Source organism: Pseudolysinimonas sp. (assembly GCF_049651805.1).
In the GTDB taxonomy this organism is placed as follows: Bacteria; Actinomycetota; Actinomycetes; order Actinomycetales; family Microbacteriaceae; genus Pseudolysinimonas_A.
This window is the reverse complement of record NZ_JBASCU010000059.1, coordinates 1-56645: the sequence shown is the minus strand read 5'-3', so window position 1 is coordinate 56645 and position 56645 is coordinate 1. Positions and strand designations below refer to the sequence as shown.

Below are 56645 nucleotides of genomic sequence, written 5' to 3'. Positions count from 1 at the left end.
GGCGTGCTCTGCGTCGTGCTCGGACTGGTCGGCCGCAAGCCGTCTGACGTCAGCATCCTCGCCGTCGTGGTGGTCGAGGCGCTGTTGCTCGCACAGGTCGTGATCGCGCTCATCGCCCCGGCGACCGGTAACCAGCCGACCGGCAACCTCGCCGAGTTCTGGGTGTATCTCGTCGCCGCCTGCCTGATGCCACCCGCCGCGATCGCCTGGGCGCTGACCGACCGCACGCGGTGGAGCACTGTCGTGCTCGGGGTCGCGGCGCTCGCGATCGCCGTGATGGTCTATCGCATGAACCAGATCTGGACCGTGCAGCTCGCCTGAGCGTCCAGCTGGCCCGACCCGCGGGCCCTATCCTGAAAAGGATGTCCACCCGTCGTCTCGAATCCTCAAAGCTGGCCGGCCCGGGTCGCATCCTCGTCGCCGTCTACGCCGTGCTCGCGATCGCGGCGACGGGGCGCAGCGTCTTCCAGATCATCGACCGCTTCGATGAGGCCCCGATCGCGTTCACGCTGTCTGCTGTCGCCGCCGTCGTCTACATCCTCGCCACGTTGGCGCTTGCGCGGCGGTGGACGGCGATCGCCTGGGCGACGATCGCGTTCGAACTCCTCGGCGTGCTCGTGGTCGGCACCCTGAGCGTCGTCGCGCCCGGCGTGCTGGGCCTGGAGAGCATCGACCCGTTCGGCCGGGCGGCGACCGTGTGGAGCGTCTTCGGTGCCGGATACCTGGGCGTGCCGTTGGCGCTGCCGATCATCGGCCTCCTCTACCTCCGGCGAGCACCCCGCGTCGCCGCTGAGAGCGCCTCCTGATGCAACTCTGGGGCGGCATCGACGAGGTGCCGGCGGATTTCGGGCCGAGCGCCGTCACGATCGGCAAGTTCGACGGCGTGCACCTGGGCCACCGCAGCGTGCTCGCGCAGCTCCGATCGCTCGCCACCGACAGTGGACTGCAACCCGTGGTGGTCACGTTCGACCGGCACCCGTTCGCGCTGCTCCGGCCCGACGACTGCCCCGACGCCCTCGTCTCCAATGCCCAACGGGCCGAGCTGCTCGCCGATTCCGAGGTGGTGGCCGCCCTGGTGCTGGAGTTCAACCGCGAGTTGAGCGAGCTGCCGCCCCTCGCCTTCGCCGAGCGGATCCTTCACGACGCGCTCGACACCCGACTGGTGCTGGTGGGCTCCGACTTCCGCTACGGCTACCGCGGCGAAGGTCGAATCGAGGCCCTGCGCGAACACGGGCAGATGTTCGGCTTCGAAGTGGCGCTCCTCGACGACGTGCGCATCGGCGGCACCCGGGTGTCGTCGACGCAGATCCGCCAGCACCTCTCGGCGGGTGATGTCCGGTCGGCCGCGACCCTTCTCGGTCGCTACCCGCGCGTGCGCTCGACCGTCATCCCCGGGGATGCGATCGGCCGGGAGATCGGCTTTCCCACCGCCAACCTCGATCCCGCGATCGAGGGGTTCCTGCCCGCCGACGGGGTCTACGCCGCTTGGGCCTGGATCGACGGCGTCCGCTACGGAGCCGCCGTCTCGATCGGCAACAACCCCACGTTCGACGGCATCCCGGCCCGGCGCACCGAAGCGCACCTGCTCGACGCGTCGGTCGACGCCTACGGCAAGGCGATCGAACTCGACTTCGTCGAGTACATCCGCCCCATGGTCAAGTTCGACGGGCTCGACTCCCTCGCCGCAGCGATCTCCGCAGATGTCGGCCGCATCCGGGCGCTCCTTGCCGCCGAAACATAGGATCGCTGCATGCCCGGGCTGATTCGTCGAAGCGACATCGACGAAGTCAGGTCGCGCACCAACATCGCCGACATCGTCGGTGACTTCGTCACGTTGAAGAGCGCGGGCGTCGGTTCGTTGAAGGGCCTGTGCCCGTTCCACGAGGAGCGCAGCCCGAGCTTCCACGTGCGACCGCAGGTGGGGCTCTACCACTGCTTCGGCTGCAACGAAGGCGGCGACGTCTTCTCGTTCCTGCAGAAGATGGATCACGTCACGTTCGCCGAAGCGGTCGAGCGGCTCGCGGGTCGCCTGGGCTACGAACTGCACTACGAAGACGGCGGGCAGGCCAGTGATCATGGCAACCGCGCCCGGTTGCTCGCCGCCAACGCCGCCGCCGAGAAGTTCTTCCAGACGCAACTGGCCACCCCGGCGGCGCAGATCGGCCGTGACTTCCTCGGAGCTCGCGGCTTCGATGCGGCCGCGGCGCAGCACTTCGGCATCGGGTTCGCTCCGAAGTCGTTCAACGCGCTCGGAGACGCGCTCAAGAAACAGGGGTTCACGCCCGAGGAGCTCACCGCCTCCGGACTGTTGAGCACTGGCGATCGCGGCAACGCGTACGACCGCTTCCGCGGGCGGCTGATCTGGCCCATCCGCGACGTCACCGGGCAGACCGTCGGGTTCGGCGCCCGGAAAGTGCTCGGCGACGACGAAGACAAGGGCCCGAAGTACCTCAACACTCCCGAGACGGCGGTGTATCACAAGAGTCAGGTGCTCTACGGGCTCGACCTCGCCCGCCGAGACATCGCGAAGGGCAAGCAGGTCGTCGTCGTCGAGGGCTACACGGATGTCATGGCCTGCCACCTCGCGGGCGTCACCACCGCCGTCGCGACCTGCGGCACGAGTTTCGGGGTCGACCACATCAAGGTGATCCGCCGGGTCCTCGGCGATGTCGACAACTCCGACACCGCCGGAACGGGCGAGGTGGTGTTCACGTTCGACCCCGACGAGGCCGGGCAGAAGGCCGCGAGCCGCGCGTTTCAAGAGGAGCAGCGCTTCGCCGCACAGACCTTCGTCGCGGTCGCGCCCGACAACCTCGACCCGAGCGACTTGCGCACGCAGCGTGGCGACGAGGCGGTGCGCAGACTCATCGCCGACCGCAAGCCGATGTTCGAGTTCATGATCCGGCGCGTGCTCGCCCGCTACGACCTCGAGACCGTCGAAGGCCGGGTCGGCGCGCTGCGTGCCGCCGCGCCGGTGGTCGCCGGTATCCGCGATCGCTCGCTGAGCGATGGCTACGTGCGCAACCTGGCGGGGTGGCTCGGCATGGACCCTGCCGAGGTAGGTCGCATGGTGCGCTCCGCGAAGGCGGCTCGCCCCACGACATCCGCTCCGGTGGCCGAACCCGACGCCGAGCGCGCCCCGCCCGACGTGCGTCTACTCGATCTGCCCACGGACGTCGAGACGCGCATGGAGCGCGACGCCCTTCTCGTCATCCTCCAGCGCCCGCAGGCGATCGGCCGCGACCTGATCGAACGTGCCGTGGCGGTGCGGATGCGCAATTCCATCCTCGACGTCGTGCGCGACGGGGTGGCGACGGCGATCGAGGCGTGGGATCGGCCCGACTGGATCGCGAAGGTGGCCGAGGCGGTTCCCGCGCGGTTCGCCGGGCTGATCGCGCAGCTCGGGGTCGCCCCCATCCCGGAGACGCGTGAGGCGAACCTCGACAACTACGCGCGGGCGCAGGTCGCCGATCTGGTCGCCGTCGATCTCTCCCGCCGCAAGGCCGACCTCCAGGGGGCGTCGCAACGCGCCGCCGCCGAAGGAGACGCCGACCGCGCCCGTCGCATCCAGGTCGAGATCGCGGCCCTCGAGACCGAGCGACGCAAGTTGCGCGCAGGATGACTGTGTTATGACTGGTAGGTCCGCACGACTCCAGTGTGCGGACACCCACCCGAGGAGTCAGCACCGATGAGCCGGAGCCTGCCGCGACGCGTCGTCGCCGTCGCGACCGCCCTCGCCGTCGTCGCGGTCCTGAGTGCTTGCGCGACCGGCGGAGCGGCATCCAGCCCGATCCGGGTCGGTTGGAGCGGTGAGTTCCCGCCGCTCGATCCGGCCGCGAGCGACTCCTTCGGCTCGTTCGCGTTCCTCACGCAGATTTATCCGTCGTTGCTCGTCGTCGAGGCGGAGCAGCCGGATCCGGTGCCCGAGATCGCCGAGTGGGCCGAGTGGACCGAAGAGGGCTTGTACACCGTGGTGCTCAAGCCCGGGCTCGAGTTCGCGAACGGCAACGCCCTCACGGCGTCCGATGTGAAGTTCAGTCTCGAGCGGCAGCTCGCGCTGCGGTCGGAAGACGGAGCGTGGCGGCGCCTCGCCAACCTCGACAGCATCGAGATCGTCGACGACACGACGATCAAGTTCCGCCTCGGGGTGCCGCTCGACACCGGTTTCCCGTTCGTGCTCGCCGGACCCGCGGGCCTGGTGCTCGACGAAGAGACGTTCTTCGCCGATGAGCTCACCTCCGACGACGACATCGTCGAGGCTCAGCCCTTCGCCGGGCCGTACGCGTTGGAGGCCCGAAGTGGCGACCGGGTCGACCTGATCCCGTTCGCCGGATTCGGAGGGGCGCCGCTGGCAGCCACAGCCCTCGAGCTGCGCGTCGGCGGCAGCACCGACCTCACGCGTCAGCTCAGCGAAGCGTCGATCGACGTGCTCACCGGGCGCCTCGCCGTCGACACCGTCGAAGCGCTCGCCGATGACGACGAAGTCGACATGGCGCGGGCGGCATCGGGGCGGGTGCGGATGCTCGCCTTCGATCTCGGCTACATGCCGTTCGGGTCGCGTACCGAGACGCCCAACGCCGACCAGGCGGCAGCGGTGCGCGTTGCGATCAGCGAGATCGTCGACCGCCAGGCACTCGCCGACTCGATCGGCGCCAACTGGGTGAACCCGGCGTTCGGCTACATCCCCGACGGTGTTCCCGGGTCGGCCGACGTCTTCACAGCTGTGCATGGCGACGGCGAAGGCGGGCCGGACCTCGAGCAGGCCGCCGCAGTTCTCGCCGCGCAACAGATTGCCACTCCGGTCGAGCTCAGCATCCACGTGGCCCTCGACCAGGTGGGCGAACCGGGCAGCGCCGAGGTCGCCGGCCTGGCCGAGCAGCTCGACGACAGCGGTCTGTTCAGCGTCACGGTCATCGAGACCGACTCCGACGAGCTCGGCGCCGCTCTGGTCGCGGGAGAGGTGCAGTCGATGTTCACGAGTCTGCTGCCGGGGACCGGCGATCCGCGCGAGTATCTCGAACCGTTCCGCTCGGCTGGTCTGCTGGCGCCGGGCTTCAGCTCCTCCGGCGTCGACGCGCTTCTCGACCGCAGCACGACAGAGGCCGACCCCGCGGTGCGTGCCGCGACGTGGCTCGAGACGCAGGCGGCGATCGCGGAGGCGCTCCCGGCGATTCCGATCACCCAGGGCGTGCGGGTGGTCTTCGTGCGGGGAACCATCTCCGGGTTCGGTCTCGACGACGCTCTCGCGCTCGACCTCAGCCGCCTGCGGCGATGACGCGTCGCGGCCCGGTAGCGTGGCAGCGTGAGTGAGGTCGCGGTTCGGGCAGACGACCTGACCCTGGGGTATGGCGACGATCGACCTGCGGTGAGCGGTGTCTCGTTCGAGATCCCGTTGGACGGCATCCTCGGGGTCGTCGGCGAGGCCGGGTCGGGCAAGAGCACGCTGGCGCGCGCGGTCGCCGCACAGTCGGTTCCGGGAGAGCGCGCCGCCCCCCACATCGTCGGCGGTCACCTCCAGGTGCTCGGTCGTGAGATCCGCGACCTGTCGCCCCGCCGTCGCGACAAACTCGTCGGCAAGGTCGGCTACCTGCCGCAAGACGGTGGCAACACGCTCGAGCCTCACCTGACGGTCGGCGAGAACGTCGCCGCCCCGATCTACCAGCGCGATGAGAAGTACGACCGCAAACTGGCGGGTGCGCTGGTGGCGCAACTGGTGGATGCCGTGCGTCTGCCCCTCGCCGTGATGGCGAAGATGCCGCACGAACTCTCGCGCGGCCAGCGGCAGCGCATCGCCCTCGCCCGCGCCCTCATCCTGGAACCCAACCTCCTCGTCGCCGACGACCCGACGATGGGCGTCGATGTGCTGGTGCGTGGGCGCATCCTCACCGTCATCTCCGACCTGCAGCGCGAGCGCGCCTTCTCGGCCCTGGTCATCGGGCACGACCTGCGCGAACTGCGCACCATGACCGAGCAGATCGCCGTCATGCACGAGGGCATGTTCGTCGGCTTCGGCCAGGTCGACCATGTGCTCGACAACCCTCTGCACCCCTACGTGGAGGCCCTCGCAGCCACCGTCCGGTGACCGCGGCGGGCCCGCACGTGTCGTTCTCGGATGACCATCCGCACGACACGCCGCCGACACGCCGGGACTGCCGCGAGTGGTCATCGCGGAGCGACAGCCTCGGGCTGACTAGGGGATGCGGTGGGCAAGAGCACGGGTTCAGGTTTGCTACGCTGGACCGGCTGTTCACGCAGCTAATCCTCGGTAGCTCAATTGGCAGAGCAATCGGCTGTTAACCGATAGGTTCTTGGTTCGAGTCCAAGCCGGGGAGCCAGTTCGGCCCGGAGACCGCATGGTCCCGGGCCTTCGTCGTGTCGGGGTTCACACCAGGGTGAACGTGTCGGGAAGTTGGCCGAGCAAAGGCTGCGCGTCCGGTGGATTGCGGTACCCGACATCCCAGGGGTACGCACCGGTCGAGTCGGGCCAGAGCATCTGCAGAGCTACGACCTCGCCATAACGCCCGCGCACAGCAGTCAAACCGCGAGCGTCCTCCACACGTATGAACGAGACATCGCCGGAGTCGGTAAACCGAGTCGAGCGCGTGCCATGACTGAGGGCGTAGCCGTCCCGCATCTCCTGGGCGACAAGGTTGAGGAACTGATGCGAAGACTCAAAGGGCATCCCAGTCGTGACGATCTCGGGCAGGCCGAAGGCAGTGAGCCCGACGGTGTACGAGAAGGGTCCCTCGTGAGTCGACCCGGACACGTGACGCACGGCCCACCCGTGCTCGCGGATGAGCGCGTCGAGGTCGGCATCCACCGAACGCGGGACGCGCTGTGCCCGTCGGCCGAACACGGTCACTCGACCGAACTTCCGCCGGGGACCCGCACCCAGTTCTGTTTGACGAACTCCATCCCCGCGGGCTCGTGCAGCCGGAACTCGAAGAGGCCGCACGCCGCACAGACGTACGACCAGACCTGGTGACTCTGGTGCAGGGCTGCGGCGCCCCGGAACCCGAGCTCGAGATGGGGTCGCAGCCCGACGGCGCCGTACTCGCCGAAGTCGACCCCGTTGCGTGCCGCGTAGATCTCGGTGCCCGCGCAGGACGGGCAGACTCCTTCGTGCATGACCCGATGGTAGGGCTCGCAACTACTCCCGCGGGAGGACGCGGCGCAGGCATCCCCACCCGTACCATCGGGGCATGCGGCATCCCGGGTGGCACGGCGCGCACGGATGGCACGGTCCGCCGCCGCCGGACTGGCACGCCCCGAAGTGGGTCACCCTGTGGGTGCCGGTCATCGCATCCTTCGTCCCGCAGATCCTCGCCGCCGTCTGGACGCTCCGCGTCGGTGACTTCCCGCCCCGTGAAGCCGTCGGCCTCCTCGCCCTGGCCGCAGTCGGGCCGCTCGCCCTCATCGCCGCCCGACGCTTCCCGGGCCCGGTCGTCGCGGTGGTGTCGCTCGCCGCAGCGCTCGACCTGTTCGTCAACCCGCACGGCGGCCCGCCCTACGTCGCCCTCGCTTTCGCGATCATCTCCGCGATCGTGCGCGGCGCCCGGGTGTGGGCTTGGGTATCGGTCGGCGCCGCCTGGATCGCCACCGTCGGAGCCGCCATCGCCCTGGGCCGCGAGGAGTGGACCCCCGGGCGGATCGCGGCGACGACGCTCGGCATCCTCATCGTGTTCGGCATCGGCGAAGGCATCAGGGGTCGTCGCGAACGGGCTGCGGAGTACTGGCGGCTGGCGGGGGAGCGCGAGCAGAGCGAGGTGCAGGCGGAGCGCGTGCGCATCGCCCGCGAGTTGCACGACGTGCTCGCCCATTCGCTGAGTCAGATCAACGTGCAAGCCGGGGTCGGGCTCCACCTGATGGACCGCCAACCCGACAAGGCGGCGGAGGCGCTGGCGAGCATCAAGGAGACCAGCAAGGCGGCTCTCGACGAGGTGCGCTCGGTGCTCGGCGCGCTGCGGTCGGAGGGAACTACGGATGCCCCGCTCGTGCCCGAACCGACGCTCGACCGCCTTCCGGCCCTCGTCGACGCGATCCGCGGGGTCGACGTCACCCTCGACAACACGATCGTCGACGCCCCGAAGTCGGTGCAACTGGCCCTCTTCCGCATCGCGCAGGAGTCACTCACCAACGTCACCCGCCACTCCGCCGCCCGCCACGCGACGGTGCGGCTCTGGGCCGAGGACGGCGGGTACCGCATCGAGGTCGTCGACGACGGCACCGGCGCCCCCGCGGCAAGCGAGACGGGCGGTAGAGGGCTGCTCGGGATGCGGGAACGGGCCGAGCTGCTCGGGGGCCACCTGACGGCAGGCCCCGCAGACGGCGCCGGCTTCCGGGTCTCTGCCACGATCCCCATGGAAGGGAGCGCCACGTGACCGGCCGCAGCATCCGCGTCGCTCTCGCCGACGACCAGCAACTCATCCGGGCGGGCTTCAGCAGCCTGTTGGCGGCCGAACCCGACCTCGAGGTGGTGGGGGAGGCCGCGACGGGCCGCGAGGCAGTGGCGCTCGTGAAGCGTGCGAAGCCGGATGTCGTGCTGATGGATATCCGGATGCCCGACGGCGACGGACTGTGGGCGACCGAGCAGATCGTCGCCGACCCGGCTCTCGCCGGAACCCACGTCGTCGTCGTGACGACGTTCGAACTCGACGAGTACGTCGCGCAGGCGATCCGGGCGGGCGCGAGCGGGTTTCTCGTGAAAGACACCGAGCCGGTCGAGCTGATCCGCGCGGTGCGGGTCGTCGCCGGCGGGGATGCGCTGCTCAGCCCGAGTGTCACGAAGCGGCTGCTCGAGCGGGTCGCCGGCACCCTCAACGATGCCCCCGACACCCGGCCGCTCGAGCCCCTCACCGACCGCGAACGCGAGGTGCTCGGCCTCGTCGGCCTCGGGCTCACCAACGAGGAGATCGGCGGGCGCCTGTTCCTCAGCCCGCTCACGGCGAAGACCCACGTGTCGCGGATCATGTCGAAGCTGCTCGCCCGCGACCGCGTGCAGCTCGTCGTCATCGCTTACGAGACGGGTCTGGTCAGGGCGGGTTCGTCCTGAGGCCTCGTTTCATCCTGAGGGAGTAGTCGAGAGACTCCCGCCGGCAGATTCGCCAGAAGCGCCGTGCGAGCAGAGTCGGAATGTCGGATCCCACCCCGGGGCCGACAGAAACGGAGTCACTCGTGTTCACCGCTCTCGCATCGAGCGCAGTCGCCTTCCACCCGTGGCATGGCGGCGGATTCTGGTTCTTCCTGATCCCGTTGTTCTGGATCCTGTTGATCGTCGCCCTGTTCGCGATCTTCGGCCGCCGCCGCTGGCGCCACCACGGCCCCCACGGCTACGGCGCGTACGGCTACGGCCCGCACGCCTGGCACGCCGCGCAGGCCGCCGGAAGCGCGGAGTCGGTGCTCGCCCAGCGTTACGCGAACGGCGACATCGACGAGAAGGAATACCGCGCCCGCCTGGAGGTTCTGCGCTCCAGCGGCCCCGTTCCGCCGGGGAAGTAGCGCAAGCGGTGCCCCCGACCGGGATAAGCTGACCGGTCGGGGGCACCGTGGCCCAGACCTCGTCGGCGGATCAGGAGGCATCAGTGGACGCGATCACCGTCGCACTCGCCGCGATCGCGGGCGGGCTGGTCGTCGCCTGTGTCGCGCTGTTCGTGCTCTGGCGCCGCGCCCGCCGTGCCGCGATCCGCAACGAGTTCGACCGGGCGACGGCCGACCGCGAGCGACTCGACCTCGAGCTGACCCTCGCCGAGCAGACCAGCCGGCTGCGCATCGTGCGCGAGCTTCACGAGCTGGTCGTGCACTCGATCTCGGTGCTCATCAGCCACGCTGACGGCGCCCGGTATGCGGCATCCCAAGATCCTGCGGTCGCCGCCCGTAGCGCCGCCGTCATCGCCGACACCGCCCGTGCCACCCTCGCCGACCTGCGCCGGGTCATGGCGCTCGCCCGCGAGGGGGAGGCCGCAGCCGGCCCCCAGCCGCGGCTCGCGACACTGCGCGACCTGTTCAAGGTCATGCGGGATGCCGGCCTCGAGGTCGAGTTCCGCGAGACGGGAGACCCGATTCGCCTGAAGCAGGGCGCCGAACTGGCGATCTATCGCATTCTGCAGGAGGCGCTCGAGAATGTCCTCGCCCACGGCGGGGAGGGCACCGCGGTGCTCGTCTCGTTCACCTGGAGCGACACCCTCGAGATCATGGTCTCCGATGACGGGGCGCGGGCCGCCGCGCGGAGGGAGGGGCTCGACCCCGACGAGGTGGCGCGCGATCGCGTGATGACGCAAGACGACGACCTCGCCGCGCTCACCCAGTCGCCGACCGGCCGCGGCATGACCGAGATGCGCGAGCGCGCCGAACTCTACGGCGGCGTGTTGAACACGATTGTCACTCCGGGGGTCGGCTTCACGGTCACCGCGGTATTCCCCGCCCTGCGGGCCCACAACGGCATCGAGGGCGTCAAGCTAGGCACCGAATGAGCACTGGCGCGGCGGTGCGGCTGCTGCTCGTCGACGACTCGCCGTGGCAGCGGGAAGGCTGGGCGCTGCTGTTCGGCTCGCAACCGGATCTTCAGATCGTCGGGCAGGCCGGCGACGGCGCTCAGGCGCTCGCCCAGTTGCGCAAAGAGCGGGCGGATGTCGTGCTGATGGACATCCAGATGCCACGCGTGAACGGGCTGGTCGCCACCGCACGCATCCTGGGTGACGACCAGGTGCTCGCTCTCGGCCCGGCTCCCCGCATCATCCTCGTCACCGGCGTCGATCTCGACCAGCACGTGGCGGCGGCGGCGCAGGCGGGCGCGTACGCGGTGCTCTACAAGGATGCCGAGCCGGAGGCGCTGTTCGACGTCATCCGCGAGGCCGCGCACGCGCGCGACCAACTGACTTAGGACCCGAACGACGCGTAGGCGCGACCGATCTCGTCGCCCATCGTCGGGCCGCCGTGACCTTCGTCTTCGACGACGACCAGCCGGCTGAGCGGCAACCGACCGTGCAGCTCCCACGCGGGCGCCAGTGGTCCGCTCACGTCGAGTCGCCCGTGGATGAGCACGGCTGGCAGGTGGGCGATGCGATCGAGCCGGTCGAGGATGCCGTGGTCGCCCAAGAAGGCGGATCGCGACCAGACGTTAACCACCTGGGTAGCGAATCGAGCCCGGAAGCCGGGATCGGCGAAGTCGGGGTTGGGCGCCCAGCCGGGAGTCAGCGAGACGTGCACGTCTTCCCACTCGCACCAGGCGCGAGCCGCCTCCGCGCGCACGGCGGGGTCGGAGTCGCGCAACAGCCGGTCGTAGGCGTCGATAACCCGTTCGCCCGGTCGGCGCGTCGACGCCTCGGCGAACCGCTCCCACTCGCGCGGGAAGACGCGGCCGACCGATTCGGTGATCCACTCGACCTCGGTTCGGCTGGTGGTGGTGACGGCCGCCAATACGAGAGCAGTGACCCGCTCGGGATGTGCTTCGGCGTAGGCCAGCGCGAGCGTCGAGCCCCACGAGCCGCCCGCCACCAGCCAGGCCGAGACGCCGAGGTGCGCGCGCAGCTCCTCCAAGTCGGCGATCATCCTCGGGGTGGTCAGGGCGTCGAGGGCCGGGCCCGGCGCGTCGACGAGCGGGGTGCTGCGGCCGCATCCGCGTTGGTCGAGGCCGATGATGCGCCACTTCGCCGGATCGGGCTGGCGGCGATACCCACCGCGACCGAGGCCCGTCCCCGGCCCGCCGTGCAGCCAAACGAGCGCGGGTGCATCGCGGGAGCCGGACTCCTCCCAGTACAGCTCGGCGCCGTCACCCGTCGTCAGGCGCCCTGTAGTGTGCGGTTCGACCGGAGGAAACGGCATGCTCACCCTTCCGGATGGTCGACACCCGGCATCCACGACTGCCCGGGCGTTCCCCAGCTCTTCTTGCGGATCGCCTTGGCGACGCCTTTGTCGTGCGGATGCGCCAGCCGGTCGGCGTAGAGCACGCCGTCGAGGTGGTCGTACTCGTGTTGGAAGATGCGGGCGAGCCACCCGGCCGCACGCACCTCGAAGGGTTTGCCGTCGAGGTCGGTCGCGGCGAGGAGGGCCTCGGGGGAGCGGCGCAGCGGGAATCGCTCACCGGGAATCGAGAGGCAGCCCTCCGACTCCTCATCCTCGTCGAGTTCACCGAGCGGCAGCGGTGCCATCAGCAGTTCGGGGTTGATCGCCGTGCCCTGGTGGCGTACGCCCTCGTCATCGACCCACGACCAGACGAAGACTCGCAGCGCGACCCCCACCTGCGGTGCCGCGAGGCCGACCCCCGGCGCCGCCGCCATCGTCTCCTCCATGTCGCGAACGAGTTCGCGGATCGAATCGTCGATGGACGGTACGGGGGACGCGGGTGAATGCAGCGCGGGATCGCCCGTGATGCGAATGGGTCGAACGGCCATTCGGCCAGGATATCCAGCCGAGGACCGCTAGATTTCTGGGGTGATTGAGATCGGCGACGTTGATGCCCAGAGCATCATCGGCAACATCCCCGTCGTCGGCATCCTCATCGCTCTGGTCGGTGCGGTCTTCCTGTCGCTCGGGGCGTTGTTCCAGCACCGCGGGGTTGAGGTTGTCGAAGAACGCCACGGGTCGGGCAACAAAGCCGGATTGAGTGTCCGGCAGCTGATGCGCCTTCTGGCCCGGCCGTCGTGGGTCATCGGCACGGTGCTGTTGGGGCTGGCGATCCTGTTTCAGTTGGCGAGTCTCACGTTCGCGCCGCTCATCGTCGTGCAGCCGATCGGCGCCGTCGCTCTCGTGATCACGACGATCGTCAACGCCCGGGTCACCAAGACCAAACTCGCCGGTCCGGTGTTGCGCGCCGTCGCCCTGTGCGTCGGCGGCATCGCCCTCTTCGTCACGGTCGCGACGTTCGTCGCCGAAGAGCAGGTCATCGGCGAAACCCAACTCGTGATCGTGTTGAGCATCCTCGGCGGGGTCATCCTGCTGCTCGCTCTCACCTTCGGGTTCGCCCGAAAGAAGATCGGGGCCCTCTTCTACATCGTCGCCGCCGGGGTGCTCTACGGCTTCGTCGCCACCCTCGCCAAGGTCGTCATCAACCGCGTCGGAAACCTGATGGCCGGAATCGTCGGCGGCGAGTTCGAATGGCTTACCATCGCCTGCGTCGTGGCGCTGGTCATCGCTGCGGCGCTCGGCGCGTACTTCGTGCAGACCGCGTACTCGCTCGGCTCGCCCGACCTGGTGATCGCGGGGCTGACCGTCGTCGATCCGCTTCTCGCCGTGGCGATCGGCATCGCGGTGCTCGGTGAGGCCGCGGGCGCACCGCTTTGGGTGATCCCCGTGTGGGCGCTCGCGGCATCCGTCGCCGTCTACGGCGTGTACCAACTCGCGAAGCACCATCCGCAGACGCATCGCTAGCGGCAATGCGTCGATAGCCGCAGCCCTGCGGTAGCCTCGTGCGAGTGCGGATAATGCTCGGCGGGGACACCTTCGCCCCCGATATCAACGGCTCCGCCTCCTTCGCCAAACGGCTCGCGGTCGAGTTGCAGAAGCGCGGCCACGAGGTGCACATGGTGGCGCCGTCGCCTGACGGGCCGGGGCGGTCGGGACTCGAAACCCACGACGGCGTCGAGTTCATGGTGCATCGCCTCACCAGCTGGCGCTGGCTGCCGCATCCCTGGGTACGATTCGCGCTGCCGTGGCGCATCAAAGCGAACGGCCGTCGCCTCATCGCCCAGTACCGGCCGGATGTCGTGCACTTTCAGTCGCACATCATCATCGGCACCGGTCTCGCCCACGCCGCGAAGGCGGCCGGCATCCGTCTCATCGGCACCAACCACACGATGGCCGAGAACATCGCCCAGCACGTCACCATCCTGCCCGGGCCGGCGTTGCGCTGGCTGATCACGTCGCAGTGGAAGGCGGCAGCGGATGTCTACGCTCTCGCCGATGTCGTCACGACGCCGACGAAGCGATCGAGCGAGTACTTCGAGAAGATGACCGGGCTGCGTGACGTGCACTCGATCTCGAACGGCATCGACACGTCCAACTACGTGCCCAGCTTCGAGCCGCGCAGCGAAAACCGCGTCGTCTTCGTGGGCCGCCTCGACGAAGAGAAGAGCATCCACGAGTTGCTGCAGGCGTTCGCGCTGCTCGACCCCTCGCTCGACGCGAAGCTCGACATCGTCGGGCACGGCGAAGACCTGCACCGCCTGGAACGTCTCGCCCGCGACCTGAAGATCACCGACCGCATGATCTTCCACGGCAAGATCCCCGACGAGCAACTGCGCGACATCCTGACTCACGGCGCCGTCTTCGCGATGCCGTCCCGTGCCGAACTGCAGTGCATCGCCGCGATGGAGGCGATGGCATCCGCGCTGCCCGTCGTCGCCGCGAACGCGATGGCGCTGCCCCACCTCGTGCACCCGGGCGAGAACGGCTACCTCTACGAGCCCGGTGACATCGCCGAATTCGCGGCTCACATCACCTCGGTGCTCACCGCGTCGCCCGACGAGTACACGTCGATGAAGAAGGCGTCGCAGCGCATCGTCGCGAAACACGACCTGCAAGCCACCGTCGACACCTTCGAGGCGCTGTACCGTGGTGAGGCGGTGACCGACCCGGTCACCGAGTCGGATCCGGTCGCGAAGCGGTCGAAGCCGGCGCGGGGCGGTAGCTCAGCTGGTTAGAGCAGCGGACTCATAATCCGTCGGTCACGGGTTCAAGTCCCGTCCGCCCTACCAATGATTCCGCGCGATTCTGGGTGTCAGTCTGGAAGGTCCAGAAGAGCGAACACTCCACGAAGCATTCTGAACGCGCGTCAGGTCGCACTTCGTTGGTCTGAGGTAGCGACTCGGCGCATGGTTCGCGTTTGCCTCGGGCCAATCGTTCGGGTGTGCGGCGCGGGGCGTGTCGAGTGTGGCGTCGCGGTCGCGGTCGATTCCTTGAGCGGGCCGGCGAGTTACGCGATGTCCCACGTGTACTCCTGGCGGCAAAGGCGGCGACAACCGCCGACGCCCGCAGGACATGCGCCGCGACGGCATCCGCGGCAGGGACACCTGGCCCAACAGAGGCGACTCCGGCCGAGCCGCGGCCCCTCGGGTCGGGCTGCTGCGCTGACGACGTCCCGTCCAAAGCCCGTCCAGCTGTCCGCGGCTTAGCTGTGGTGACGACAGCCTGTCAACCCCTGGGGTTCCCGTCTCGCGCTTCCTACCGTGGCTTTCAAGAGTCAAGAGAACGCGACCGAGAAGGAGAACGCGATGAGCGTCGTCGAAGAGATGTTGAAGACCTACCCCAAAGATCTCGGCGGGATCGACCAGGCGAAGCTGGCTGCATGCATCGCGGCGTGTCTCGAATGCGCCCAGGCTTGTACGGCGTGCGCAGACGCATGTCTGAGCGAAGACATGGTGGCGGAACTCACCAAGTGCATCCGCACGAACCTTGACTGCTCAGATCTGTGCACGACGACGGCGACGGTTCTCTCACGCCACACGGGCTACGACGCGAATCTCACCCGCGCGACTCTCGAAGCCTGTCGTACGGCATGCGCCGCTTGCGCGGACGAATGCGAGCGGCACGCCGGTATGCATGAGCACTGCCGGGTCTGCGCCGAATCCTGCCGGCGTTGCGAGCAGGCCTGCGCCGAACTTCTCGGGAGCCTGTAAACGCGCCGTGCCCGCTCGAGCGCCGGTAGAAGAAAGGAAAATGTCGGATGGCGATGAGACCGGATACCAGGGAAGACGATCGGAAGCCCGCGGAGGGCCACGATCAGTCCCATAGCCCGAAGAAGATGTACCTTCGCTTCGCGGCGATGATCCTGACGGCGATGTTCGTCATGTACTGGGTGATGTTCGTCGGTTCATGGGAATGGGGCCATGTGCGGTTCAGTCAGAGCCGCGTGTTCATGGCGATCACGATGGGCGGCACCATGGGCGTCGTCATGCTGGCATGGATGCTCACCATGTACAAGAACGTCAAGGCGAACATCGCGGTCATCGTGGGGAGCCTCTTGCTCATCGGAGGGGGAATCGTCCTGGATCGCAGTCAGGCCACGGTGGGCGACACCGCATTCATGCGCGCCATGATCCCTCACCACTCCCTCGCCATCACCAGATCCGAGCGCGCCCAAATCGAGGACGTCCGCGTGTGCGAACTGGCCGTTGAAATCAGCGAGGCGCAGCGACGGGAGATCTTCGAAATGAACTGGCTTATCGAGGACATCGAACGCAACGGGGTTGCCGAAACATCCGAGGAAGCCGGGGCGCGGCCCGTTCCCGACTACGAGGAGGCCGCCGAACGCGAGTGCTCTGCCGACTGATTTCAGGCGTCTGCATGGCCCGGGAGGATGGCTCGACACCGCCGACTGCGCACCGCGGAGCTGAGGTCACGCTCAGTAGTTGTTCCCGATCGTGCAGGTCTGCTCCGACGCCGGCTGCCCGTTGATCGATGGCGGCAGTTCCACGACCGCCGTCTCGTCGGGTGTCTCCGATGGTGACGCCGACCCACTGGGCGCCGGCGTCGGAGTCTCCGCGACATCCTCACCCGCTTGTGCACCACCTCCGGGGTCGCCGGTGACGACGATCTGCGCGTCGGCCGCGATGGCGTCCATCAGGATCTTCGCCTCGGCCTTCCGCGGGGCGACGCCGTCGACGCCGCCCATTGTCGTCGCGCCGGTGGGGTAGCTCACGAACGCGATGTTGGCGAGCGGGATGTCTTTCAACGCGAACGCCATGGCGGCCATCGAGTCCAGTGAGCTGAGCGAAGTACTGAGCTGCATGTTGCTCGCCACCGCCTTCGCCATCGCGTACACCGTCAGCGGGTTGCTGAGGGTGTCGCCCGACTTGACCTTGCGGATGAGCGACGACAGAAAGAGCTGCTGGTTGCTGACGCGGGTCGTGTCGGAGCCGTCGCCGACGCCGTAACGGCTGCGCAGGAACTGCAGGGCGTCCCAGCCTTCGAGCGTGTGCATTCCGGCTTCCAGATCGAAGCTCAGCTGGCTGTCACGGATCGCCTCGGCGACACAAACCTCGACTCCGCCGACAGCGTTCGAGAGGGCGATGACGCCGTCGAATTCGACTTTGGCGGCGTACCCGATCTCGAGCCCGGTGAGACCTTCGACGGTTGTCACTGCGCAGGCGAGCCCGCCGTAGTAGAGCGCCTCGTTGATCTTGCGGGTTCCCGGGTTGCCGTTCTCGCATCCGCTGATCGGCACGAACATGTCGCGCTGGAAGCTCACGGCGATCGCGCTGTTGCTGACGGGGGAGAGGTGCAACAGGATCGTGACGTCGTTGAGGTTCTCGCCGCGCTCGCCGTAGGCGGGGTTGCCTTCGCCGCTGTCGCTGCCGACGATGAGGATGTTGACGGGCTCGTCGATCGGTCCGACTTGAGGGGGCGCCTCGCCACCTTGGATGTCGACACCCGGCTGGAAACTCGACGACAGTTGCCACGCGGCGATCGCGGCGACCGACACGGTGCTGACGAGCAGGACGGCGAGGGCGGTTGCGACGGCGACGAGCACCGTACGGATCGGTCCGGGAGTCGCGAGGCTGCCATGGCGGGGGGTGTCGGGCACCGCACGACCATAGGCAGACGCGCCTGGAGCCACGCTGGGAGACACGTGATAACGAATCGGTAACGGTTGGGTCGGATCGCGGCTGTCGGGGGCGTTTCCGGCGGCCAATGTCGGTGGTCCTCGATTGCCTGAAGCCATGAGCAGCTACCCGCCGGATGTCGAGGATTTCGACGTCTTCGACGTGTCTGAGCGGCCGTGGGATGAGTCGCTTCCCGACGCGCGGATCCACTTCGATCTGGGTCGTGCGGAGTTCGCTGGATCGCAGTTGGCGCGGGCGGCGGCGGAGCAGATGGGGGCGATCGCTCGGGTTTTGGATGAGGCTCGCCGGCATCCGGAGATCTACGTCGCGCTCGATGATGAGCCGACGAAGCGGCAGCTGGGCATCGCGATGGATGCCGCGATCGCCGATATTGCGATGCGGCTGTCGATGGCGGAGGGCACTGTCGTCGCCCAGGCCCACCAGGCTGACCTGCTGCGGCAGCGGGCGCCGCAGGTGTGGGGCGCTTTCCGGGAGGGCGAGATCTCGGCAGCGAACGCCCGCTGTGTCGCGGCGACCCTCGACTCTCTCCCCGAGAACGCCGCCACCGACACCGCTCTTGACGCGAAAGCGATCGAGTGGGCGGTGCTGCCGCCGGCCCGGTTCAAGGGCCGCATGCACACCCTGCGGGAGCGGCTGCACCCGATCTCTCTCACCGAGCGGCATCAGGAGGCGGCGAAGGGTCGTCGAATGTGGCGCGAGAACGACCGGGATGGGATGGCGTGGCTGGGCGTGCAGGTCACCGCCCCGGATGCCGAGATGGCGTGGCAACGCGCCGACAGCATGGCCCGGCACCTGGCCGAACAACCCGGCGAGACGCGCACCCTGGATCAGCTGCGGGCGGATGTCGTCGCCGACATCCTCACCGGACGCCTCGACCCCGCCACGGCACCGCACGCAACCGTCGGGGTACTGATTCCGATGATGACCCTCCTCAGTCTCTCCGAGGAGCCGGCGACCCTGGACGGGTACGGGCCGATCGATGCCGACACCGCCCGGAAGCTGACCAAGCACGCACCGTCGTTTCACCGCATCCTCACCCACCCGGTCTCATCGACGATCCTCGACGTCGACCGCACCAGCTATCGGCCGCCCGCTGATCTGAAACGGTGGCTCGCGCTACGCGATGGCACCTGCCGGTTCTTCGGCTGCGGCCGCTCCGCCCGCTACTGCGACGTCGACCATACGAAGGGGTGGGCGCAAGGCGGCCCCACCTCAGCAACCAACCTGGCTCACCTTTCCGAGCGACATCACACCGTGAAGACCGAATCGCTCTGGAAAGTGGAACAAGGCCCCGGCGGCATCCTCACCTGGACCAGCCCCACCGGAGCCATCCGCACCACCGACCCGCCACCCTTTTAGTGCAGCTCGTCTAGACCCGGTGCAGCGGGTGATGCTTGACCGGAATCAGAACGCCCAGCGCCAGCATCACGAGTCCGACTTCAGCGAGCCCGAGAGCGAAGTAGAACGCCTGAAGAAAGCTGAACGGGATGAATACCATCTGCACGAAGATCCAGATGAGGGCGTCAAAGGCGGCGACCGCGCCCGCGAGAATCCAACGGTCGTGTCGGCGAAACACGAGCACGAACGTCGCGAGATGCACACCCCCGAGCACCACCGCCAGGATGATGCCCGGAACCAGGTAGGAGTCGAACGGCGAACCCTCAAGGTACGCCGCCGCGGGGCTCAGCACCGTCGCGAGCGAGGCGTCGAGCGACCCGACGATCAGGGCGGCCCCGCCGGCAAACGCGGTCAGCGCGACAACCAGCGTCGTGACGAGAAGGCCGAGGCGGGCAAAACGTTGTTCCGTCATGCGCTCAGATTGGCCCCTCCGCGCGGCGGAAGGCAGGGCCGAAGGTCCCCGCTCCCGCCGCGCGCCCGGTCAGCTCGGCTGAACGGCGATGAGGAACTGCACCGCGCCGTCGTCATCCACGCGGGCGTCGAGCACCTTGTCGTCCAGAACGGCGGCGACCGGCGCATCCATGAACACCCGAGCACCCGCCTGTTCGGTGACGACCTCCGTTTCCGTCGGGGCGTCGGCCACAGTCACGGCGAACTGGTCGTCGGGAGCTTCGACGATGCGTAAACCCCCGGTGTCGGTCGTCACGGCGCGCGAAACGATGTCGCTGACGACGAGTCCGGCGTTTTCGGTGATGGTGAGCACGTGTGGTGTCCTTCCGTTGCTTGCACAGGAGTCAGCCACGATTCCGAGAATCGTGAAGAGATGCCAGGGCACCCCGCCGACTCGGAGGGTTTTCACACCTCGCACTGCGGTGGGATGCTGGCGGCGTGGCGACCCCTTCCGCATTCACCGACGTGCTCGTCGTCGGGGCTGGTCCGAGCGGTCTGATGGCTGCGTTGTGCCTCGCCCGCCTCGGCGTCGACGTGACGGTCGTCGACGGCAAGGGCGAACCCACCCGAGAGTCCCGGGCGCTGGCCATCCAGGCCCGCTCCATGGAGATCTTCGACCAGATCGGTCTCGTCGACCGGGTGTTGGCAGAGTGCGGCCGCGCCCCGCAGATCGTGCCCGGCTACCGCGCCCGCGCCTTCCGGCCGGTGAGTTTCGCCGGGTTCGGCAGAACACTGACGCCGTATCCCGGCATCCACATGCTCGAACAGAGCACTACCGAGCGCATCCTGCACGAGGCCTACCGCGACAGCGACACCGGCCGTGACGTGCTCTGGCGTCACGAACTGCGTGACCTGCATATCGACGGGGGCGACGAGGAGGCCGACCACCCCGTCGAGGCGGTTCTCACGACGCCTGCCGCGACGGTCACGATTCGGGCTCGCTGGTGCATCGGTGCCGATGGTGCGTCCTCGACGGTGCGCGACCGGCTCGGCATCGACTTCGAAGGTTCCACCAACCCGTTGCGCTTCTACGTGGCCGACGCCCTGGGCGTCACAGGCCTCGTCGAGAAGAGCGTGAATATGCGAGTCAGCCGAGACGACTTCGTGCTGGGGTTCCCCATGGGCGCCGCCGGGCACCACCGCATCCTCGGCACCGTCGACGAGCACGAAGCCGAGCACGGGCTCGAGGCCGGCGTGCGAGCCCGGCTCGAGGCGCAGTTCGCGATCCGGTACAACGAATCCACATGGTTCTCGAACTACCGGGTGCACCACCGCGTCGCGGAGCGGTTCCGACGCGGGCCGGTCTTCCTGGTCGGCGATGCCGCCCACGTGCACTCGCCGGTCGGGGCGCAGGGTATGAACACCGGTCTGCAGGACGCCCACAACCTCGCCTGCAAACTCATGGATGTCATTGCCGGGCGCCGCGCCGCCGCGACTCTGGAGCGCTATGAAGCCGAGCGCCGCCCGGTTGCCCGGCGCCTGGTGCGCAGCACGGATACGATCTTCGCGCGCATCACCTCCCGTACCCGCGCGGCCCGGTTCGCCCGTGATCGCGTCATCCCGTTTCTCGGCCCGCTCGCGGTGCGCCTCGTGCCCGGCCTGGTGGACACCGAGCGCCTGTACGGCTATCTGGCGCAGCTGCGCATCCACTACTGGATGTCGCCCGAGGCGCGAACACGGCGTCGCGACCGCGTTGTCGGGCGGAGGCTCGCCTGGAGCGGCGACAACTACGAGGCCCTGCGCGCGCTGTCATGGCAGGTGCATGGCTATGGCGTCGCGGCCGGAACGGTCATCGCGACCGCGTCAGCACTCGGATTCGACGCCCACGCATTCGGGCCCGACCGTCATCGTCGGCTCGACACGAGGCTGCTCTACCTGGTGCGTCCCGACGGCTTCGTGGCCGCAGCCGCGACCCCGCGCGAGGCGCTTGAGCGGTTCCGCAGTTTCGTCGGCTCAGCGTAGGTCGCGCATCCGAGCGCTGTTCTCTTTGTCACCGCGCGATCGTCGCTCGAACCAGATCGCGACGGTGATCAGGATGAATCCTGCAGCCCCCGCCGCGACGTAGAAGATCACGGGGTCGATGTCGCGCCCGGCGACGAGCACCACCAGGATCACCAAGATCTCGACCCCGAAGGTGACGAGGCTGAGCACGAACGGCGCCGCATAGCGCAGCAGCGCCCCCAGCAACAGCGCGGCCAGGGCGAGCCCCAGCACGAGGATGGCGCGCCAGGTCGCCGGGTTGGTCCCCGTCGCGAGCACCGACGGCAGCACGGTGACGACGATGCCGGGCGCGAGAACGACCCACGACCGCGTGAACCCGACCGGCCACGACGTGAGGGTGCCGCGTTGATCCGGCGAGCCGCGGCGCAGCACGAGCACGCCGGCGCCGACGAGGGCGAGCCCGAGGGGCAACGCGAACCACTCGACGTTGAGGTCGCGCACGCTCCACCCGGCGACGGCGACGCACCAGGCGGCGAGGAACACCACCCAGGTGGGCGGCAGGATCGTCGGCTGCGACCCGGCCGCGGCGGCCAGCCCGCGCAACACCGTGACGAGCAGGAACGCGAGCAACACGAGGGTGAGCGACCACAGCATCCACATCGGAGCCACGCCCGGCGCAACCGCCGCGATCGGTCCGACGACGAAGAACACGAGCGCCGGCACGAGCAGCCAGCGGTGCGTCGGGCGAAGCGCGCGACCCGCCTCGGCAGCCAACAGGGCGGCCACGACGCTGAACACCAGCACCGGCCAGACGACGAGGTCGGGATGACCGAGACCGAGGTCGTCGGCTTCGACGCCGTACCGCACGGCCTGGATGGCTCCGGCTGACGCAGCGCCCATCGCGGCGACGAGCACGGGTACGCGCAACACCGCGAGGCGCCAACCGTCGCCGCCGCGGCCGAGCACCGCGCCGATGACGACGAGCACGGTGGACGCCGCCAACAGGGCGAGCGTTCGCCAGGGGAGCGCGGCATCCGCACCCGATCCGCTCACCGCGAGCACGACGAGCGACGTGGCGATGCCGATCGCCAGGCCCGGCGCGACAAGCGACGCCCCGCTACGCCCTCGCATGGTGAGCACAACGCCGATGATGACCGCGGCGATCGCGGGCGGGTAGACGTACGGCTCGACATCGCGGATGCCGACGAGGCCCCAGACGCACCACAGCGCCGCGGTCCAGGATGCGGCCGCCAGCCACCAGCCGTAGCGGCGCTTCGCGAAGACGCTCGCGCCGGCGGCGCCGATGCCGATGATGAGGAACACGAGCAGCGAGGTGCTGAGGTCGGGAGTTTCGAGCACGAGCGACAGCAGCGCCGCGATGCCGCCCGTGACGAAGGCCGAGATCTCGATCCACGCGCGCACTGATGCGGCGTCTTCTGCCGACACCTCGCCACGGCGCAGCGACCCGGCGATGAGCGGTGTCGTCGGCAGCACGAGGGCGACGATCGTGGCGATCACCGGCAGGGTGACGGGGGCACCACCCCCGCCGCTCCACGCCGGCACGATGCCGGTTTCGATGATGCGGGGGATGACGTTGACCACGACGACCGCGAGAGACGGCAGCAGGAGTGCCGCGGCGCCGCTGCGCACCACCCGGGTCAGGCCGGGGCGGCGGGTGAGCGTCAGCGTGAGCGCGAGCGCGAAGATGGCGGCGTTCGCCAGCGCGGTCTCCCAGGTGCGTTCGGCGATGACGGTGGCCACTCCGATCACGAACGGCACGGCCGTGACCGCGAGCACCGCATACCAGAGGGGCGCGCGAACCCGCCGCACCAGGGTGATCACGAGCGCGAAGACCGAGGCGACCGTTGCGGTGTACGAGATCACCGGGATCGCGTCGAGCCCGAGCAGGTCGAGGCCGCGGGCGACCAGCACGAGCGCGTAGCCGTAGCCGACGACGACGTAGAGCGCGCGCAGCACCGGAGTGACCGTCGACGCCAGCACTACCAGCGTCGCGACGATCGCGGCGCCGAGCGGCACCGTGAGAGCATCGTCGGTCCACGACAGGAGCCCGAGGAAGACCAGGATGACGTGCGCCGCCACCAGGAACGGCGCGCGCAGCGAGAGGGCGGCGTCGCGGGCACGCGGAACGAACAGCACAACCAGGCCAATCCCTGCGCTGACGACGACGCCGACGAGGGCCTGGCCCGACGCGGCGAGCCCCGACCACGCGGGGGCCGTCGTGAGGGTCGCCGCGGCGAGCCAGGCGCTGAGCACGAGCCACGGCTGCCACGAGCGACCGTCGCGACGCACCGCAAACGCGAGCCCGAGTACGCCGAGGGCGGCGGCGGCCAGGCCGAGGATCGCAGCCAGGCTCGGGGTGGACGAAAAGATCGACCCGTCGCGGATCCGGCTCGCGAGCGGCGAGAAGAGCTGCACGATTGCGACGAGTGCTGCCGGCAGGGCAGCGAGCATCGCCACGACGAGGGCGCCGCCCCGCACCGGCTGGTGGCCCACCAGCGTCGGCCAAGGCACGAGAGCCATGGCGGCCAGCCCGATGGCCGCGGCGGCGGGTGCGAGGGCGAGCCACCCGGGCATGTCGTCGATCGACAGGTCGAGGGCGAACGGCAGCACCGCGACGGCGAGCGTTCCCAGACCGCCGAGCACGGCGCTCCATGCCGCAGGGGCGAGTGTGCGAGTCGACATTCCGCTGAGCGCCGCGACTGCTGCGATCGTCAGCGCCGACCCGACTACCCATTCGGCGCGTTCCACCTCGAAGCCGACGGCAGGAAGGCCCAGCAGCGCGACCACACCGAAGAGGGCCGCGGCGAGCGTCACGGTGACCCGGTCAGCCCGCAACGGGCTCTCGAAGCGCGGGGCGAACCGTCGCGCGATCTCGAAGCCGAGCAGCGCGACAGCGACCGAACCGAGGTGCCCGACGGTCGCCGACCAGGGACCGTCGACGGCGTACCCGAAGAACGCCGGCACGAAGATCAGTCCGACGAGCGCCAGCCACAGCCATACCCGCAGGCGCACGAGCACCCCGATCAACAGGGTGAGCAGTGACGCGATGAGGGTGGAGACGGCAGCGAACGTCCAGGCGCTGATCCCGTCGGGGACGAGCTCTGAGATGGCCCAGATGTCGAGGGCGACGAACACCATCGCGAGTGCCCCGACGGCTTCGGCCGAGAAGGTCAGCTTCACCCGAGCTAGCAGCCAGGCGAAGCCGAGGAACACGATCGTGACGGCGGCGATCACGAACCGCCGCACCGAGATGTCGACGTCGACGTTGAAGAAGCGGAACACGACGATCGCCACGGCGACGAGCACCGCGCCGGCGATCGCGAGCACCGACTGCAGACTCACCTGCGAACTGGATGCCGCGGCGGGCATCGACGCGGCGGGTGCTGCCGCGACAGTGGTCGGCGGTGCGTCCGCGGGCTGTCCGACGGGAGGCGGCGCGAACGCGGCCTTGGTCGTCAGGCGCCCGATGATCTCTTGCCGTCGAGTCAACAGCTCGGCCGCTTCCGCGGAGACCGCGCGCAACTCGTCGGCGACCTCGCCGACCAGGATCGCCCCGCAGTGCGGGCAGTGATCCGGCCCGACAGGGCCGCGCTCGCACCGGGGACACGAGGTCGACCCGCGAAGGTATTTGGCCGCTGCATCGCTCCACGCCATGCCCGAAGTCTAGGGATACTCGCGTGTGCCGCGGCCCTCATCCTGTCGTTCTGGGGAATTCGTCCGTGTCGCCCCAGGTTGACGTCAGTGACCTGAGTGAGGATGGATGGCATGACGCTGAGCCCGACGGAACTGTCGACCAAGTCTCCCGAGGAGCAGCTCGCGTACTTTCATGAGCGTCGCGAACTCGCCGTGACCCAGCCGCAGGGCAGTCTCGCCCTCACCAACACCCAACTCGTCGACTCCGAGCAGACGATCTGGGGTGTTCCGGGTCGATGGGCGCCGCTGCCTCCGGGGGAGTCGGGGCTCAAGGTGCACGCGACCGCAACGGACGGCATCCGGGTCGATGGCGAAGTCGTCGACGGCGAAGCCATCGTGCGCGGCAAAGACGACCCGAACCCGAGCGACGTCGTGTTCAGCGACACCGTGCGCGGCGCGGTGATCACGCAGTCGGGTGGTGGATATGCGCTCCGGGTGTGGGACGCCAACTCCGAGGGCATCCAGAACTTCGGCGGGATCGACACCTTCCCGTATGACCCGGCGTGGATCGTGACCGCCGCGTGGGAAGAGAATCCCGTGGGCACGACCATGGGCTTCCAGCACCTCAAAGACGACGAAGACGCGAAGCACTCGCCACGCGAGGAAGTGATCCCCGGCAGCATCCGCTTCACCCGCGACGGCGTCGACTACGACCTCGTCGCCTTCAAAGCCGGTCGGGCGCTGCAGATCGTCTTCGCCGACGCCACGAGCGGCGAGAGCACCTACAGCGTCGGGCGGTTCCTGTTCGTCGCGCCCAACCCCGACGGCACGATCACGCTCGACTTCAACCGTGCCATCCTGCCGCCGTGCGCGTTCTCGTACGCGTTCAACTGCCCGCTGCCGCCCAAGCAGAACCGCTTCGGCATCCCGATCGAGGCCGGCGAGAAGAACGTGCTGGCGAAAGACGGGTCACTGCTTCACGGCTAGCCTCAGCCCGTCGCCGGATCGCAGTGTGTCCAGCTCGTGACGAGGATCGGCAGCCACGACGGGCCCGAAGTCGGCGGGATCGCGGAGGGCGCTCGAGTAGTCGACCGGGGTGACGTCGACCGACGCGAGGTAGGCGCGGCGGCTACGGCCCCGTCGTCTTCCGTCGCGCCGTGCAGACTGGGGGCGTGTTCATCGCGCTCCAGTCGACCTCGCGGGGAGTGGTGGCGACCGAGCTGAGCGACGACGGGGTGCCTGGCGAGGGCGCGGTCGTTGCCGAAGCCGCGCTGCCCGCCTGGGTCACGGAGCGGGAACCAGAGCGGCCGCGGTGGGTGTGGAACGACACCTCCCGGTGGTATCCGCCGCTGCTCGCCGCCGGCGTGCGGGTTGAGCGGTGTGTCGACCTGCGGTTGTGCCACACGATCCTGCGCAACTCGGCTGCGGCGGCATCCTCGGCGCTCACGACCGCTGCTCGGGATGCCTGGGACGCACCGCCGCGCGCTCGAGCCGTTGCGGCATCCGATGCCTTGTTCGACCTCGATGCGCCCGAAGACGACGACGATCCGGTCGTCGAGTGGCAGCGGCAGCGGGAGACGACAGCCGGCGCAGGCGACGAGGGGCGGCTCGCGCTGCTGCTCGCCGCCGAGAGCGTCGGGGCGCTCGTCGCCGCCGAGATGCGCTTCGCCGGGCTGCCGTGGAGTGTCGAGGAGCACGACCGGGTGCTCACCGAGATGCTCGGGCCACGCATCCCGAACGCCCGGCCGGCGCGGCTGGAGGCCCTCGTCTACCGGTTACGCGAGTTGCTGGATGCGCCCGGGCTCAATCCCGACTCGCAGCAAGACCTGCTCAAGGCGTTGCAGAACGCCGGATTCCGGGTCGAGTCGACGAGCAAGTGGGAGATCCGTGAGATCGACCACCCCGCGGTGGAGCCGCTGCTGGAGTACAAGTCGCTGTCGCGGCTGCTCTCGGCCAACGGGTGGCACTGGCTCGAGGAGTGGGTGCGTGACGGCAGATTCCGCCCGGTGTACGTGCCCGGCGGGGTCGTGACGGGGCGGTGGGCCTCGGACGGCGGGGGAGCGCTGCAGTTGCCCAAGCAGGTGCGTTCGGCCGTCGTGCCCGACCCGGGCTGGAGATTCGTCGTCGCCGACGCCTCGCAACTCGAACCGCGGGTACTCGCCGCGATGTCGGGCGACCGCGCGATGGCCCGCGCCGGGCAGGCGAGCGACATGTATCAGGGCATGGTCGATACGGGCGCGGTCGAGACCCGAGAACAGGCCAAGTACGGGATGCTCGGCGCGATCTACGGCGGCACGACCGGTGAGAGCGGGCGGATGCGGCCCCGCATCGAGAAGGCGTTCCCCGCGGCGATGGCGTTCGTCGAAGCGGCCGCCCGGGCGGGGGAGCACGGAGATGTGGTGTCGACGTGGCTAGGGCGGTCGTCGCCTCCGGGGGTCGAGCTCGGGTACGACGAGACCGCGACGGAGGCGCAGAAGCGCCGCACCCAGCAGCGCGCCGCCGCGTGGGGGCGCTTCACCCGCAACTTCGTCGTGCAGGGCACCGCCGCAGAGTGGGCGTTGTGCTGGATGGGGTCGCTGCGGCGGCGGTTGTGGTCGATGGGGGCCGGGTCGCTCGTCGAGAAGCCGCATCTGGTGTTCTTCCTGCACGACGAGCTCATCGTGCACACACCTGAGGCGATGGCCGAGGATGTCGTGGTCGCGATGCGGGAATCGGCTGCCGAAGCCGGACGGCTGCTGTTCGGGGGAGTGCCCGTCGAGTTCGCCGTGTCGGTTTCCGTGGTGGATCGCTACAGTGACGCCAAATAGGGCGACGCCAAATAGGGCGACGCCAAATAGGGCGCGCCGAATGACATCCTTGTGATTTCGGGCTTCTCTCGGGCATAATCGCCCTTGAGCTACATATCTCAACATTCACAGGTCGATGGGGAAGTCGCATCCTGACGAATGGAGAGAGAAGTGGCTGCTGTGCAATCGAAGATCGCACGCGGAGTGGTCTACATCCACTCCGCGCCCAGCGCGTTGCGCCCCCACGTCGAGTGGGCGGCGGGCCGCGCCCTCGGTCGTGCCGTCAACTTCGACTGGCGCGACCAGCCCGTTCTGAAGGGCGCGTTCCGCACCGAGTACTTCTGGGAAGGCGACCGGGGCACCGGGGCCGCTCTGGCATCCGCCCTGCGCGGCTGGGAGCACCTGCGCTACGAAGTCACCGAGGATGCCGGGCTCGGCACCGACGGCGGTCGCTGGATGCACACCCCAGACCTGGGCATCTTCTACGCGCAGACCGACACCGTCGGCAACATGGTCGTGCCCGAAGATCGCATCCGCTCGGCGATGGAAGAAGCCGGGTCGGATGCCTTCGAGCTGCACCGCGAACTGCGGCTCGTGCTCGGGCAGGCCTGGGACGACGAACTCGAGTCGTTCCGCCTCGCCTCCGAAGAGTCGCCCGTCATCTGGCTGCACAAGGTCGGGTGAACAGGTGACCATCCACATCCTTCACGACGAGGTCGCCGCGATCCTGACGGCCGACGCCATTCTCGACACCTCAGCCCTCGCCCCGCTCGGCGCCGACGGCGAAGGGGAGTGCGCCATCCACGACGGCTGCATCCCCATCCGCTGACCCCTTCCAGACCCCCCAATGGGCTATTTGCCCGAGAACGCCCCAACCCGCCCCCCGCAAAGGGCGTTCTCGGGCAAATAGCCGTCAAACCGGGCTACGCGTCGTAGGAGCGGATGGCGACGACAGCGTTGTGACCGCCGAAGCCGAACGAGTTGGTGATCGCAAGCTGCGGGGCATCGCCGAGGGCGTGCGGTGCCGTGGGCACGAACAGCGGGATGTCGGGGTCCTGGTTGTCGAGGTTGATCGTCGGCGGGGCCGTGCGGCTCTGCACCGCGAGCACCGTGATCATCGCTTCGAGCGCGCCCGTGCCGCCGAGGAGGTGCCCGTGGGCGCCCTTCGTCGCCGAGACCGGAATCTCGCGCACGCGGTCGCCGAACACGGCGAGCAGTGCCTTGTATTCAGCGATGTCGCCGACCGGGGTGCTGGTGGCGTGCGCGTTGATGTGGGTGACGTCATCCACGGTCGCGCCCGCCTGGGCGAGCGCCGCGTAGACCGCACGCGCGGCGCCACGGCCCTCCGGGTCGGGAGCGGTGATGTGATACGAGTCGCTCGTCACGCCGCCGCCGGCGATCTCGGCGTAGATCTTCGCGCCGCGAGCCTGGGCGTGCTCGAGCGTCTCGAGCACGAGGGTCGCCGCGCCCTCGCCCATGACGAAGCCGTCGCGGTCGCGGTCGTACGGGCGTGAGGCCTTCGTCGGCTCGTCATTGCGCCGCGAAAGCGCCTGCATCGACGAGAACGAGGCGAGGGTGATGGGGTGCACGCACGACTCGGTGCCGCCGGCCAGGATGATGTCGGCGTAGCCCTGCTGCAGGTGGTCGTAGGCGTTCGCGATCGCCTCGGTGCTCGACGCGCACGCCGAGACATCGGTGCGGGCGAAGGCGCGGGCGTCGAGATCCATCGAGACGGCAGCGGATGCCGCATTCGGCATGAGCATCGGCACCGTCATCGGCAGAACGCGACGCGAGCCCTTCTCGCGCAGGGTGTCCCAGGCGTCGAGCAGCGTCCAGAGTCCGCCGATGCCCGTCGAGTACTCGACGCCGATGCGGGTCTTGTCGATGTCGGGTGCGCCGGCATCCGCCCAGGCTTCACGAGCCGAGATGAGGGCGAACTGCGAGCTCGGGTCGAGACGCTTGGTCTCGACGCGCTCGAGCACCTCCGAGGGGCGCACCTTCGCCTCCATGGCGAAAGTGACCGGCAGGTCGTACATGCTCGCCCACTCGTAATCGAGTGAGTTCGCACCCGACTCGCCCGCGAGAAGGGCGGTCCAGGTGTCCTGGGCGGTGCCACCGAGGGGCGTGGATGCGCCGATGCCGGTGACGACGATTCGCTTGGTCATGTGAATGTGCACTCCGAAGGCGGGCGGGGGCTCACGCCCCCACCCTGATGGTTAACCCTGGGCCTTGACGATGAAGCTGACGGCGTCGCCGACGGTGACGAGGTTCTTGACCTCTTCGTCGGGGATCTTGACGTCGAACTTCTCTTCGGCGTTGACGACGATCGTCATCATCGAGATGGAGTCGATGTCGAGGTCGTCGGTGAACGACTTGTCGAGCTCCACGCTGTCGGTCGCGATGCCGGTCTCGTCGTTGATGAGCTCGGCGAGGCCCGCGAGGACCTCTTCGGTGGACAGTGCCATGGTGTTTCTCCTTGTTGGATGTGCGGGATGCGCAGTGGAGTCGGACGTTCGAATGACCGAGAACGAGTCTATCTAGGGGAGTCAGGGGAGCCGGACGACCTGGGCGCCGTAGACCAATCCAGCGCCGAAACCGATCTGCAGCGAGAGGCCGCCGCTCAGCTCCGGGTGCTCCTGAAGCAGCCGGTGGGTGGCAAGCGGAATGGATGCGGCAGACGTGTTGCCGGTCGTCTCGATGTCGCGCCCGATGACGACCGACTCCGGCAGTTTCAGCTGCTTCGCGAGTTCGTCGATGATGCGCATGTTCGCCTGGTGCGGCACGAAGGCGGCGAGATCCTCGACGGTGATGCCGGCGGCATCCAGCGCCTGCTTGGCGACCTTCGCCATCTCCCAGACCGCCCAGCGGAACACCGTCTGCCCGTCCTGCCGCATCGTCGGCCACGGCTTCACCTTGTCGAGGTACTCCTCGAAGGTCGCGTTCATGCCGACGGCATCCCACTTGGAGCCGTCCGATCCCCAGACCGACGCCGAGATTCCGGGTTCGTCGGCCGGGCCGACGATCGCCGCACCGGCGCCGTCGCCGAGCAGGAACGAGATCGAGCGGTCTTCGGGGTGGACGTACTGCGAGAGCTTCTCGGCGCCGACGACGAGCACGTACTCGGCGGCCCCGCTGCGCACGAGGGCGTCGGCCTGCGCGATCGCGTAGGTGTAGCCGGCGCACGCGGCGCTGACGTCGTAAGCAGGTGCCGGGTTGGCGCCCACCCGCTCGGCGAGCAGCGCCGCCATCGACGGGGTCACCGCGACGTTGCTGATGGTCGAGACGATGACGGCACCGATCTGGTCGGGCCGGATGCCGGCCTCCGCGATCGCCTCCTTCGACGCCGTCTCGGCGAGGTCGATGGCATCCACGCCCTTGCTCGCCCGCTTGCGGGTGATGATGCCGGTGCGCTGGCGGATCCACTCGTCGCTGGAGTCGATCGGGCCGACCAGGTCGTCGTTCGGCACCGTCAGGTCACCGCGCGCCGCGCCGAACGAGAGGATGCGGGTGTACTTGGGCCCTTCGGCCTGCTTCAGCGTGGTCATGAGCCTTCGATACTCTGTGATTCGATCAGGGCAAGAGCGGCAGGGATGTCGTCGGGGGTCTTCACCGCGACGGTGGGCAGGCCCTTCAGGCCGCGTTTCGCGAGACCGACGAGCGCGCCGGCCGGGGCGAGTTCGACGAGACCGGTGACGCCGGCCTTCTCGAACGCCGCCATGCAGAGGTCCCAGCGCACCGGGTTGGCGACCTGCCCGACGAGCAGGTCGACGTAGGTCGCACCCGACGACACAGTGGAGCCGTCTTTGTTGGTCCAGATGGTGACCGCGGGGTCGTGGATGGTCACGCCCGCCGCGGCGTCCCGCAGGCGCTCGACGGCGGGCTGCATGTAGCGGGTGTGGAAGGCGCCGGCGACCTGCAACGGGATGACCCGGGCGCCGGCGGGCGGGTTCTCGGCGAGCGCCGCGAGTGCGGCGAGGTCGCCCGCAACGACGAGCTGGCCGCCGCCGTTGTAGTTGGCGGGGGAGAGGCCGAGGTCATCCAGTTTCGCGAGCAGCTCGGCTTCGTCGCCGCCGATGACGGCGCTCATGCCCGTCGGCTCGAGCGCGGCGGCCTCGGCCATCGCGGTTCCGCGTTGTCGCACGAGGGCGAGCGCGTCGGCTTCGGTGAGGATGCCGGCCGCCGCCGCGGCGGCGAACTCGCCCACCGAGTGTCCCGCGACACCGGCGAGGCGGTCGCGCTGCCCGGCGAGCGCGCCGAATGCGAGCAGTGACGCGGCCACGATGAGCGGCTGAGCGACCGCCGTGTCACGGATGGTGTCGGCATCCGACACCGTGCCGTGCGCGACCAGGTCGAGCCCGGCGGCATCCGAGAGGGCCCCGAGGTGCTCGGCGAATCGCGGCTCGGCGAGCCAGGGTTCGAGGAATCCGGGGGTTTGCGATCCCTGGCCGGGGGCAACGACGACGACACTCACGAGAGACCATCCTGCCAGGCTCGACGGGCGCCGACTTGCGCGATTCGATCAAGAGTTGGCGGAATCGTTGGGCGATTCCTACGACGGCTCAGCGGTCGGTGTTCGCCTTCGGCGACCCGGCAATGGCGCCGACGACGAGGGCGGCCTGCAGGATGAGGGCCTCGCGCGAGCCGGTCGCGTCGTAGCCGATGACCTCCGAGATGCGCTTGAGGCGGTAGCGCACCGTATTCGGGTGCACGAACAACTCTCGCGCGGTCGCCTCGAGCGAGCGTCCGTTGTCGAGGTAGCACCACAGCGTCGTCAGCAGTTCGGTGGAGTGGTCGTGCAGCGGCCGGTAGATGCGGTTGATGAGGGTCGACCGGGCGAGCGGGTCGCCGGCGAAGGCGCGCTCGGGCAGCAGATCGTCGGCGAGCGCGGGTCGCGGGGCTTTGCGCCAGGCGCGGGCGACCGCGAAGCCGGCCAGCGCCGCTTTGGCGCTGCGCGCTGCTTCGAGCAGCGACGGCACGGCGTGGCCGAGTACCAGGTGCCCCGGGCCGAACCCGGGTTCGAGTTCGGCTGCGATGTCGAGGAACGGCCGCGGTTCGGCGGCGGTGTCGTCTTCCAGGGCGTCGACCCGGCCGATGACGATGACCAGCCGGCTGCCCTGCACTCCGATGAGCACGTCGGACTCGAGGTGACGCGCGGTGCGGCGCAGCATGTCGACGTCGAGCATCCGGGGCGCCGTGCCGACCAGCACGCTCACCTCGCCGTGCCCGTTCCAGCCGAGCGCGGCGATGCGACTCGGCAACTCCGAGTCGTACTCGCCGGTCAGGATCGAGTCGACCACGAGCGCCTCGAGCCGGGCGTCCCACAGGCCGCGGGCTTCCGCAGCGCGGGCGTAGACATCGGCGGCGGCGAAGGCGATCTCACGCGAGTACAGCAGGATGGCCTCGCGCAGGCTCTCCTCGCTGTCCTTCACCCGCTGCTCGACCACCTCGACCGTCACGCGGATCAGCTGGAGCGTCTGCTGCAGGCTCACCGAACGAAGCAGTTCTCGCGGCGCGGCGCCGAAGACATCCGCCGCGATCCACGGAATCGACTTCGGGTCGTCGTACCAGGAGATGAAACTCGTGATGCCCGCTTGGGCGACGAGCCCGACGGCGCTGCGGCGCCCGGGCGGCATGTCGCGATACCAGGGCAGCGTGTCCTCGAGGCGTTTCAGGGTGGCCGTCGAGAGCTCACCCGACAGCGTCCGCAGCCAGGCGAGGGTCTGCTGCTTTGTTCGCGGCGGCGCCATTCTCGGTGTCGCGCCCTAGCTCTCGCCGCCGGCGGATCCGGAGGTGCCCGCGGTCACGTCGTGCAGGCGGTAGCGCTCGATCGCCTGGGCCGGCGCGTCGGCCGCCACCTCACCGCGGCGCGCGAGCGACTGCAGCACGCGTACCACGATCGACGGGCCGTCGATCTTGAAGAACCGCCGCGCGGCCGCACGAGTGTCGCTGAAGCCGAAACCGTCGGCTCCGAGCGTGAGGTACTCACCGGGCACGAACGGCCGGATCTGGTCCTGCACGGCGTGCATGAAGTCGCTGACACCGACGAACGGTCCCTCAGCGCCCTGCAGCTTCTGCCACACGTACGGGATCTGCGGCGGCTCCTGCGGGTGCAGGAAGTTGTGTTCGTCGGCGGCGAGGCCGTCGCGCCGCAACTCGGTCCACGACGTGACGCTCCAGACATCCGCGGCGACGTTCCAGTCGCGTGCGAGAATCTCCTGCGCTTCGAGCGCCCACGGGATGCCGACGCCCGACGCGAGGATCTGGGCCTTCGGCCCGAAACCTTCCGCGGCCTTCAACTTGTAGATGCCCTTCACGATGCCCTCGACGTCGACGTTCTCGGGTTCCGCCGGCTGCGGCATCGGCTCGTTGTAGATCGTGATGTAGTACATGACGTTCGGGTCGGGATGCGGCTGGCCGTTCGCGTCCCGGCCATACATCCGCTCGAGACCGTCGCGCACGATGTGGCCGAGTTCGTAGCCGTAGGCCGGGTCGTACGAGACGACGGCCGGGTTCGTCGACGACAGCAGGTGCGAGTGGCCGTCGGCGTGCTGAAGGCCTTCGCCGGTGAGCGTCGTGCGACCGGCCGTCGCGCCCATGATGAAGCCGCGCGCCATCTGGTCGCCCGCCGCCCACATCGCGTCGCCGGTGCGCTGGAATCCGAACATCGAGTAGAAGACGTAGACCGGGATGAGTGGCTCGCCCTGCGTTGCATACGACGTGCCAGCCGCGGTGAACGCCGCGAAGGCACCGGCCTCGTTGATCCCGACGTGGAGGATCTGCCCCTGCGGGCTCTCCTTGTAGGCGAGCAACAGCTCGCGGTCGACCGAGGTGTAGTGCTGGCCGTTGGGGTTGTAGATCTTCGCCGTCGGGAAGTACGCGTCCATCCCGAACGTGCGCGCCTCGTCGGGGATGATCGGCACGATGCGATTGCCGAGACCCTTGTCACGCAGCAGATCTTTCAGCAGCCGCGCGAACGCCATCGTCGTGGCGACAGGCTGCTTGCCGGACCCCTTCTTCATGTCTTCGTAGGCGGCGTCGCCGGGAAGCGTGATCTGCGTGTACTTCGACCGCCGCTCCGGCAGGTAGCCCCCGAGCTCGCGCCGGCGCTCCTGCAGGTACTCGATCGCCGGGTCACCGGCTCCCGGGTGGTAGAAGGGCGGCTGGTACGGGTCGGCCTCGAGCTGGGCATCGGTGATCGGGATGCGCATCTCGTCACGGAACTGTTTGAGGTTGTCGAGCGTCAGCTTCTTCATCTGGTGGGTCGCGTTGCGGCCCTCGAACGACGGGCCCAAGCCGTAGCCCTTGACCGTCTTGGCGAGGATGACGGTCGGCTGCCCCTTGTGTTCCGTCGCCGCTTTGAAGGCGGCGTACACCTTGCGGTAGTCGTGGCCGCCGCGCTTGAGGTTCCAGAGCTGGTCGTCGGTGAGGTCTTTCACCAGTTCGACGGTGACCGGGTCGCGGCCGAAGAAGTTCTCGCGCACGTATGCGCCCGACTCCGCCTTGTAGGTCTGGTAGTCGCCATCGGGCGTGACATTCATCAGGTTGACGAGAGCGCCCGTCGTGTCCTTCGCGAGCAGGGCATCCCACTCGCGGCCCCAGACGACCTTGATGACGTTCCAGCCGGCGCCGCGGAAGAACGACTCCAGTTCCTGGATGATCTTGCCGTTGCCGCGTACCGGGCCGTCGAGCCGCTGCAGGTTGCAGTTGATGACGAAGGTGAGGTTGTCGAGCTTGTCGTTCGCGGCCCACTGCAAGGCGCCGCGGCTCTCGACCTCATCCATCTCGCCGTCGCCGAGGAAGGCCCAGACGTGCTGGTCGGAGGCATCCTTGATGCCGCGGTTGGTGAGGTAGCGATTCGCCTGCGCCTGGTGGATGGCGTTGATCGGGCCGAGGCCCATCGACACCGTCGGGAATTCCCAGAACTCCGGCATGAGCCGCGGGTGCGGGTACGAGGAGATGCCGTGCGGCGCCTGCGACTTCTCCTGACGGAAGGCGGAGAGCTGCTGCTCGCTCATCCGGCCCTCGAGGTAGGCGCGGGCGTACATGCCGGGGGAGGCGTGGCCCTGGTAGAAGATCTGGTCTCCGCCGCCCGCGTGATCCTTGCCACGGAAGAACCAGTTGTGACCGACCTCGTAGAGGGCGGCCGAGGAGGCGTAGGTGGAGATGTGGCCGCCGACCGCGATGCCGGGACGCTGAGCGCGGTGCACGGTGATCGCGGCGTTCCAGCGGATCCACGCTCGGTAGCGGCGCTCCACCTCTTCGTCACCCGGGAAGGCGGGCTCGTTCTCGGGTGCGATCGTGTTGATGTAGTCGGTCGTCGGCACCATCGGCACGCCGAGCTGCAGGTCTTTCGAGCGCTTGAGCAGGCTCAGCATGACGTCGCGACCGCGGCCTCGGCCCTTCGCCGCGACGAGGGAGTCGAGCGACTCCTGCCACTCGGCGGTCTCGTCAGGGTCCTGATCGGTGTGATCGACCGAATACGGGTCCTGGTCGTTGATGGGCACCGGTGACCTCACAAGTGTTCGACGCTGGTAGAGCGTGCTGGTGGCTTGAGTTGCGATCTTGTGGATCGCCGCGCGAAAGCGCCGTTCCACTCTAGTTGTCCCGGCCGTTCGAGATTTCGAGGCGTAGTATCGTGCGCTGTGGCTCTTGAGAACGACACGCAGGCACCTGATTTCGACCTCGCCAACCAGTTCGGCGAACGAGTGCGGCTCAGCGACTTTCGCGGTGTGAAGGCGGTTGCGCTGGTCTTCTTCCCACTCGCCTTCTCGGGCGTGTGCACCGGCGAACTGTGCGCTCTGCGCGACAATCTCGACCTGTTCACCGATCACGACGTCGAGTTGCTCGGTGTCTCGGTCGACTCGAAGGCGACGCTGCGCGCCTTCGCCGAACAGGAGGGCTACGACTTCCCGTTACTCGCCGACTTCTGGCCGCACGGAGCAGTCGCCAAGGAGTACGGCGTGTTCCTTGACGAGAAGGGCTTTGCGAATCGGGCGACCTTCGTGATCGACGTCAAGGGCGTCATCCGGGCGTCGTTCATCACGGCCCCCGGCGAGCCGCGCTCGATCGAGGAGTACCGGGCAGCTCTCGACGAGGTCCGCCCGCTCCACGTCTGATCAGGACCGACTCGCTAGGGAACGGTGACCAGGGCACTGACGGAGGCGGCGTTGCCGCCGAAGTCGACGACCCAGAGTTCGACGACGAGCTGCGTTCCCGACGACAGCGGGTCGACGTAGTACTGAAGGTTGGCGAGCTCGGCCGACAGTTCGACGCCGTTCGGCGACACCCATTCGTACTGGCCGGTCGTCGGGTCGTACTTCTGCACCAGCGGCACGATCAGCCCGTCGGGCTGCACCGACAGCTCGCCGTAGCTTCCGGTCGAGGTGTTGTACGCGTAGTAGGTCTCCGAGATGATCGAGCCGGTCGCGGCGTCGAGTCCGAGCTCGAGCAGCCCGTTGATCGCCGCGCTGCCGTTCGAGTCGTAGTAATCGAGCGGCACGCTCACGCTGGCTGTGCCGGCATTCTCGTCCTGCGAGTACGCGAGGTAGCCGAGCGATGTCTCCGTGCCGTCGTCGAGCGAGAGATAGCCGAGGTTGTAGAACGCGCTCGCGACGCCCGAGCCGTCGCTGGAGACTTGCGCGGGACGCTCACCGATGTAGCTGATCGTGCCGTCGCCGTTCAGGATGCCGTAGTACAGGAAGGCTTCCGAGATGTTGTCTTCGGCATCCGCCCCGAACTGACCCGACACGTAAAGGCCGCCGTCGGCGAACTCCACAATCGCGTCGTTCGAGATGAAGTCGGGCGGATCGCCGATCTGACCGCCCTCGGCGTAGTACGTGGTGAGGAAGTCGGCCCAGCCGGTGCGTTCGGCGACGGCGGCGTACTCCGGGTTGTAGACCCCGTCGTTCGGCGGGAAGTAGATCGAGAGACCGGTCGCGCCGCGCGTCGCCTGCCCGTCGACCTTGTCGATGACGACGTCGTTGACGGCGCGCACCACGGCATCCGCTTCGTCTGCCACGTCGAGCGCGTCGACGCTGATCTCGCCGGCGAGGATGCCGAGGTCTTTCATGTGGGTGTCGAAGCGCGGGTCGGGGTTGCTACCGAACCCGAGAGTCTGCGCGAGCGTGCGCCCCACGGTCGGCGCGACGTCGGCGACCCGTTCGGTAAGCGCTTTCGCGAAGGTCGTGACCGCTTCATCGACGGCGGCGAAGTTCTCGAGATCGATGAGGGAGAGCGTGATCTCGTTCTCCGTGCCGGAAGCCAGAGCCTGGTTGCGGAAGCCTTCGATCAAAGCCGAACCGAGCTCGTCGACGTTTGCGCCGCGGTACGCCGCCTCGAGGGCGCTGTAGTCCCAGCCGTGACCGGGTTCGAGCTCCTGGGATGCGAGCAGCCGGTCGGCGTGCGGTGCCATCGTCGAGGCCACCTCGAGCGTCGCCATCAGGCACGCGTCGAAGCCGAGCATCTCAAGTTTGTCGACTCCGGCATCCTCCAGGCCTTGGCCGATCGCCTGGTCGAGTTCGGCGAGCGTAAGCGAGTCCTGGTCGTGGGACTCGTCGCCACCGACCCCCGGCCACGATGCTCCGTGGTCGGAGATGATCAGCCCGTAATTCGCCGCCGGGTAGGCCTTGATGGTCTCGCTGATGAAGAGGGCGAGCGTCTCGGGGTCGCCCGTGTTGATCGGGCCGTAGTCGTAGAGCTCCGTTGCGCCGCCCTTCTCGATCTCGAGCAGCTTCGCGCCGGTCCAGTCGGGGATGCCGAGCACCGACGTGTCGGTGTAGCCCTCGGCGCGGTCGACGAGGGCGACCAGATTGAAGCCGGGTCGCGACCCGACCAGACCCATTTCTTCGACGTCGTCCATCATGAAGGGCTCGAGGTTGGTGTCGGCGATCTGGTAGCTCAGAATCGTCCAACTATCGGGGGCCTGGATGCCCCCCGGGGTGCCGACGCACGCCGTCAATCCGGCCGCGGCTAGCACGCTCGCCCCGAAAGCAGAGAGGACTCTCCTCAACCGTGAGCGCGACATCCGTCTGCCTCTTTCGTTCGACTGGGGGTGATGCTCGCTCAGGATACTGGTCGCTCGGGGCCGCCGGTCGATGTCGCGGCCTCCAACCGGGCCACCTGTTCCCGCAGCGCCTTCAGCTCGTCGAGGATGCGCTCGTCGATCGCCTTGTCTTCTTCGATCGCCTCGTCGAGATCGGCGATCTTCATGCGATCCATCGCTTCGACGACGACCGCGATCAGCAGGTTGAGCACGATGAGGGTGGCAGCGATCGTGAACACGATGAAGAAGCCCCAGATCCACGGCGCGTCGAACGCCATCGGCGCCACGAAGTCGGGCCAGCCGTCGCCGAACATGATGCGGAAGAGCGACGCGCCCGACACCCAGAGGTCGCCGAAGTGGGCGGGGTTCTGAGCCCCGAACAGCGTGGTCGCCGCGACTGCGAATACGTAGATCAGCATGAACAGCAGTGCGCCGATCGAAGCGATGCCCGGCATCGAGGCGCCGAGTGCGGTCACCACGAGACGCATCGACCGCACGGCCGACAGCAGGCGCAGAACGCGCAACAGCCGCAACACCCGCAGGACGCCGGCCTCACTGCCCGCGGGAATGAGCGCGACGATGACCACGAAGAGGTCGAAGAGGTTCCAGCCGTTTCGGAAGAATTTCAGGCCGTGCGCGAAGATGCGCAACGTGATCTCGACGACGAAGACGCCGATGATGATCGCGTTGAGGATCCCTAGCGCGCCCCCGACCGCATCCACGATCACCGGGTAGGTCTCGAGGCCGAGGATGATCGCGTTGAGCACGATCAGCACGATGATGAAACGCTGGAACGGCTTCGACTCGACCAGGATGCGGACGCGATCGCGAGCGGCTCTCATGCCGACACTTTAGGGCGACCCGGTAACATCGAGCGCGTCGCGGGCTCTTAGCTCAGTTGGTAGAGCGCCTCGTTTACACCGAGGATGCCGGGGGTTCGAGTCCCTCAGGGCCCACCGCCGATTCGTCGCTATCGTCATGGAGTGGCGGGCGCGCGGATCTCGGGAATCGTCGCCCTCGTGCTCGCGTGTCTGCTCTGGGGCACGACCGGCACGACGGCGACCTTCCTGCCCGACGATGTCAGCCCCCTCGCGGTCGGCGCCGCGACCATGGGAATCGGCGGGCTGTTGCTGCTCGTCACTGCGCCGCGGCTCTCGGGTGCGGTGCTCCGGGATGCCGTCGGTCGCCGCTGGGCCGCCATCGGGGCGATCGGCGTCGTCGTCTACCCGTTGGCGTTCTATACCGGGATGGACATCGTCGGGGTGGCGGTGGGCAACGTCGTGGCCCTCGGTTCCGGCCCGGTGTTCGCGGCACTCATCGAATGGGTGGTCGAACGGGAACGGTTGTCGGCGCGCTGGCTGGTCTCGACCGCTCTTGCCGTGCTCGGCATCACGCTTCTGGCGTTCGGTCGTCAGGAAGGTGGGGCGGCCGCATCGCCGGGGCTGGCGGCGCTCGGCATCGCGGTCGGGCTGCTTGCCGGCCTGGCCTACGCGCTGTACACCTACGCATCGTCGCGGGCGATCCGCGCCGGGCATCCCTCCCGAGGCGTCATGGGCGGGATGTTCGGGCTCGGCGCGGTGCCGCTGCTGGTCGTCTTGGCGGCCATCGGCGGGCCGCTGACGCAGTCCTCGACATCGGTCGGGTTGAGCGCCTATCTCGTACTCGGGCCGATGTTCCTGGCCTACCTGCTGTTCGGGATCGGACTGCGATCAGTGCGCAGCTCGGCCGCGACGACGATCACCTTGCTCGAGCCGGTGGTCGCCACCGTGCTCGCGGTACTCGTCGTGGGGGAGCGGCTGACCCCCATCGGCTGGGTCGGCTTCGGGCTCGTGCTCGTCGGACTCGCCGTGCTGGTTTCGGCTCGTCGCGCCGCGCGGAGCATCCCTCGCACCTAGAATCCGAGCATGACCGACGAACCATCGGGCACAGGCACACCGGGGGCCGACGCCGACCCCTACGTGCCCACGGGTGCCCGCCGGTCTACCTACACCCCGCCGGGATCGGATGCCGGTCCTGATTTCGACGACGACGCCCTCGCCGAGGCGATGGCCGCCGAGGTCGCGTCGTACACATCGCCGGTCTCCATCATCCCGCCCGTCGAACCGCTGATGGCGCCGCCAGCGGATGCCCCCGACGCAGAGCCGGCAGAGGCCGTTGAGCCGGCAGAAGCCGTTGCGCCGGCAGAGGTCGTTGAGCCGGCAAAAGCCGTTGCGCCGGCAGAAGCGTTGGAACCGGCAGAGGCGATCGTGCAGGGAGAAGTAGTCGATCCGACGCCCGAGACCTCGACGAGCCCGACCCTCGAGGCGATCGAACGGCTCGAGAACGAACTGCGACGCCGCGCCGACGAAGCCGGTGCGGCCGAGGCTCCAGTTTCCGAGCCCGAGCCCGAGCCCGTGCCCGTCGCGCCACCCGCCACCGAAGCGACTGCCCCGCCGCATCCCGACGGGCCGCTGTTCCCGGCACCGCCGACGTTCCTACGCCCGACGCCTCCCGAGGGTTTCCGGCCGCCCGAGGGCTTCGGGCCTCCCGAGGGTTTCGCGCCGCCGGAGGGTTTCGCGCCGCCTGAGCCCCCGACAGAACCGGCACCACCGGAAGAACCTGTCGCCACCCCGGAACCCGCACAAGCTGCCGAGCCGCCGACCTGGGCGCCTGCTGGTTTCCGGGAAGCGCCGCCCCCGGAGCCGCCCCACCTCGTGGAGCCGCCCTTCCTGGCACCTCCGCCGCTGGTCGAACCTCCCGCCCCGACCACCGGTGCGGTCGAGATCCCCTCGCTGGCGCCTCCACCCGCAGCCCCGCCGCTGCCACCCCCTTCGGTGTTCGGCGCACCACCGGTCACCGCCGCTGTCGACCTGCCACCGCCGGTGATGAACGACTTCGCCCACCTTCCGCCGCCCGTCGGGATCGAGCCGGCAGCGATTCCGCCGTATGACCCGACTGCGCAGGCTCTCCAGGAGTTCGGACCCCCGCTGCCGCACCCCGACGACGAGCGCTTCACCGAGACTCCTCCCGCCGCGCCGGCCGATGACGTCGCCGACGCGCCGCTGGAGGAGGACGACGACGTCGTCGACGACGTCGATCGCGCCTACAGGGCCGGAGCGATCGTCGTCGACTCGACCGGTTCGGTGCATGTCGTCGCTCCGCCGTCGGAGCCCATCCCGACGGTGCGTCTCGCCGACGACGAGCCCGCCCTCGTCGACGAACAGCCGCAGTCGCATCCTGCCCTTCTCATCGAGTCGGCCGGGCCGGAGCCGACCGCGCTCGACCTGCGCGCCGGTCGCGCCGCTCGCCTGTTCTGGCTGTGGTTCGCCGCGAATTCGTCTGTCGTGTCGCTGACCGCCGGTGCCGTGCTGTTCGGGATGGGCATGAGCCTGCGTCAGGCGCTCGTCGCGATCTTCCTCGGCGTCGCCCTCTCCTGCCTCCCGCTCGGCCTCGTCACCCTCGCCGGCAAGTGGAGCGGGCAGCCGACGATGATCGTCTCGCGCGCGACCTTCGGCATCGCGGGCAACGGTCTGCCCGCAGTTCTCGCGCTGATTTCGCGGGTCTTCTGGGGCGCCGCCCTGCTCTGGGTACTCGCGACCGGAGTCGCCGCCGTACTCGTGGACGCCGGCCTCGACGCCGGCCTCGGGGCACAGCTGTGGACCCTCGTCGGGCTCGGCGCCGGATTCGCGCTGGCCTTCGTCGTGGCGATCTTCGGCTACGGGCTGATCGCCCGCGTGCAACTGGTGCTGAGCATCCTGACCGGGGTGCTCGTCGTCGGTGTGGTGTTGCTCACCTTCCCGCGTGTCGACCTCGCCGCGGCGCAGAGCGTCGCCGACGGGCCGTGGATGCTGTTGGTCACCGGGGTCGTGGTGGTGTTCAGTTTCGTGGGGCTCGCCTGGGTGCACTCCAGTGCCGACGTCGCGCGCTACCAGCGCCCCGGGAGCGATGGGGGCGCAACGGCTCTCTGGGCGGCCTTCGGCGCGACCCTGCCGGCCCTCATCCTCGTCGCCTGGGGCGCGCTCCTCGCGGCATCCGACCCCCTCATCGCCGACGGTCTCGCCACCAACCCGCTCTACACGATCGCCGCGCTCCTGCCGCTGTGGTACCCGGCGCCACTCCTCGCCGCGCTCGGGCTGGGCCTGATCTCAGGCGTCGTGCTGACCATCTACTCCGGAGGGTTCGCGCTGCAGTCGCTCGGCGTCCCGGCCCGACGATCGGCGACGACGGCGATCGCCGGGGTGCTGGTGCTCGGCGTCGGTGCCGTACTGATCTTCCTGGTCGGGGATGCTCGCGGCCTCATCGTCGACGTCGCGACGACGATCGCCGTTCCGGTCGCCGCCTGGGCGGGCATCCTCGGCGCCGAGGTCATGCTCCGCCGCCGCCGATTCGACGGCGAGTCGCTGCTGCGTCGGGGCGGTGTGTACCCGGCGGTGCGTTGGCCCAACCTGATCGGGCTCGTGGTGATCAGCGGCATCGGCTTCGGGCTGACTTCGGCCACACTCACGGGACTGGGCTGGCAAGGGTACCTCCTTCCGTTCCTCGGTCTCGGGGAGGGCGACCAGCTGCTCACCAGCGACTTCGGAGTGCTCGTCGCGCTCATTCTCGGCATCCTGCTGCCCCTGGCCACCGCGGTGCCGGCGATCCGCCGACAGGAACGCACGCTCGTAGACTGAACGGATGACCATTACGGGGTCCACCCTCGCCGACGTCGAGACGTGCGTCGAGGCGCTCTGGCCGGTCGCGGGAGCGGAACCGTGGGATGCCGTGGGTCTGCTGTCGGGAGATCCGGGAGCCGACGTGCGCCGCATCCACCTCGCCGTCGATGCGGTGCTCGACACCGTCGACGAGGCGATCGAGGCGCACGCCGACCTGTTGCTCGTGCACCACCCGCTGCTGCTGCGGGGGGTGACGACGGTCGCCGAGACCCGATACAAGGGTGCCGTGGTCGCCCGCCTCATCCGCGCGGGCTGCGCGCTGCTCGCGGCGCACACCAATGCAGATGTCGTCACCGCCGGCACCTCGGCCGTACTGGCCGAGCGCCTGGGGCTTCTCGACGCCCGCCCGCTCGTCCCGTCGCCGGCGAACCCGACGCATGGCATCGGGCGCGTCGGCGACCTGGCCGAGCCGACGACACTCGGGCGGCTGGCCCGCGGGCTCTCCGACATCCTTCCGGCCACCGCGCAAGGCATCAGGGTCGCAGGGGAGTACGACCGCCCGGTGACCCGGGTCGCGCTGTGCGCCGGCGCGGGTGATGCCTACCTCGCGCTGCCCGAGGTTCTCGCCGCCGACGTCTACATCACGAGCGACCTGCGCCACCACCCGGCGTCCGAAGCGCGCGAGAACGCCCGGGTGTCACGCGGCCCGGCGCTCATCGACGTGTCGCACTGGGCGAGCGAATGGTTGTGGCTCGACGTCGCCGCCGCGCAGCTGCGCGAGGCCCTGCCGGGCGTCGAGGTCACGGTGAGCGACCTGCGCACCGACCCCTGGGAATTCGCGATCGTATGAGGAAGAGGAACGAATGGGTCTGAAGGCCGCCCCCGAAGACCAGGCGCTGCTGCTGGAGCTGCAAACACTCGACACCACCCTGCGGCAACTCGCACGGCGGGCCGAGAAGCTGCCCGAGCGCGAGATCGTCGACCGGCTGGACTCGACGCGTACCGCCCTCGAGCGCACCCGTGCCGAGCAGTCCGGCGCGGCCGAGGATGTGCGGCTCGAGCTGAAGCGCACCGAAGCGGATGTCGAGGTGGTTCAGGCGCGCATCGTCCGCGACACGGAGCGGCTGAACACGAGCGCCTCGGTGAAAGACGTGGCCGCGTTGGAACAGGAACTCGAGGCCCTCGGGCGTCGCAAGAGCGACCTGGAAGACATCGAGCTCGCCGTCATGGAGACCCTCGAACAGCGCGAGGCCGACCTTGCCGCGACCGAGGGGGAGCTCGCCACGCTCTCCAGCGCGATCGCCGAGGCGACCTCAGCGCGCGATGCAGCTCTCGCCGAGATCGAGGCGGCGCGGGCTCAGGCGGCGGCCGGTCGGCAGACGGTCGCGGCCAAGGTGCCGGCCGATCTGCTCGCCCTCTACGAGAAGCAACGCGAGCGGTACGGAACGGGTGCCTCGCACCTGCGTGGCGGGGTGTCGAGCGCGAGCGGTGTGGCCCTCGCCGCGACCGACATGACGAAGATCCGCGCGGCGGATCCCGACGACGTCATCCTGTGTCCCGACTCGAGCGCGATCCTGGTGCGCACCGCGGAATCGGGACTGTGACGTCAGCGCGGGCGCGCCGGCTCATCGTCGAAGCGGACGGCGGATCGCGGGGCAACCCGGGAATCGCGGCCGGTGGTTCGGTCGTCATTGACGAAGCCACGGGGGAGGTGCTCGCCGAACTCGGCGTGTACGTCGGGGTCGCCACCAACAACGTCGCCGAGTACTCCGGGATGATCGCCGGCGTCAGGCGCGCCCTCGCGATCGACCCGAACGCCGAACTCCGCATCCGGCTCGACTCGAAACTCGTGGTCGAGCAGATGAGTGGACGCTGGAAGATCAAACATCCCGACATGGCCAACCTCGCCGCCGAGGCCCGCGATCTCCTCATCGGCACCCCGGTGGCCTTCGAATGGATCCCGCGCCTAGAGAACTCGCGAGCCGACCGACTGGCGAATGAGTCGATGGACAAGAAGATGTCGTTCGCCCGCCCCGAGGTACCCTAAGAAGGCAAACGGGCCGGCCAGACGGTCGCGTCGTCGCTCTTCGGAGCGGTGCCGAGGAACGTCCGGGCACCACAGGGCAGGGCGGTGGGTAACACCCACCCGGAGTGATCCGCGAGAAAGTGCAACAGAGAGCAGACCGCCTCCGGCCTTCGGGTCGGCGGTAAGGGTGAAACGGTGGTGTAAGAGACCACCAGGGGCCCGAGTGATCGGGCTCGCTGGGTAAACCTCGCCTGGTGCAAGGTCAGACAGGGAACGCTTGAGGGGGCCCCCCGAGTTCCCGGGTAGACCGCTAGAGGGCTGCGGCAACGTAGTCCCGAGAGAGATGGCCGTCACTCAGCCGAAAGGTTGGGGACAGAACCCGGCGTATCGGCCGACCCGTTTGCACCCCGAAGCCCTCACGGCGCCGCAGACGCACGAACGCGCCACCCCCGAAGGGACGACGCGTTCGCAGTTTGTGGGATCAGGCGATCTTGATGCTCGCGGCCTGCGGGCCCTTGGGGCCCTGCGCGACCTCGAACGTGACCTTCTGTCCCTCTTCGAGGGACCGGTAACCCGACGCCTCGATCGCGGAGTAGTGGGCGAACAGATCCTGCGATCCGTCGTCCGGGACGATAAAGCCGAAACCCTTTTCGGCATTGAACCACTTCACGGTTCCACTGGGCATTACGTACTGCTTTCTGGCGCAAGACTCCGTCGATCGGAGCAACTGTGCATTGACGGTAGCGGACGAAGTGAATGTTTGTCTCCCCCCGTAGCCAGAACTTCATACAACTGAAATATGGCGAAACCGTGCGCGAAGGTGCCGCGAAGCGGGCCGGAAGGCCCGAGATGGGGGTCGGGTCAGAGCAATCGGGCGGCAAGCCAGGCAGCACCGAGGATGCCGGCGTTGTTGCGCAGCTCGGCCGGCACGATCGGGGTGCGCAGCTTGAGCAACGGCAGGAACTGGTCGGCTTCCTTCGAGACGCCTCCGCCGACGACGAACAGGGTGGGGGAGAAGAGCATCTCGACGGTCTCGTAATACCGCTGCAGGTACTTCGCCCACCGTGCCCAGGTGTACCGACCGCGTTCCTTCGCGGCGAACGAGGCCCGACGTTCGGCATCCTTGCCGTCGATCTCGAGGTGACCGAGTTCGGTGTTGGGGATGAGCACGCCGTCGTAGAGGAAGGAGCTGCCGATTCCGGTGCCGAGGGTCGTCATGATCACGAGCCCGCGGCGGTTCCGGGCGGCTCCGAAGTGCAGTTCGGCTACGCCAGCGGCATCCGCATCGTTGACGAAGACGATGTCGCGACCCAGGGTCTGTTCGAACAGCGACTCGGCGGGCAGCCCGATCCAGCGCTTCGAGATGTTTGCGGCCGACATCGTGCGGCCACCGATCACCACGGCGGGGAAGCAGACTCCGACCGGCACCTTCCCGGTGCTGTCGCCGAACCGTTCCACCATCGCGGCCACTTCGGCGACGATGTCGGCCGGTTCGCCCCCCTGGGGGGTGGCCACCTTCAGCCGCTCGCTGGCCAGCTCGCCGGTCGTCACATCGACGAGGGCACCTTTGATTCCGGTACCGCCGATATCGATTCCGATGGCGAGGCTCGTCGTGGCCATGCCTGCATCTTGCCTCATGGCCGCGTCAGGATCTCGGCGCCGCGCTCCGTCACCACGATCGTGTGCTCGAACTGGACGGTCAGGGTGCCGTCGCGCGTCACGATGGTCCAGCCGTCGTCCCACTCGTCCCACTCGACGGTGCCCGGCTGTTCGGGCGTCCCGAGGGTCAGCATCGGCTCGACCGTAAACACCATGCCGGGCTGCATCACGGTCGCGTGGTCGGGTGCGGAATCGTAATGGGGCACGACGAGGCCGGAGTGGAACGCCTCGCCGACGCCATGACCGGTGTAGTCGCGCACGACTCCGTAGCCGAAGCGTCGCGCGTAACTCTCGATGGCTCGACCGATGACGTTGATCTCGCGACCCGGCGCGACGGAGCGGATGCCGCGGTTCAGCGCCTCCCTGGTGCGCTCCAATAGGTCGGCGGCGTCGGGCGCGACGTCGCCGACGCCGAAAGCGGCACAGAGGTCGCCGTGCATCCCATCTTTGAACGCGGTGATATCGACCTTCACGATGTCACCATCGAGCAGCACCGTGTCGTCGGGGATCCCGTGGCAGATGGCCTCGTTGACCGAGGTGCAGATCGACTTCGGGAATCCGCGGTAGCCGAGCGCGGAGGGGTAGGCATCGTGCGCGACGAGGAAGTCGTGCCCGACGGCATCCAGCTCGTCGGTGGTCACGCCGGGGCGGATCGCGGCAGCCACCGCTTCGACGGCTTGCGCGGCGATGCGCCCGGCGGCGCGGATGCGAGCGACCTGTTCGGCGTCGTAGCGGTCGTCGCCGTCGTACGGGCGTGGCCCCGGCCGGCCGACGTACTCGGGGCGCGGGATGCGGCCGGGCACCTGTCGGGAGGCTCCGATGCGACCCGGGATCAGGTGTCCGGAGTCGTCACGAGGCATGATTCGAGACTACCGAGCGTAGGCTTTCGGCATGAGCGAGTGGTGGTACAACCACAAGACCGGTGAGGTCGAGGAGGGGCCGCAGTCCCTCGGATCCGACCGTGACGGGCCCTACGCAAGCCGCGCAGACGCCGAACGCGCGCCGGAGATCGCGCGGGAGCGGGCCCGCGCCTGGGCGGCCGAGGACGAGTCAGACGGCTAACTGCTGAGCCGCGAGTGGGCCTGCGCGTCTCGCGGTGTCGCCGAGCACAACCCCGCCCCCGGCATCCTCGGCCTGCGCGCGGAATCGTTCGTCGGCTTGGCGCAGACCGAGCGGGTAGAACGTACTCCGCCACGGCGGGTAGACCCGCGCCGCCATCCCGACGGACGCCTGGCTCACGGACCGATTCTCACGCCTGGAGGCGCGAACGCAGCGCCACGGCATCGTGTGGTGCGTGACCGCGGGCGTCGTTGTCGAAGTACACGTAGGCGTCGCGGCCAGCGTCGAGATGCGTTCGCACCCACTCCGCCCAGTGATCCACAGCCTCGGGCGTGTAGCCGCTCGCGTAGAGCTCGGTGTCGCCGTGCAGACGCGCGTAGACGAATCCTTCCGTGACGCGATCGATCGCGGGCCAGGTACCTGCGCTGTCGGCGACGACGATCGCGACCTCGCGGGCGGCGGCTGCGGTGGCGAACTCGACCGAGTCGAACGATGGATGCCGGGGCTCGAACGCGTGGCGCAGCGGCCGGTCGGCGTCGATCTCGAGATACTCGCGGCCGTGCATCCGTTCGTGCCTGCGACGGGCCAGATCGCGGGCGCCTGCCGTCGTGCGCGGCAATAGATCGAGGAAGCCGTCGACCAGGTCGGGGTCGTACGGAAGGTCGGCGGGGGTCTGCCACACGATCGGGCCGAGCTTGTCGGCGAGCGCCAGCACGCCGGAGGCGAAGAAGTTCGCGAGCGCCTCCTCGACATCGCGGAGTCGCTTCATGTGTGTGACGAAGCGGGGGCCCTTGACGGCGAAGACGAAGTCGTCGGCAGCCGCGTCGCGCCAGCGCATCCAGGAGGTGGGTCGCTGAAGTGAGTAGAACGACCCGTTGATCTCGACCGAGTCGAGGCGTTCGGCGGCGTAGGCGAGTTCGTCGGCCGGCCTCAAGCCGCGCGGGTAGAAGTCGCCCCGCCAACCGGCGTACCGCCATCCGGAGATGCCGATGAACGCGCGGGACATGTCGTCAGTCGTCGTCGTAGGAGTGCTCCGGGGCCGGGTAGGCGCCCGACGCGACGTCGGCGGCCCAGGTCGTGGCGGCATCCCCGAGCACCTGGGCGATGTTGGCGTATTGCTTGACGAACTTCGGGATGCGACCGGTCGTCAGGCCGGCCCAGTCGGTCCAGACGAGCAACTGGCCGTCGCAGTGGGGGCCGGCTCCGACGCTGATCGTGGGAATCGAGACCGCCTCGGTCACGCGCTTCGCCGCGGCGTTCGGCACCATCTCAAGCACCACGGCGAAGGCGCCGGCGGCTTCGACGGCCTTCGCGTCGGCGAGCAGCGCCTCGACGCCGGTCTCGCCGCGACCCTGGATGACGTGGCCGCCGAGCTGATGCTCGCTCTGCGGCGTGAATCCGATGTGCGCCATCACCGGGATGCCGGCCGACACGATGCGCCGGATCTGCTCGGCGCTGCGCACCCCACCCTCGAGCTTCACGGCGTGGGCGCCGGTCTCTTTCATGAACCGGAACGCCGTATGCAGCGCCTCGTCGGCGGAGGTCTCGTACGACCCGAACGGCATGTCGGCGACGACGAACGCGCGCTTGACGGCGCTCGCGACGCCGCGGGTGAGGGGGATGAGGTCATCCAGGGTCACCGGCACCGTCGTGTCGTAACCGAGCACGTTGTTGCCTGCCGAGTCGCCGACCAGCAGGAAGTCGATGCCCGCCTTATCGAAGATGGCCGCGGTCAGCATGTCGTACGACGTGAGGCCGGTGATCTTGATGCCCTGCTGCTTCGCGTTGTGGAAGTGCCGGGTACGGACGCGTTTGACGACCTCGTCTGCCATTGGTCCAGGCTAGTCGGGCTTCGGGCTAGCCCGCCGGGCGTGAGGTGATCGGCAGGCGGCGGTCGCGGCCGAACGCCATTCCCGAGACCTTCGGGCCGATGGCACCCTGGCGGCGCTTCCACTCGGCGCGGTCGACGAGCTTCGCGACGAACTCGACCGTGGTGCGGTCGTAGCCGGCGTCGATGATGTCTTCGCGGCCGAGGCGCTGGGTCACGTAGAGCTCCAAGATGGCGTCGAGCAGCGGGTAGGGCGGCAGCGTGTCCTGGTCGGTCTGGTCGGGTCGCAGCTCGGCGCTGGGGGGCTTGGTGATCGAGGCCTCGGGGATCGGCGGGGTCTCGCCGCGGGCGGCGGCATGCTCGTTACGCCACTTCGCGAGCTCCCAGACGAGGGTCTTCGGTACATCCTTGATCGGGGCGAAGCCGCCCGCGGTGTCGCCGTAGATCGTGGAGTATCCGACGGAGACCTCGGTCTTGTTGCCGTTGGTGAGAGCGAGGTGCCCGTTGCGGTTCGACTCGGCCATCCAGAGCATCCCGCGCACGCGCGCCTGCACGTTCTCGGCAGGCACGCCGGTCAGGCCGAACTGCTTCTCGATCACCGCGACGATGTCGCCGATCGGTTCGACCCAGTAGTGGAAGCCGATGCGCTGCGCCAGGTCGGCGGCGTCATCGACCGAGCCTTCCGACGAGTATCGCGACGGCATCGAGATGCCGTAGACCCGGTCGGCGCCGATCGCGTCGGCGGCGATGGCCGCACAGACGCTCGAGTCGATGCCGCCCGAGACGCCCAACACGACGGACGGGAAACCGTTCTTCTCGACGTAGTCGCGCAGGCCGAGCACGAGGGCGTTCCAGAGTTGCTCGCGGTCGTCGGGAAGCTCGGCGATGTCGGGCTCCAAGACGCCGGCTTCGTCGCCGCGGGCATCCACCTCAACCCGCAGCACGTTGTCGGGAACGTCCTGCGCACCGGCGGAAGCCGGGTCGACGTCGACGAGCAGCAGGTGCTCGCGGAACTGCGGCGCCCGCGCCAGGATCACGCCCTGGCCATCGACGACGACCGAGTCGCCGTCGAACACCAGGTCGTCCTGCCCGCCGACGAGGTTCACGTAGGCGACGATCGTGTCGGTCTCCACCGCCCGGCGGGTCACCAGCGGCAGGCGCACCTCGTCTTTGTCGCGCTCGTACGGCGACGCGTTGAGCACGAGCAGCAGCCCGGCATCCGCGTCGAGCACCCGACCGACCGGGCCACCGTCGCGCCAGAGGTCCTCGCAGATGATGACCGCGACATCCACGCCCTTCATTCGCAAGACCAGCAGCTCGTCGCCCGGGATGAACACGCGGTACTCGTCGAACACGGAGTAATTGGGCAGATGGTGCTTCGCGTAGCGGGCTCGGATGCTGCCGCCCTGGATGACGGTGGCGCAGTTCTGCGCAATCGCCGTGGGCGCATTCGAGGTGTCGAGCAGACGCGGCTCGAAGGGGCCGTCGGGGTGGCCGACCACGACGACGAGGTCGCCCAGCCCTTCCGCGACGAGTCGGGCGGGCAGCGCGTCGATCGCGGCCCGGGCGGCCCGCAGGAAGCTGGGTTGTGCTGCGAGGTCTTCGATCGGGTAGCCGCTGATCGTCATCTCGCCGGTCAGCAACAGGTCGGCGCCGGCATCCCAGGCCTCGTGCGCCGCGGCCAGCAGCTTGTCGGTGTTGCCGGCGAAGTCCCCGACGATGGGATTGGACTGAGCAAGCGCCAATCGCAGACGAGGCATGTTGCTAGCCTAATGACGGTCGCAGTGACCCGGGACGAAGTACCGAGAGGACCCAGCGGAGCCGAGCGCTCGCGTGCGGTCGGCGGAGCGGCCTGCGCCGCAGCAGCGGCGGCGCAGATAAGGAGCAGAGTGGATAAGCAGCGCGACTTCGTTCTTCGCACCATCGAGGAGCGCAGCGTCAAGTTCGTGCGCCTGTGGTTCACGGATGTCGTCGGCACCCTCAAGTCGGTCGCGCTGGCGCCCGCCGAGGTCGAGGGCGCGTTCAACGAGGGCGTCGGGTTCGACGGTTCCGCGATCGAAGGGCTGTCCCGGGCCTACGAGGCCGACATGCTCGCGTTGCCCGACCCGTCGACGTTCCAGATCCTGCCGTGGCGCGGCGAGATCGATCCGACGGCGCGCATGTTCTGCGACATCACGACCCCCGACGGCCAGCCGGCGATCTCCGACCCGCGCAACGTGCTCAAGCGTGCCCTCGCGTCGGCCGCTGACCGCGGTTTCACCTTCTACACGCATCCCGAGATCGAGTTCTACCTGCTGAAGTCGAGCAAGCTCGAAAACGGACTCCCCGTGCCGGTCGACTCGGCGGGCTTCTTCGACAACGTGCCCGGTGGCACCGCCAACGACTTCCGTCGCCGCTCGGTGCGGATGCTCGAAGACCTCGGCATCTCGGTCGAGTTCAGCCACCACGAGGCCGGCCCCGGGCAGAACGAGATCGACCTGCGCTACGCCGACGCGCTGACAACGGCCGACAACATCATGACCTTCCGCACGGTCGTGAAAGAGGTCGCGATCGAGCAGGGCGTGTACGCGACGTTCATGCCGAAGCCGATGACAGCGCACCCCGGATCGGGCATGCACACCCACATGTCGCTCTTCGAGGGCGACGCGAACGCCTTTTTCGACCCGTCGGGGCAGTACCAGCTCTCCACGATCGGCAAGCAGTTCGTCGCCGGGTTGCTGCGCCACGCGCCCGAGATCACCGCGGTCACCAACCAGTTCGTCAACTCGTACAAGCGCCTCTGGGGCGGCGACGAAGCCCCGAGCTACCTCACCTGGGGCCACAACAACCGCTCGGCGCTCGTGCGCGTGCCGCTGTACAAGCCGGGCAAGGGCCAGAGCGCGCGCATCGAATACCGTGCGATCGACTCGGCGGCGAACCCGTACCTGTCGTTCGCGCTGCTGCTCGCGGCCGGGCTCAAGGGCATCGAGAACGGGTACGAGCTGCCTCCCGAGGCGGAAGGCGACGTCTGGAGCATGTCGCCTGCGGAACGCAAGGCGCTCGGGTATGGCAGCCTGCCGGCATCCCTCGATCACGCCCTCGGCCTGATGGAGGAGAGCGAGCTGGTCGCCGAGACGCTCGGCGAGCAGGTCTTCGAGTATGTGCTCGCCAACAAGCGCCGCGAGTGGGCCGGCTACCGGGCCCAGGTCACGCCGTTCGAGCTCGAGAGCAACCTCGAGATCCTGTAATCCACCCGCTTTGCGGGGAGAGCACCACATGACGCGGACGACGACGACGCTGACCGAGCTGGCGAGGCTCGGCTTCGCCGACCTCGGTGCGGCGCGGGATGCGCTGGACACGATGCCGGGTGCGCTCGCGCCGATCTTCGCGCTGGCCGCCGATCCCGACCAGGCGTTGCGGCTGTTGGGCGGATTCCGCGCGACGGCGACCAAGGCAGTGGATGCGGTGCTGAAGGATTCTGCGGCTACGGAGCGACTCATCCGCGTGCTCGGAGCTTCATCCGGGTTGGCGTCCTTTCTTGAGCGGCATCCGGAGCGTCTCGCCGTCTTTCGCGCCCCTCTCACCGAGCCCTCCGACGCCGAAGCGGTGGGCGCGGTGCTGCTCGCCTCGATCGACGGCGTGGAGGGCGAAGCGGCCTGGAACGCGCTTCGCACCGCGTACCGGGCCGAGCTGGTGCGCCTCGCGGCCTGGGACCTCGAGCAGCCCGACGGAGCTCTTGTCGTCGACCGCGTGGCGGCCGGTCTCGCGGACCTCGCCGGCGCCGCACTCGACGCCTCGTTGGCGCTCGCTCGCAGATCGACCCGGTTCCCCGCCGAGGAGGCCGCTGCGACGCCACTCGCGATCATCGGGATGGGCAAGTCGGGCGCGCGCGAACTCAACTACCTGAGCGACGTCGACGTGATCTTCGTCACCGACGGGGGAGACCGCGAGGTCGAGATCGCGACGGCCTTGGCCCGCGAGACGATGCGTGGCATCGCCGAACTCGCCATCGAGCCGCCGCTGTGGGAGGTGGATGCCAACCTCCGCCCGGAAGGCAAAGACGGCGCGCTCGTGCGCACCCTCGACTCCCACCTCGCGTACTACGAGCGCTGGGCCAAGTCGTGGGAGTTCCAGGCGCTGCTCAAGGCCCGCCCGCTCGCCGGCGACCGCGAGCTCGGCGAACGTTACGTCGCCGGGGTCGCGCCGCTCGTGTGGTCGAGTGCGTCACGCGAGAACTTCGTCGAGTCGGTGCAGGGGATGCGCGAACGGGTCACCGCGCACATCCCGGCCGATGAGGTCGACATTCAGATCAAACTCGGGCCGGGCGGCCTGCGCGATGTCGAGTTCACCATCCAGTTGCTGCAGCTCGTGCACGGGCAGGCAGACCCCGCGGTGCGCGAGCGTTCCACGCTCGATGCGCTGCTCGCCCTCGCGGACCAGGGCTACATCGGCCGCGTCGAGGCCGCCGGTTTCGCGCACGACTACCGGTTCTTGCGCCTGCTGGAGCACCGCATCCAGCTCTCCCGGATGCGGCGCACCCACCTCATGCCGCGCGAGGAGGCGCAGCTGCGCGTGCTCGCGCGAGCGTCGGGACTCGCCACGACCGCCGACGGCGTGGTCGAGGCCTGGCAGAAGGTCAAGCACGACGTGCGCACCCTGCACGAGCGGCTGTTCTACCGTCCCCTGCTCTCGGCGGTGGCGGCGCTTCCCGATGACGGGTATGCGCTCACCAGCGAGCAGGCCGAAGCCCGGCTGGCGGCGATCGGCTTCCGCGACCCGCGGGGCGCCCTGCATCACATCGCGGCGCTTACCTCCGGAGTGTCGCGGCGCGCGCAGATCCAGCGCAACCTGCTGCCGGTCATGCTGCAGTGGTTCTCGGAGGGGGCCGACCCCGACGCGGGGCTGTTGGCATTCCGGCGTCTTTCCGACGACCTGGGCGAGGCGTACTGGTTCCTGCGGATGCTGCGCGACTCATCGGGAGCGGCGCAGCGCCTGACCGCGGTTCTGTCGGGGTCGAAGTTCGTGGGAGTGCTGCTGGAGCGCATCCCCGAGTCGGTCGTCTGGCTTGAGACCGACGGCGAGCTCTCGCCCCGGCCTGCGGCCCTGCTGTTGGAGGAGACCGCAGCGACCGTCGCCCGCCACTGGGACGATCAGGATGCCGCAGCCGCTGCCCTGCGCACCGCTCGCCGGCGTGAGGTGCTGCGCCTCGCACTGGGCGCCATTCTGGGCGAGATCAGCGTCGAGGAGCTCGGCAAGGGTCTCAGCGACATCACCACCGCGCTGCTCACCGGGGTGCTGGCACTCGTGCATCGCTACGGCGATGGCATCGAGTTCGGCGTCATCGCGATGGGCCGGTACGGGGGAGCGGAACTCGGCTTCGGCAGCGACGCCGACGTCATGTACGTCTACCGGCCGGCCGGCGTCGACGGCGAGGAGGCTCAACGCCGCGCGGAGCACATCGTGCACGAGCTGGCGCGGCTCACCGAAGACCTGCGGCTTCCGCTCGATCTCGACCTCGGGCTGCGGCCGGAGGGCAAGAACGGCGCGATCGTCCGCTCGCTCGACTCGTACCGGGCGTATTACGCGCGCTGGTCGCTCACCTGGGAGGCGCAGGCGCTGCTTCGCGCGCGCGGGGTGGTCGGCGACCCCGGCGTTCTCGCGGCGTTCGAGGAGCTCGCCGACGAGATCCGGTACCCCGTCGAGATCGCTCCCGCCGATGTGCGGGAGGTGCGCCGAATCAAGGCGCGCGTCGAATCCGAGCGGTTGCCGCAGGGCGCCGACCCGGCGCGGCACCTCAAACTCGGTCGCGGGTCGCTGTCGGATGTCGAGTGGTTCGTGCAACTGCTGCAGCTGCAGCACGGGGCTGCGGTACCGGGGCTGCGCACGACATCCACGTTGTCGGCTCTCGCGGCGGCCTCGGGGGCGGGTTTGGTGCCCGCCGAGGATGCCGAGAAGTTGCGCGCCGCCTGGCTCATCGCGTCGCGGGCCCGCTCGGCGATGACCCTGTGGACCGCGAAGACCGCCGACGTGCTGCCGACCGATCGCCAGCAGCTCGAGGGCGTCGCGCGGCTGCTGGAGTACCCGCCCGGGGGTGCGTCGCGGCTCGAAGAGGATTACCTGCGCACCACGCGGCTTGCTCGTCAGGTGTTCGAGAAGCGGTTCTACGGCGACGGCTGATCGCCCAGAGCACTGATTTGCGTCGAGCGCTATTGGGTCATTGCGTGCACTCGACGCAAATCGAGGCAGTCGGCGGCCGACGGAGCCACAACGCGAAGGGCCGCGCTCCCGAAGGAACGCGGCCCGATGCGTGAAACCGAGGATCACACCCCGAAGTACAGCTCGGCTTGAGGATCTGAGAACCGGAGAGCGATCCTCGGGACGGTACTTCCCTAGAGATACTAGGGAAGTGCGATGTCACGCACGAGCATGGTCGTTACCGCGGCTGTCCGAGAACCTGTCCGTTTACTCGATTCTTGGCCGTCCTACGGGGTTCGCTGGAGGTCGACGGGTGGTGCCGCCTACCTCATTGGTATGAGCGACGACCGCCCCCGCCTCTGGACTCCGCAGGAGCTTGCCGAGTACACGGGCATCCCGATCAGGACGCTCGCTGACTGGCGGACAGAGCGTGCGCG

General features: G+C 68.8%; 53 protein-coding genes, 3 tRNA genes and 1 other RNA gene (1 of these 57 running past the window's edge). 34 read left to right on the top strand and 23 right to left on the bottom strand.

What is annotated here, in order from left to right; translation table 11 throughout:
* The 7 genes from WBL06_RS14655 to WBL06_RS14625 all read left to right on the top strand — a co-directional run.
* Positions 1 to 321 carry the 3' portion of a hypothetical protein gene (locus WBL06_RS14655; RefSeq protein WP_424457286.1) on the top strand. 48 nt of this gene lie to the left of the window's left edge, so the window shows 321 of its 369 coding nt (coding positions 49–369); its start codon lies off the left edge, out of view; its stop codon occupies positions 319 to 321.
* Positions 322 to 362: 41 nt separating this feature from the next.
* The gene (locus WBL06_RS14650; RefSeq protein ID WP_424457285.1) at positions 363 to 806 is read left to right on the top strand and encodes a hypothetical protein; all 444 of its coding nucleotides are present in this window, start codon (positions 363 to 365) and stop codon (positions 804 to 806) included.
* Complete coding sequence (locus WBL06_RS14645; RefSeq protein WP_424457283.1) at positions 806 to 1741, top strand: bifunctional riboflavin kinase/FAD synthetase; 936 nt, start codon at positions 806 to 808, stop codon at positions 1739 to 1741. The genes WBL06_RS14650 and WBL06_RS14645 overlap by 1 nt, the downstream gene beginning before the upstream one ends.
* A 9-nt stretch (positions 1742 to 1750) precedes the next feature.
* The gene (dnaG, locus tag WBL06_RS14640) at positions 1751 to 3622 is read left to right on the top strand and encodes a DNA primase (RefSeq protein ID WP_424457281.1); all 1872 of its coding nucleotides are present in this window, start codon (positions 1751 to 1753) and stop codon (positions 3620 to 3622) included.
* A gap of 66 nt (positions 3623 to 3688) precedes the next feature.
* Entirely contained in the window at positions 3689 to 5275 is a 1587-nt protein-coding gene (locus tag WBL06_RS14635; RefSeq protein ID WP_424457279.1) for an ABC transporter substrate-binding protein, read from the top strand.
* 27 nt (positions 5276 to 5302) lie between these two features.
* Positions 5303 to 6082: an ATP-binding cassette domain-containing protein gene (locus tag WBL06_RS14630; protein ID WP_424457277.1), complete on the top strand. Its 780-nt coding sequence runs from the start codon at positions 5303 to 5305 to the stop codon at positions 6080 to 6082.
* A 177-nt stretch (positions 6083 to 6259) separates the two neighbouring features.
* Positions 6260 to 6335 (top strand) — tRNA-Asn (locus WBL06_RS14625).
* 47 nt (positions 6336 to 6382) lie between these two features.
* On the opposite strand, the gene WBL06_RS14620 is transcribed toward WBL06_RS14625, so the two are convergent.
* Positions 6383 to 6862, bottom strand: coding sequence for a DUF4262 domain-containing protein (locus WBL06_RS14620; protein ID WP_424457275.1), 480 nt, complete (start codon positions 6860 to 6862; stop codon positions 6383 to 6385).
* Entirely contained in the window at positions 6859 to 7128 is a 270-nt protein-coding gene (locus WBL06_RS14615; RefSeq protein ID WP_424457274.1) for a hypothetical protein, read from the bottom strand. Before WBL06_RS14615 ends, WBL06_RS14620 begins: the two co-directional genes overlap by 4 nt.
* A gap of 74 nt (positions 7129 to 7202) precedes the next feature.
* On the opposite strand from WBL06_RS14615, the gene WBL06_RS14610 reads away from it, so the two are divergent.
* From WBL06_RS14610 to WBL06_RS14590, 5 genes are all read left to right on the top strand, one after another.
* A complete protein-coding gene (locus WBL06_RS14610; protein WP_424457272.1) occupies positions 7203 to 8381 on the top strand; it encodes a sensor histidine kinase in 1179 nt (392 codons plus the stop codon).
* The gene (locus WBL06_RS14605; RefSeq protein ID WP_424457270.1) at positions 8378 to 9052 is read left to right on the top strand and encodes a response regulator; all 675 of its coding nucleotides are present in this window, start codon (positions 8378 to 8380) and stop codon (positions 9050 to 9052) included. Before WBL06_RS14610 ends, WBL06_RS14605 begins: the two co-directional genes overlap by 4 nt.
* An 80-nt stretch (positions 9053 to 9132) precedes the next feature.
* Positions 9133 to 9498, top strand: coding sequence for an SHOCT domain-containing protein (locus tag WBL06_RS14600; RefSeq protein ID WP_424457268.1), 366 nt, complete (start codon positions 9133 to 9135; stop codon positions 9496 to 9498).
* Positions 9499 to 9581: 83 nt separating this feature from the next.
* On the top strand, positions 9582 to 10469 hold the full coding sequence (locus WBL06_RS14595; RefSeq protein ID WP_424457267.1) for a sensor histidine kinase: 888 nt from the start codon (positions 9582 to 9584) through the stop codon (positions 10467 to 10469).
* Positions 10466 to 10879: a response regulator gene (locus WBL06_RS14590; RefSeq protein WP_424457265.1), complete on the top strand. Its 414-nt coding sequence runs from the start codon at positions 10466 to 10468 to the stop codon at positions 10877 to 10879. Before WBL06_RS14595 ends, WBL06_RS14590 begins: the two co-directional genes overlap by 4 nt.
* On the opposite strand, the gene WBL06_RS14585 is transcribed toward WBL06_RS14590, so the two are convergent.
* Positions 10876 to 11820, bottom strand: coding sequence for an alpha/beta fold hydrolase (locus WBL06_RS14585; protein WP_424457263.1), 945 nt, complete (start codon positions 11818 to 11820; stop codon positions 10876 to 10878). The genes WBL06_RS14590 and WBL06_RS14585 overlap by 4 nt on opposite strands.
* 2 nt (positions 11821 to 11822) lie before the next feature.
* Complete coding sequence (gene def, locus WBL06_RS14580; RefSeq protein ID WP_424457261.1) at positions 11823 to 12389, bottom strand: peptide deformylase; 567 nt, start codon at positions 12387 to 12389, stop codon at positions 11823 to 11825.
* 40 nt (positions 12390 to 12429) lie between these two features.
* On the opposite strand from def, the gene WBL06_RS14575 reads away from it, so the two are divergent.
* The 5 genes from WBL06_RS14575 to WBL06_RS14555 all read left to right on the top strand — a co-directional run bounded on the left by WBL06_RS14575 (position 12430) and on the right by WBL06_RS14555 (position 16264).
* Complete coding sequence (locus WBL06_RS14575) at positions 12430 to 13365, top strand: DMT family transporter (protein WP_424457259.1); 936 nt, start codon at positions 12430 to 12432, stop codon at positions 13363 to 13365.
* A gap of 53 nt (positions 13366 to 13418) precedes the next feature.
* A complete protein-coding gene (locus WBL06_RS14570) occupies positions 13419 to 14636 on the top strand; it encodes a glycosyltransferase (RefSeq protein WP_424457295.1) in 1218 nt (405 codons plus the stop codon).
* Positions 14614 to 14690, top strand: a tRNA-Ile gene (locus WBL06_RS14565). The genes WBL06_RS14570 and WBL06_RS14565 overlap by 23 nt, the downstream gene beginning before the upstream one ends.
* A 516-nt stretch (positions 14691 to 15206) precedes the next feature.
* Positions 15207 to 15611: a four-helix bundle copper-binding protein gene (locus WBL06_RS14560; protein WP_424457257.1), complete on the top strand. Its 405-nt coding sequence runs from the start codon at positions 15207 to 15209 to the stop codon at positions 15609 to 15611.
* A 125-nt stretch (positions 15612 to 15736) separates the two neighbouring features.
* Positions 15737 to 16264, top strand: a complete 528-nt coding sequence (locus tag WBL06_RS14555; RefSeq protein WP_424457256.1) for a DUF305 domain-containing protein — start codon at positions 15737 to 15739, stop codon at positions 16262 to 16264.
* Between the two features lie 72 nt (positions 16265 to 16336).
* On the opposite strand, the gene WBL06_RS14550 is transcribed toward WBL06_RS14555, so the two are convergent.
* Complete coding sequence (locus tag WBL06_RS14550; RefSeq protein WP_424457254.1) at positions 16337 to 17518, bottom strand: LCP family protein; 1182 nt, start codon at positions 17516 to 17518, stop codon at positions 16337 to 16339.
* A 136-nt stretch (positions 17519 to 17654) separates the two neighbouring features.
* Here WBL06_RS14550 and WBL06_RS14545 point away from each other — a divergent pair, with 136 nt between their 5' ends.
* A complete protein-coding gene (locus tag WBL06_RS14545) occupies positions 17655 to 18917 on the top strand; it encodes a DUF222 domain-containing protein (protein WP_424457252.1) in 1263 nt (420 codons plus the stop codon).
* Between the two features lie 10 nt (positions 18918 to 18927).
* Here WBL06_RS14545 and WBL06_RS14540 read toward each other — a convergent pair whose 3' ends face one another.
* Together WBL06_RS14540 and WBL06_RS14535 are read right to left on the bottom strand one after the other, a co-directional pair.
* On the bottom strand, positions 18928 to 19368 hold the full coding sequence (locus tag WBL06_RS14540) for a hypothetical protein (RefSeq protein WP_424457250.1): 441 nt from the start codon (positions 19366 to 19368) through the stop codon (positions 18928 to 18930).
* Between the two features lie 69 nt (positions 19369 to 19437).
* Positions 19438 to 19719: a Fe-S cluster assembly protein HesB gene (locus WBL06_RS14535; RefSeq protein WP_424457248.1), complete on the bottom strand. Its 282-nt coding sequence runs from the start codon at positions 19717 to 19719 to the stop codon at positions 19438 to 19440.
* 125 nt (positions 19720 to 19844) lie between these two features.
* Between WBL06_RS14535 and WBL06_RS14530 the strand changes: the two genes are divergently transcribed.
* A complete protein-coding gene (locus WBL06_RS14530; RefSeq protein ID WP_424457247.1) occupies positions 19845 to 21368 on the top strand; it encodes an FAD-dependent monooxygenase in 1524 nt (507 codons plus the stop codon).
* On the opposite strand, the gene WBL06_RS14525 is transcribed toward WBL06_RS14530, so the two are convergent.
* Positions 21360 to 25022 carry an SCO7613 C-terminal domain-containing membrane protein gene (locus tag WBL06_RS14525; protein ID WP_424457245.1) on the bottom strand — a complete coding sequence of 1221 codons (3663 nt, stop codon included), beginning with the start codon at positions 25020 to 25022 and terminating at the stop codon, positions 21360 to 21362. The genes WBL06_RS14530 and WBL06_RS14525 overlap by 9 nt on opposite strands.
* Positions 25023 to 25133: 111 nt before the next feature.
* On the opposite strand from WBL06_RS14525, the gene WBL06_RS14520 reads away from it, so the two are divergent.
* From WBL06_RS14520 to WBL06_RS14505, 4 genes are all read left to right on the top strand, one after another.
* On the top strand, positions 25134 to 25988 hold the full coding sequence (locus tag WBL06_RS14520) for a DUF1684 domain-containing protein (protein WP_424457243.1): 855 nt from the start codon (positions 25134 to 25136) through the stop codon (positions 25986 to 25988).
* A gap of 185 nt (positions 25989 to 26173) precedes the next feature.
* Entirely contained in the window at positions 26174 to 27808 is a 1635-nt protein-coding gene (locus WBL06_RS14515) for a bifunctional 3'-5' exonuclease/DNA polymerase (RefSeq protein WP_424457241.1), read from the top strand.
* Between the two features lie 150 nt (positions 27809 to 27958).
* Positions 27959 to 28471 (top strand): DUF3145 domain-containing protein, encoded by a 513-nt coding sequence (locus tag WBL06_RS14510; protein WP_424457240.1) that lies wholly within the window; start codon positions 27959 to 27961, stop codon positions 28469 to 28471.
* Positions 28472 to 28475: 4 nt separating this feature from the next.
* Positions 28476 to 28616 (top strand): hypothetical protein, encoded by a 141-nt coding sequence (locus tag WBL06_RS14505; RefSeq protein ID WP_424457238.1) that lies wholly within the window; start codon positions 28476 to 28478, stop codon positions 28614 to 28616.
* 94 nt (positions 28617 to 28710) lie between these two features.
* Here WBL06_RS14505 and WBL06_RS14500 read toward each other — a convergent pair whose 3' ends face one another.
* The 6 genes from WBL06_RS14500 to aceE form a co-directional block, all read right to left on the bottom strand.
* Positions 28711 to 29952, bottom strand: a complete 1242-nt coding sequence (locus tag WBL06_RS14500; RefSeq protein WP_424457237.1) for a beta-ketoacyl-[acyl-carrier-protein] synthase family protein — start codon at positions 29950 to 29952, stop codon at positions 28711 to 28713.
* A 51-nt stretch (positions 29953 to 30003) separates the two neighbouring features.
* On the bottom strand, positions 30004 to 30252 hold the full coding sequence (locus WBL06_RS14495; RefSeq protein ID WP_424457235.1) for an acyl carrier protein: 249 nt from the start codon (positions 30250 to 30252) through the stop codon (positions 30004 to 30006).
* Between the two features lie 81 nt (positions 30253 to 30333).
* On the bottom strand, positions 30334 to 31332 hold the full coding sequence (locus WBL06_RS14490; RefSeq protein ID WP_424457234.1) for a beta-ketoacyl-ACP synthase III: 999 nt from the start codon (positions 31330 to 31332) through the stop codon (positions 30334 to 30336).
* On the bottom strand, positions 31329 to 32258 hold the full coding sequence (locus WBL06_RS14485) for an ACP S-malonyltransferase (RefSeq protein WP_424457232.1): 930 nt from the start codon (positions 32256 to 32258) through the stop codon (positions 31329 to 31331). Before WBL06_RS14485 ends, WBL06_RS14490 begins: the two co-directional genes overlap by 4 nt.
* 88 nt (positions 32259 to 32346) lie before the next feature.
* A complete protein-coding gene (locus tag WBL06_RS14480) occupies positions 32347 to 33534 on the bottom strand; it encodes a PucR family transcriptional regulator (RefSeq protein WP_424457231.1) in 1188 nt (395 codons plus the stop codon).
* Between the two features lie 15 nt (positions 33535 to 33549).
* Entirely contained in the window at positions 33550 to 36291 is a 2742-nt protein-coding gene (aceE, locus tag WBL06_RS14475; RefSeq protein ID WP_424457229.1) for a pyruvate dehydrogenase (acetyl-transferring), homodimeric type, read from the bottom strand.
* 138 nt (positions 36292 to 36429) lie between these two features.
* Between aceE and WBL06_RS14470 the strand changes: the two genes are divergently transcribed.
* On the top strand, positions 36430 to 36903 hold the full coding sequence (locus tag WBL06_RS14470; protein ID WP_424457227.1) for a peroxiredoxin: 474 nt from the start codon (positions 36430 to 36432) through the stop codon (positions 36901 to 36903).
* A gap of 14 nt (positions 36904 to 36917) precedes the next feature.
* On the opposite strand, the gene WBL06_RS14465 is transcribed toward WBL06_RS14470, so the two are convergent.
* Both WBL06_RS14465 and WBL06_RS14460 read right to left on the bottom strand, forming a co-directional pair.
* Complete coding sequence (locus WBL06_RS14465; protein WP_424457226.1) at positions 36918 to 38762, bottom strand: clostripain-related cysteine peptidase; 1845 nt, start codon at positions 38760 to 38762, stop codon at positions 36918 to 36920.
* Between the two features lie 86 nt (positions 38763 to 38848).
* Complete coding sequence (locus WBL06_RS14460; RefSeq protein ID WP_424457224.1) at positions 38849 to 39670, bottom strand: ion transporter; 822 nt, start codon at positions 39668 to 39670, stop codon at positions 38849 to 38851.
* A gap of 41 nt (positions 39671 to 39711) precedes the next feature.
* Between WBL06_RS14460 and WBL06_RS14455 the strand changes: the two genes are divergently transcribed.
* From WBL06_RS14455 to rnpB, 7 genes are all read left to right on the top strand, one after another.
* Positions 39712 to 39784, top strand: a tRNA-Val gene (locus WBL06_RS14455).
* Positions 39785 to 39811: 27 nt separating this feature from the next.
* Positions 39812 to 40723, top strand: a complete 912-nt coding sequence (locus tag WBL06_RS14450; protein ID WP_424457222.1) for a DMT family transporter — start codon at positions 39812 to 39814, stop codon at positions 40721 to 40723.
* A gap of 9 nt (positions 40724 to 40732) precedes the next feature.
* Positions 40733 to 43480: a cytosine permease gene (locus WBL06_RS14445; protein WP_424457220.1), complete on the top strand. Its 2748-nt coding sequence runs from the start codon at positions 40733 to 40735 to the stop codon at positions 43478 to 43480.
* A 4-nt stretch (positions 43481 to 43484) separates the two neighbouring features.
* Entirely contained in the window at positions 43485 to 44312 is an 828-nt protein-coding gene (locus WBL06_RS14440) for a Nif3-like dinuclear metal center hexameric protein (protein WP_424457218.1), read from the top strand.
* A 13-nt stretch (positions 44313 to 44325) separates the two neighbouring features.
* The gene (locus tag WBL06_RS14435) at positions 44326 to 45066 is read left to right on the top strand and encodes a zinc ribbon domain-containing protein (protein ID WP_424457217.1); all 741 of its coding nucleotides are present in this window, start codon (positions 44326 to 44328) and stop codon (positions 45064 to 45066) included.
* Positions 45063 to 45509 carry a reverse transcriptase-like protein gene (locus tag WBL06_RS14430; protein WP_424457215.1) on the top strand — a complete coding sequence of 149 codons (447 nt, stop codon included), beginning with the start codon at positions 45063 to 45065 and terminating at the stop codon, positions 45507 to 45509. Before WBL06_RS14435 ends, WBL06_RS14430 begins: the two co-directional genes overlap by 4 nt.
* Before the next feature lie 9 nt (positions 45510 to 45518).
* An RNA gene (gene rnpB, locus WBL06_RS14425) (RNase P RNA component class A) lies at positions 45519 to 45891 on the top strand.
* Positions 45892 to 45969: 78 nt separating this feature from the next.
* On the opposite strand, the gene WBL06_RS14420 is transcribed toward rnpB, so the two are convergent.
* From WBL06_RS14420 to map, 3 genes are all read right to left on the bottom strand, one after another.
* Positions 45970 to 46173, bottom strand: coding sequence for a cold-shock protein (locus WBL06_RS14420; RefSeq protein ID WP_191281889.1), 204 nt, complete (start codon positions 46171 to 46173; stop codon positions 45970 to 45972).
* Positions 46174 to 46349: 176 nt separating this feature from the next.
* Entirely contained in the window at positions 46350 to 47108 is a 759-nt protein-coding gene (ppgK, locus tag WBL06_RS14415) for a polyphosphate--glucose phosphotransferase (protein ID WP_424457213.1), read from the bottom strand.
* A gap of 14 nt (positions 47109 to 47122) precedes the next feature.
* On the bottom strand, positions 47123 to 48007 hold the full coding sequence (gene map, locus WBL06_RS14410) for a type I methionyl aminopeptidase (RefSeq protein ID WP_424457211.1): 885 nt from the start codon (positions 48005 to 48007) through the stop codon (positions 47123 to 47125).
* A 31-nt stretch (positions 48008 to 48038) separates the two neighbouring features.
* Here map and WBL06_RS14405 point away from each other — a divergent pair, with 31 nt between their 5' ends.
* Positions 48039 to 48209 (top strand): methionine aminopeptidase, encoded by a 171-nt coding sequence (locus tag WBL06_RS14405; RefSeq protein WP_424457210.1) that lies wholly within the window; start codon positions 48039 to 48041, stop codon positions 48207 to 48209.
* On the opposite strand, the gene WBL06_RS14400 is transcribed toward WBL06_RS14405, so the two are convergent.
* The 4 genes from WBL06_RS14400 to WBL06_RS14385 are packed head-to-tail and all read right to left on the bottom strand — an operon-like array spanning position 48198 to position 51794.
* On the bottom strand, positions 48198 to 48386 hold the full coding sequence (locus WBL06_RS14400) for a hypothetical protein (RefSeq protein ID WP_424457208.1): 189 nt from the start codon (positions 48384 to 48386) through the stop codon (positions 48198 to 48200). The genes WBL06_RS14405 and WBL06_RS14400 overlap by 12 nt on opposite strands.
* A 10-nt stretch (positions 48387 to 48396) precedes the next feature.
* Complete coding sequence (locus WBL06_RS14395) at positions 48397 to 49212, bottom strand: DUF72 domain-containing protein (RefSeq protein ID WP_424457206.1); 816 nt, start codon at positions 49210 to 49212, stop codon at positions 48397 to 48399.
* A 4-nt stretch (positions 49213 to 49216) separates the two neighbouring features.
* Positions 49217 to 50038 carry a 3-methyl-2-oxobutanoate hydroxymethyltransferase gene (gene panB, locus WBL06_RS14390; protein ID WP_424457204.1) on the bottom strand — a complete coding sequence of 274 codons (822 nt, stop codon included), beginning with the start codon at positions 50036 to 50038 and terminating at the stop codon, positions 49217 to 49219.
* A 25-nt stretch (positions 50039 to 50063) separates the two neighbouring features.
* Entirely contained in the window at positions 50064 to 51794 is a 1731-nt protein-coding gene (locus tag WBL06_RS14385) for an NAD+ synthase (protein ID WP_424457202.1), read from the bottom strand.
* Positions 51795 to 51923: 129 nt separating this feature from the next.
* On the opposite strand from WBL06_RS14385, the gene WBL06_RS14380 reads away from it, so the two are divergent.
* On the top strand, positions 51924 to 53261 hold the full coding sequence (locus WBL06_RS14380) for a glutamine synthetase family protein (RefSeq protein ID WP_424457200.1): 1338 nt from the start codon (positions 51924 to 51926) through the stop codon (positions 53259 to 53261).
* Between the two features lie 28 nt (positions 53262 to 53289).
* On the top strand, positions 53290 to 56190 hold the full coding sequence (locus tag WBL06_RS14375) for a bifunctional [glutamine synthetase] adenylyltransferase/[glutamine synthetase]-adenylyl-L-tyrosine phosphorylase (protein WP_424457198.1): 2901 nt from the start codon (positions 53290 to 53292) through the stop codon (positions 56188 to 56190).
* The last annotated feature ends 455 nt before the right edge of the window (positions 56191 to 56645 follow it).

Bases quoted from the DNA above. Each gene is read 5' to 3' on its own strand.
- WBL06_RS14650 (WP_424457285.1), top strand. From the start codon at position 363: ATGTCCACCCGTCGTCTCGAATCCTCAAAGCTGGCCGGCCCGGGTCGC.
- WBL06_RS14645 (WP_424457283.1), top strand. From the start codon at position 806: ATGCAACTCTGGGGCGGCATCGACGAGGTGCCGGCGGATTTCGGGCCG.
- dnaG (WP_424457281.1), top strand. From the start codon at position 1,751: ATGCCCGGGCTGATTCGTCGAAGCGACATCGACGAAGTCAGGTCGCGC.
- WBL06_RS14635 (WP_424457279.1), top strand. From the start codon at position 3,689: ATGAGCCGGAGCCTGCCGCGACGCGTCGTCGCCGTCGCGACCGCCCTC.
- WBL06_RS14615 (WP_424457274.1), bottom strand. From the start codon at position 7,128: ATGCACGAAGGAGTCTGCCCGTCCTGCGCGGGCACCGAGATCTACGCG.
- WBL06_RS14610 (WP_424457272.1), top strand. From the start codon at position 7,203: ATGCGGCATCCCGGGTGGCACGGCGCGCACGGATGGCACGGTCCGCCG.
- WBL06_RS14600 (WP_424457268.1), top strand. From the start codon at position 9,133: ATGTCGGATCCCACCCCGGGGCCGACAGAAACGGAGTCACTCGTGTTC.
- WBL06_RS14590 (WP_424457265.1), top strand. From the start codon at position 10,466: ATGAGCACTGGCGCGGCGGTGCGGCTGCTGCTCGTCGACGACTCGCCG.
- WBL06_RS14585 (WP_424457263.1), bottom strand. From the start codon at position 11,820: ATGCCGTTTCCTCCGGTCGAACCGCACACTACAGGGCGCCTGACGACG.
- def (WP_424457261.1), bottom strand. From the start codon at position 12,389: ATGGCCGTTCGACCCATTCGCATCACGGGCGATCCCGCGCTGCATTCA.
- WBL06_RS14570 (WP_424457295.1), top strand. From the start codon at position 13,419: ATGCTCGGCGGGGACACCTTCGCCCCCGATATCAACGGCTCCGCCTCC.
- WBL06_RS14560 (WP_424457257.1), top strand. From the start codon at position 15,207: ATGAGCGTCGTCGAAGAGATGTTGAAGACCTACCCCAAAGATCTCGGC.
- WBL06_RS14555 (WP_424457256.1), top strand. From the start codon at position 15,737: ATGTACCTTCGCTTCGCGGCGATGATCCTGACGGCGATGTTCGTCATG.
- WBL06_RS14545 (WP_424457252.1), top strand. From the start codon at position 17,655: ATGAGCAGCTACCCGCCGGATGTCGAGGATTTCGACGTCTTCGACGTG.
- WBL06_RS14540 (WP_424457250.1), bottom strand. From the start codon at position 19,368: ATGACGGAACAACGTTTTGCCCGCCTCGGCCTTCTCGTCACGACGCTG.
- WBL06_RS14525 (WP_424457245.1), bottom strand. From the start codon at position 25,022: ATGGCGTGGAGCGATGCAGCGGCCAAATACCTTCGCGGGTCGACCTCG.
- WBL06_RS14520 (WP_424457243.1), top strand. From the start codon at position 25,134: ATGACGCTGAGCCCGACGGAACTGTCGACCAAGTCTCCCGAGGAGCAG.
- WBL06_RS14500 (WP_424457237.1), bottom strand. From the start codon at position 29,952: ATGACCAAGCGAATCGTCGTCACCGGCATCGGCGCATCCACGCCCCTC.
- WBL06_RS14495 (WP_424457235.1), bottom strand. From the start codon at position 30,252: ATGGCACTGTCCACCGAAGAGGTCCTCGCGGGCCTCGCCGAGCTCATC.
- WBL06_RS14490 (WP_424457234.1), bottom strand. From the start codon at position 31,332: ATGACCACGCTGAAGCAGGCCGAAGGGCCCAAGTACACCCGCATCCTC.
- WBL06_RS14480 (WP_424457231.1), bottom strand. From the start codon at position 33,534: ATGGCGCCGCCGCGAACAAAGCAGCAGACCCTCGCCTGGCTGCGGACG.
- WBL06_RS14460 (WP_424457224.1), bottom strand. From the start codon at position 39,670: ATGAGAGCCGCTCGCGATCGCGTCCGCATCCTGGTCGAGTCGAAGCCG.
- WBL06_RS14445 (WP_424457220.1), top strand. From the start codon at position 40,733: ATGACCGACGAACCATCGGGCACAGGCACACCGGGGGCCGACGCCGAC.
- WBL06_RS14440 (WP_424457218.1), top strand. From the start codon at position 43,485: ATGACCATTACGGGGTCCACCCTCGCCGACGTCGAGACGTGCGTCGAG.
- WBL06_RS14435 (WP_424457217.1), top strand. From the start codon at position 44,326: ATGGGTCTGAAGGCCGCCCCCGAAGACCAGGCGCTGCTGCTGGAGCTG.
- WBL06_RS14420 (WP_191281889.1), bottom strand. From the start codon at position 46,173: ATGCCCAGTGGAACCGTGAAGTGGTTCAATGCCGAAAAGGGTTTCGGC.
- ppgK (WP_424457213.1), bottom strand. From the start codon at position 47,108: ATGGCCACGACGAGCCTCGCCATCGGAATCGATATCGGCGGTACCGGA.
- map (WP_424457211.1), bottom strand. From the start codon at position 48,007: ATGCCTCGTGACGACTCCGGACACCTGATCCCGGGTCGCATCGGAGCC.
- WBL06_RS14405 (WP_424457210.1), top strand. From the start codon at position 48,039: ATGAGCGAGTGGTGGTACAACCACAAGACCGGTGAGGTCGAGGAGGGG.
- WBL06_RS14395 (WP_424457206.1), bottom strand. From the start codon at position 49,212: ATGTCCCGCGCGTTCATCGGCATCTCCGGATGGCGGTACGCCGGTTGG.
- panB (WP_424457204.1), bottom strand. From the start codon at position 50,038: ATGGCAGACGAGGTCGTCAAACGCGTCCGTACCCGGCACTTCCACAAC.
- WBL06_RS14385 (WP_424457202.1), bottom strand. From the start codon at position 51,794: ATGCCTCGTCTGCGATTGGCGCTTGCTCAGTCCAATCCCATCGTCGGG.
- WBL06_RS14375 (WP_424457198.1), top strand. From the start codon at position 53,290: ATGACGCGGACGACGACGACGCTGACCGAGCTGGCGAGGCTCGGCTTC.